Origin of the sequence: uncultured Brevundimonas sp. (assembly GCF_947305955.1) — a bacterium.
Taxonomy (GTDB): domain Bacteria; phylum Pseudomonadota; class Alphaproteobacteria; order Caulobacterales; family Caulobacteraceae; genus Brevundimonas.
On sequence record NZ_CAMZFB010000004.1, the window covers coordinates 1 to 57,151 of the forward strand.

51 protein-coding genes and 1 tRNA gene (1 of these 52 cut by a window edge) are annotated in these 57,151 nt (G+C 62.7%); 27 read left to right on the top strand and 25 right to left on the bottom strand.

From position 1 onward, the window contains the following. The 8 genes from Q0Y42_RS01850 to ssb all read left to right on the top strand — a co-directional run. Positions 1–797: flagellin (locus Q0Y42_RS01850; protein WP_297799534.1), on the top strand; the 797-nt coding region annotated here is incomplete at its 5' end. A gap of 442 nt (positions 798–1,239) precedes the next feature. After that, complete coding sequence (locus Q0Y42_RS01855; RefSeq protein ID WP_297799537.1) at positions 1,240–2,118, top strand: flagellin; 879 nt, start codon at positions 1,240–1,242, stop codon at positions 2,116–2,118. 82 nt (positions 2,119–2,200) lie between these two features. Beyond that, positions 2,201–2,479: a flagellar protein FlaG gene (locus tag Q0Y42_RS01860; protein ID WP_297799539.1), complete on the top strand. Its 279-nt coding sequence runs from the start codon at positions 2,201–2,203 to the stop codon at positions 2,477–2,479. A gap of 207 nt (positions 2,480–2,686) precedes the next feature. Next, positions 2,687–3,538: a flagellin gene (locus Q0Y42_RS01865; RefSeq protein ID WP_297799541.1), complete on the top strand. Its 852-nt coding sequence runs from the start codon at positions 2,687–2,689 to the stop codon at positions 3,536–3,538. Between the two features lie 150 nt (positions 3,539–3,688). Beyond that, on the top strand, positions 3,689–6,415 hold the full coding sequence (locus Q0Y42_RS01870) for a transcriptional regulator (protein ID WP_297799543.1): 2,727 nt from the start codon (positions 3,689–3,691) through the stop codon (positions 6,413–6,415). A 74-nt stretch (positions 6,416–6,489) separates the two neighbouring features. Continuing rightward, the gene (locus Q0Y42_RS01875; RefSeq protein WP_297799545.1) at positions 6,490–7,158 is read left to right on the top strand and encodes a hypothetical protein; all 669 of its coding nucleotides are present in this window, start codon (positions 6,490–6,492) and stop codon (positions 7,156–7,158) included. Then, positions 7,158–7,583 (top strand): hypothetical protein, encoded by a 426-nt coding sequence (locus tag Q0Y42_RS01880; protein WP_297799548.1) that lies wholly within the window; start codon positions 7,158–7,160, stop codon positions 7,581–7,583. Before Q0Y42_RS01875 ends, Q0Y42_RS01880 begins: the two co-directional genes overlap by 1 nt. A 96-nt stretch (positions 7,584–7,679) precedes the next feature. Next, positions 7,680–8,189 carry a single-stranded DNA-binding protein gene (gene ssb / locus Q0Y42_RS01885; protein WP_292051268.1) on the top strand — a complete coding sequence of 170 codons (510 nt, stop codon included), beginning with the start codon at positions 7,680–7,682 and terminating at the stop codon, positions 8,187–8,189. Positions 8,190–8,245: 56 nt separating this feature from the next. Here the strand turns inward: ssb and Q0Y42_RS01890 are convergent, their stop codons facing one another. After that, the gene (locus Q0Y42_RS01890) at positions 8,246–8,827 is read right to left on the bottom strand and encodes a nucleoside 2-deoxyribosyltransferase domain-containing protein (RefSeq protein ID WP_297799551.1); all 582 of its coding nucleotides are present in this window, start codon (positions 8,825–8,827) and stop codon (positions 8,246–8,248) included. 119 nt (positions 8,828–8,946) lie between these two features. Here Q0Y42_RS01890 and Q0Y42_RS01895 point away from each other — a divergent pair, with 119 nt between their 5' ends. Then, a complete protein-coding gene (locus Q0Y42_RS01895; RefSeq protein WP_297799553.1) occupies positions 8,947–9,834 on the top strand; it encodes an EamA family transporter in 888 nt (295 codons plus the stop codon). Between the two features lie 80 nt (positions 9,835–9,914). On the opposite strand, the gene Q0Y42_RS01900 is transcribed toward Q0Y42_RS01895, so the two are convergent. Next, on the bottom strand, positions 9,915–10,487 hold the full coding sequence (locus Q0Y42_RS01900) for a superoxide dismutase family protein (protein WP_297799555.1): 573 nt from the start codon (positions 10,485–10,487) through the stop codon (positions 9,915–9,917). Positions 10,488–10,610: 123 nt separating this feature from the next. Here Q0Y42_RS01900 and gyrA point away from each other — a divergent pair, with 123 nt between their 5' ends. The 5 genes from gyrA to Q0Y42_RS01925 all read left to right on the top strand — a co-directional run bounded on the left by gyrA (position 10,611) and on the right by Q0Y42_RS01925 (position 16,540). Then, the gene (gene gyrA, locus Q0Y42_RS01905) at positions 10,611–13,406 is read left to right on the top strand and encodes a DNA gyrase subunit A (RefSeq protein ID WP_297799557.1); all 2,796 of its coding nucleotides are present in this window, start codon (positions 10,611–10,613) and stop codon (positions 13,404–13,406) included. 7 nt (positions 13,407–13,413) lie between these two features. Further along, positions 13,414–14,217, top strand: coding sequence for an aminotransferase class IV (locus Q0Y42_RS01910; protein ID WP_297799559.1), 804 nt, complete (start codon positions 13,414–13,416; stop codon positions 14,215–14,217). Positions 14,218–14,322: 105 nt separating this feature from the next. Next, entirely contained in the window at positions 14,323–14,808 is a 486-nt protein-coding gene (gene coaD, locus Q0Y42_RS01915; RefSeq protein ID WP_297799561.1) for a pantetheine-phosphate adenylyltransferase, read from the top strand. Positions 14,809–14,821: 13 nt separating this feature from the next. Beyond that, complete coding sequence (locus tag Q0Y42_RS01920) at positions 14,822–15,667, top strand: peptidylprolyl isomerase (RefSeq protein WP_297799564.1); 846 nt, start codon at positions 14,822–14,824, stop codon at positions 15,665–15,667. Positions 15,668–15,697: 30 nt separating this feature from the next. Beyond that, positions 15,698–16,540 (top strand): peptidylprolyl isomerase, encoded by an 843-nt coding sequence (locus Q0Y42_RS01925; protein WP_297799565.1) that lies wholly within the window; start codon positions 15,698–15,700, stop codon positions 16,538–16,540. On the opposite strand, the gene Q0Y42_RS01930 is transcribed toward Q0Y42_RS01925, so the two are convergent. After that, complete coding sequence (locus tag Q0Y42_RS01930; RefSeq protein ID WP_297799568.1) at positions 16,537–17,655, bottom strand: Ppx/GppA phosphatase family protein; 1,119 nt, start codon at positions 17,653–17,655, stop codon at positions 16,537–16,539. The two genes, Q0Y42_RS01925 and Q0Y42_RS01930, sit on opposite strands and share 4 nt — an antisense overlap. A gap of 168 nt (positions 17,656–17,823) precedes the next feature. Between Q0Y42_RS01930 and hspQ the strand changes: the two genes are divergently transcribed. Continuing rightward, positions 17,824–18,156, top strand: a complete 333-nt coding sequence (gene hspQ, locus Q0Y42_RS01935; RefSeq protein WP_297799571.1) for a heat shock protein HspQ — start codon at positions 17,824–17,826, stop codon at positions 18,154–18,156. A gap of 3 nt (positions 18,157–18,159) precedes the next feature. On the opposite strand, the gene Q0Y42_RS01940 is transcribed toward hspQ, so the two are convergent. Both Q0Y42_RS01940 and Q0Y42_RS01945 read right to left on the bottom strand, forming a co-directional pair. Continuing rightward, positions 18,160–19,584 carry an alkaline phosphatase PhoX gene (locus Q0Y42_RS01940; RefSeq protein WP_297799573.1) on the bottom strand — a complete coding sequence of 475 codons (1,425 nt, stop codon included), beginning with the start codon at positions 19,582–19,584 and terminating at the stop codon, positions 18,160–18,162. A gap of 24 nt (positions 19,585–19,608) precedes the next feature. Next, complete coding sequence (locus tag Q0Y42_RS01945; protein ID WP_297799575.1) at positions 19,609–20,871, bottom strand: acyltransferase family protein; 1,263 nt, start codon at positions 20,869–20,871, stop codon at positions 19,609–19,611. 78 nt (positions 20,872–20,949) lie between these two features. On the opposite strand from Q0Y42_RS01945, the gene Q0Y42_RS01950 reads away from it, so the two are divergent. Further along, positions 20,950–21,771 (top strand): LytTR family DNA-binding domain-containing protein, encoded by an 822-nt coding sequence (locus Q0Y42_RS01950; protein ID WP_297799577.1) that lies wholly within the window; start codon positions 20,950–20,952, stop codon positions 21,769–21,771. Here the strand turns inward: Q0Y42_RS01950 and astB are convergent. The 4 genes from astB to Q0Y42_RS01970 are packed head-to-tail and all read right to left on the bottom strand — an operon-like array spanning position 21,768 to position 26,790. Beyond that, on the bottom strand, positions 21,768–23,102 hold the full coding sequence (gene astB / locus Q0Y42_RS01955) for an N-succinylarginine dihydrolase (protein ID WP_297799579.1): 1,335 nt from the start codon (positions 23,100–23,102) through the stop codon (positions 21,768–21,770). The genes Q0Y42_RS01950 and astB overlap by 4 nt on opposite strands. Then, positions 23,102–24,517, bottom strand: a complete 1,416-nt coding sequence (astD, locus tag Q0Y42_RS01960) for a succinylglutamate-semialdehyde dehydrogenase (protein WP_297799743.1) — start codon at positions 24,515–24,517, stop codon at positions 23,102–23,104. Before astD ends, astB begins: the two co-directional genes overlap by 1 nt. Positions 24,518–24,528: 11 nt before the next feature. After that, the gene (locus Q0Y42_RS01965; protein ID WP_297799582.1) at positions 24,529–25,536 is read right to left on the bottom strand and encodes an arginine N-succinyltransferase; all 1,008 of its coding nucleotides are present in this window, start codon (positions 25,534–25,536) and stop codon (positions 24,529–24,531) included. Between the two features lie 3 nt (positions 25,537–25,539). Then, a complete protein-coding gene (locus tag Q0Y42_RS01970; RefSeq protein ID WP_297799584.1) occupies positions 25,540–26,790 on the bottom strand; it encodes a hydrolase in 1,251 nt (416 codons plus the stop codon). 115 nt (positions 26,791–26,905) lie between these two features. Here Q0Y42_RS01970 and Q0Y42_RS01975 point away from each other — a divergent pair, with 115 nt between their 5' ends. The 3 genes from Q0Y42_RS01975 to Q0Y42_RS01985 are packed head-to-tail and all read left to right on the top strand — an operon-like array spanning position 26,906 to position 28,271. Further along, positions 26,906–27,340 (top strand): hypothetical protein, encoded by a 435-nt coding sequence (locus tag Q0Y42_RS01975; protein WP_297799586.1) that lies wholly within the window; start codon positions 26,906–26,908, stop codon positions 27,338–27,340. A gap of 53 nt (positions 27,341–27,393) precedes the next feature. After that, positions 27,394–27,933, top strand: coding sequence for a hypothetical protein (locus Q0Y42_RS01980; protein WP_297799588.1), 540 nt, complete (start codon positions 27,394–27,396; stop codon positions 27,931–27,933). Next, a complete protein-coding gene (locus Q0Y42_RS01985; protein ID WP_297799590.1) occupies positions 27,930–28,271 on the top strand; it encodes an arsenate reductase family protein in 342 nt (113 codons plus the stop codon). Before Q0Y42_RS01980 ends, Q0Y42_RS01985 begins: the two co-directional genes overlap by 4 nt. Positions 28,272–28,325: 54 nt before the next feature. Here Q0Y42_RS01985 and Q0Y42_RS01990 read toward each other — a convergent pair whose 3' ends face one another. The 3 genes from Q0Y42_RS01990 to Q0Y42_RS02000 all read right to left on the bottom strand — a co-directional run bounded on the left by Q0Y42_RS01990 (position 28,326) and on the right by Q0Y42_RS02000 (position 35,288). Next, a complete protein-coding gene (locus Q0Y42_RS01990; RefSeq protein ID WP_297799592.1) occupies positions 28,326–32,699 on the bottom strand; it encodes a translocation/assembly module TamB domain-containing protein in 4,374 nt (1,457 codons plus the stop codon). Then, positions 32,696–34,906, bottom strand: a complete 2,211-nt coding sequence (locus Q0Y42_RS01995) for a BamA/TamA family outer membrane protein (protein WP_297799593.1) — start codon at positions 34,904–34,906, stop codon at positions 32,696–32,698. Before Q0Y42_RS01995 ends, Q0Y42_RS01990 begins: the two co-directional genes overlap by 4 nt. Positions 34,907–35,015: 109 nt before the next feature. Next, entirely contained in the window at positions 35,016–35,288 is a 273-nt protein-coding gene (locus tag Q0Y42_RS02000) for a hypothetical protein (RefSeq protein ID WP_297799595.1), read from the bottom strand. A gap of 428 nt (positions 35,289–35,716) precedes the next feature. On the opposite strand from Q0Y42_RS02000, the gene Q0Y42_RS02005 reads away from it, so the two are divergent. After that, positions 35,717–35,793 (top strand) — tRNA-Lys (locus tag Q0Y42_RS02005). Between the two features lie 122 nt (positions 35,794–35,915). After that, a complete protein-coding gene (locus Q0Y42_RS02010) occupies positions 35,916–36,473 on the top strand; it encodes a hypothetical protein (protein ID WP_297799597.1) in 558 nt (185 codons plus the stop codon). 34 nt (positions 36,474–36,507) lie between these two features. Here the strand turns inward: Q0Y42_RS02010 and Q0Y42_RS02015 are convergent, their stop codons facing one another. The 7 genes from Q0Y42_RS02015 to Q0Y42_RS02045 all read right to left on the bottom strand — a co-directional run bounded on the left by Q0Y42_RS02015 (position 36,508) and on the right by Q0Y42_RS02045 (position 48,056). Continuing rightward, positions 36,508–38,322 (bottom strand): M14 family metallopeptidase, encoded by a 1,815-nt coding sequence (locus Q0Y42_RS02015; protein ID WP_297799599.1) that lies wholly within the window; start codon positions 38,320–38,322, stop codon positions 36,508–36,510. 116 nt (positions 38,323–38,438) lie between these two features. Next, a complete protein-coding gene (locus Q0Y42_RS02020) occupies positions 38,439–41,408 on the bottom strand; it encodes a TonB-dependent receptor (protein ID WP_297799601.1) in 2,970 nt (989 codons plus the stop codon). Between the two features lie 80 nt (positions 41,409–41,488). After that, the gene (locus Q0Y42_RS02025) at positions 41,489–43,621 is read right to left on the bottom strand and encodes a M28 family peptidase (protein WP_297799603.1); all 2,133 of its coding nucleotides are present in this window, start codon (positions 43,619–43,621) and stop codon (positions 41,489–41,491) included. A gap of 389 nt (positions 43,622–44,010) precedes the next feature. Then, positions 44,011–45,123, bottom strand: a complete 1,113-nt coding sequence (gene tgt / locus Q0Y42_RS02030; protein ID WP_297799605.1) for a tRNA guanosine(34) transglycosylase Tgt — start codon at positions 45,121–45,123, stop codon at positions 44,011–44,013. Positions 45,124–45,138: 15 nt separating this feature from the next. Then, positions 45,139–45,615: a hypothetical protein gene (locus Q0Y42_RS02035; protein ID WP_297799607.1), complete on the bottom strand. Its 477-nt coding sequence runs from the start codon at positions 45,613–45,615 to the stop codon at positions 45,139–45,141. Positions 45,616–45,665: 50 nt separating this feature from the next. Continuing rightward, entirely contained in the window at positions 45,666–46,754 is a 1,089-nt protein-coding gene (gene queA, locus Q0Y42_RS02040; RefSeq protein ID WP_297799609.1) for a tRNA preQ1(34) S-adenosylmethionine ribosyltransferase-isomerase QueA, read from the bottom strand. Positions 46,755–46,799: 45 nt separating this feature from the next. Continuing rightward, positions 46,800–48,056 carry a D-amino acid dehydrogenase gene (locus tag Q0Y42_RS02045; protein ID WP_297799611.1) on the bottom strand — a complete coding sequence of 419 codons (1,257 nt, stop codon included), beginning with the start codon at positions 48,054–48,056 and terminating at the stop codon, positions 46,800–46,802. A 144-nt stretch (positions 48,057–48,200) separates the two neighbouring features. Here Q0Y42_RS02045 and Q0Y42_RS02050 point away from each other — a divergent pair, with 144 nt between their 5' ends. The 3 genes from Q0Y42_RS02050 (at position 48,201) to Q0Y42_RS02060 (ending at position 51,012) form a co-directional block, all read left to right on the top strand. Then, positions 48,201–48,647 carry an Lrp/AsnC family transcriptional regulator gene (locus tag Q0Y42_RS02050; RefSeq protein ID WP_297799614.1) on the top strand — a complete coding sequence of 149 codons (447 nt, stop codon included), beginning with the start codon at positions 48,201–48,203 and terminating at the stop codon, positions 48,645–48,647. A 71-nt stretch (positions 48,648–48,718) separates the two neighbouring features. After that, entirely contained in the window at positions 48,719–50,389 is a 1,671-nt protein-coding gene (locus tag Q0Y42_RS02055) for a lysine--tRNA ligase (RefSeq protein ID WP_297799617.1), read from the top strand. A gap of 149 nt (positions 50,390–50,538) precedes the next feature. Beyond that, positions 50,539–51,012 (top strand): SH3 domain-containing protein, encoded by a 474-nt coding sequence (locus Q0Y42_RS02060; protein WP_297799619.1) that lies wholly within the window; start codon positions 50,539–50,541, stop codon positions 51,010–51,012. A gap of 55 nt (positions 51,013–51,067) precedes the next feature. On the opposite strand, the gene Q0Y42_RS02065 is transcribed toward Q0Y42_RS02060, so the two are convergent. The 6 genes from Q0Y42_RS02065 to Q0Y42_RS02090 all read right to left on the bottom strand — a co-directional run bounded on the left by Q0Y42_RS02065 (position 51,068) and on the right by Q0Y42_RS02090 (position 55,279). Further along, the gene (locus Q0Y42_RS02065) at positions 51,068–51,664 is read right to left on the bottom strand and encodes a helix-turn-helix transcriptional regulator (RefSeq protein ID WP_366107911.1); all 597 of its coding nucleotides are present in this window, start codon (positions 51,662–51,664) and stop codon (positions 51,068–51,070) included. A gap of 71 nt (positions 51,665–51,735) precedes the next feature. Further along, entirely contained in the window at positions 51,736–52,191 is a 456-nt protein-coding gene (locus tag Q0Y42_RS02070) for a hypothetical protein (RefSeq protein WP_297799626.1), read from the bottom strand. A 72-nt stretch (positions 52,192–52,263) separates the two neighbouring features. After that, complete coding sequence (locus tag Q0Y42_RS02075) at positions 52,264–52,614, bottom strand: hypothetical protein (RefSeq protein WP_297799630.1); 351 nt, start codon at positions 52,612–52,614, stop codon at positions 52,264–52,266. A 108-nt stretch (positions 52,615–52,722) separates the two neighbouring features. Beyond that, on the bottom strand, positions 52,723–53,127 hold the full coding sequence (locus Q0Y42_RS02080; protein WP_297799632.1) for a PaaI family thioesterase: 405 nt from the start codon (positions 53,125–53,127) through the stop codon (positions 52,723–52,725). A 1-nt stretch (position 53,128) separates the two neighbouring features. Beyond that, positions 53,129–53,590, bottom strand: a complete 462-nt coding sequence (locus tag Q0Y42_RS02085) for a PaaI family thioesterase (protein WP_297799634.1) — start codon at positions 53,588–53,590, stop codon at positions 53,129–53,131. A gap of 78 nt (positions 53,591–53,668) precedes the next feature. Continuing rightward, entirely contained in the window at positions 53,669–55,279 is a 1,611-nt protein-coding gene (locus Q0Y42_RS02090) for a response regulator (protein WP_297799637.1), read from the bottom strand. Between the two features lie 211 nt (positions 55,280–55,490). Between Q0Y42_RS02090 and queC the strand changes: the two genes are divergently transcribed. From queC to Q0Y42_RS02105, 3 genes are all read left to right on the top strand, one after another. Beyond that, a complete protein-coding gene (gene queC, locus Q0Y42_RS02095; protein ID WP_297799639.1) occupies positions 55,491–56,207 on the top strand; it encodes a 7-cyano-7-deazaguanine synthase QueC in 717 nt (238 codons plus the stop codon). After that, positions 56,207–56,842: a 7-carboxy-7-deazaguanine synthase gene (gene queE, locus Q0Y42_RS02100; RefSeq protein ID WP_297799641.1), complete on the top strand. Its 636-nt coding sequence runs from the start codon at positions 56,207–56,209 to the stop codon at positions 56,840–56,842. The genes queC and queE overlap by 1 nt, the downstream gene beginning before the upstream one ends. A gap of 94 nt (positions 56,843–56,936) precedes the next feature. Then, positions 56,937–57,151, top strand: partial view of a hypothetical protein gene (locus Q0Y42_RS02105; RefSeq protein ID WP_297799644.1) — the 5' portion only. 199 nt of this gene lie beyond the right edge of the window; the window shows 215 of its 414 coding nt (coding positions 1–215); its start codon is at positions 56,937–56,939; its stop codon lies off the right edge, out of view.

The following is a 57,151-nucleotide window of genomic DNA, read 5'->3' on the forward strand; positions in this document are numbered from 1 at the left end:
TGGAAACGACCCAGAACCGTGTGAACACCGGCATGAAGGTGTCGTCGGCCAAGGATAATGGCGCAATCTTCGCCATTGCTACCTCGCAGCGTGCCGAAATGGGCGCTCAAGATGCGGTCAAACAGTCGCTGCAACGCGGTCAGTCGATCGTGGATGTCGCGCTGGCGGCTGGCGAGACCGTCGTGGATGCCCTGACCGAGCTGAAAAGCCTGGCTGTGGCCATTCAGGATGCGACCGGCGAGACCAAAACCAAGTTGAACAATGACTTCACGGCCATCGTCAACGAGATCGACTCTGCGCTGAAAGGTGCCAGCTTCGACGGTGTCAACCTGTACGCTGGCAACAGCACAACCGTGATCAAGGTGACCACGAACACCAAGGGCGACTCCTTCACCCTGAAAGCTGCTGCTTCGGCGACCGCTTCGGGTGCCTATAAGGCAACCACGGGGGAGATCGTGGCTACGCAAGGGGCTGCCGGCGCTGTGCCTGCAACCGAACCTGCGTTCAACCTGGCCACCGAAGGCGATCGTACGGCGGCAAACGTTGACCGCGCGATCAGCAACTTCACCACCATCCTGGCCGACTTCGGCACCAAGTCGAAGTCGCTGGAACGCCAGCTGAGCTTTGTGGGCAAACTGCAAGACTCTCTGGAGACCGGTATCGGCAACCTCGTGGATGCCGATCTGGCCAAGGAAAGCGCTCGACTGACCGCTCTGCAGACCAAGCAACAGCTGGGTGTGCAGGCGCTGTCGATCGCCAACTCGTCCAGCAGCATGCTGCTGGGCCTGTTCCGCTAATCCGGTTGGGGGAGGGGCCTTTGCCGGTCTCTCCCTCCATCGGTCTGCAGCTTGGGAGTGCGGACGATGCTGTGGTTCAAAAGCAACGGCTTGATCAGTGAAAACTGATTTGAGTCAAAGTCTTTGGATCATTGGTCATTCAGCATTGGCAAGCTGCAAGACTCACTAGAGACACCGCAGCGTCACGATTGTCGTTGCGGGACTGGAGTAGGAAAGAACATCGCTTAACAGCCCTTCGATCCGAGCAGAAGCTTGGGCCGTATGGAGCTTTCCATCGTCAGTTCGCCGCCCCTAAAGGCGGTCAGTGTCGATAGTCTGGAGGTCCCGAAGGTGACGTCCGACGACGTCAGCAGCGGGGCTTGATCACCTCTCTGTATTGTAACAGCGCAAAATGCGCGCTCCGCCAAAATGGCGGAGAGTTGTAAAAGACAAGGAGGCCAGAATGGCCAACTCGATCAACACCAACCGTGGTGCACTCGTTGCACTGCAAACCCTGAACGCCACCAACAAGGCTCTGGAAACGACCCAGAACCGTGTGAACACCGGCATGAGCGTGTCGTCCGCCAAGGACAACGGCGCTATCTTCGCAATTGCGACTTCGCAACGTGCCGAAATGGGTGCTCAGGACGCCGTCAAACAGTCGCTGCAACGCGGCCAGTCGATCATCGACGTGGCTCTGGCAGCTGGCGAGACTGTCGTTGATGCCCTCACCGAAATGAAAGCTCTGGCCGTGTCCATCCAGGACGACGCCGGCAATGGTGCAGGTGACGGTTTCAGCGAGAACGGCAAGAAGCTGGTCGCCGACTTTGAAGCTCTGGTTAAAGAAGTGCACACGGCTCTGGCCGGTGCCAAGTTCGACGGTGTGAACCTGTTCGATGCTACCGCTGCTGGCGAGCCGGTTCAGGTTTCGACCAACACTTCGGGCGGCAAGTTCGTCCTGAAAGGTGGTGCAGATGCGACCACCGCATCGGCTGATGACCTGAAGTTCGAAGGCACCGTCACCGCTGGTGCATGGACCTCGTCGGACGACTACGACAAGCAAAAGGCCAACTACACGGCCGCCAAGGTCGAAGAAGCCCTCAACAAGTTCACGACGACCCTGGCTGACCTCGGCACCAAGTCGAAGTCGCTGGATCGTCAAGCCACCTTCGTCGGCAAGCTCCAGGATTCGCTGGAAGCTGGCGTGGGTAACCTGGTTGACGCTGACCTCGCCAAGGAAAGCGCTCGCCTGACGGCGCTGCAAACCAAGCAACAGCTGGGTGTGCAAGCTCTGTCGATCGCGAACTCGTCGAGCAGCATCATGCTCAGCCTGTTCCGCTAAACCTGATGAGGGCGGGCGGGAAGAATTTCCTGCCCGCTCTGATCTTTAACAATGGAAGGCCGCGCAAAACGCGTGAATTGACATGACAGACCAAATATCCGCCGTCGGCGGTGCCACGCCCATAGCCACCGACGCCGTCAAGCTGGACGAGCCGATCGCCGTCTCGGCGAAGACGTCTCCCGCTCAGGATCTGAGCCAGCAGCGTCTGGTGATCGAGCCGGTCAGCTCGCACCGCTACGTCTATAAGGTTCTGGATTCCCAGACCGGTGAAGTGATCCGACAGCTCCCGAACGAGCACGTCGAAAAAATGATTACCGATCCTGCCTATCAGCAGGGCGGACTAGTAAAGACCAGCGTCTGATTACCGGCGGAAGTTACCGCCTCCCAAAATCTATGAACCGCTTTGAATTCGTTCAAAGATCAGGTTCCGCGTCGCAAATGCGTACGCAACGCCCCCGGATAGCCAAAGCCGGGCGGCGCGTTTATGGTTTTTACGCTGTTAACCATACACTCACGACTCATGGTTAATACGGCTATCGGTACAGAAAGTCCGGGGGCGTCGAAAGCCATGACCACAAGCGTTCACACAAACAGTTCTGCGCTCGTTGCGCTGCAGAATCTGAACAATACAAATTCCAAGCTGTCTGCCACGCAGAACCGGATCAGCACCGGTCTGAAGGTGAACGGCGCTAAAGATAATGCAGCGACCTGGGCCATTGCCCAGAACCAGCGCGCCGATACCTCGGCTCTGGACTCCGTCAAATCCAGCCTCAACCGTGCGACGTCGATTTCCGACGTTTCGCTGGCTGCCGGTGCCGAGATTTCGGACATCATCGTCGAGTTGAAAGCCAAGGCTGTGGCCGCAGCCGACCCGTCGGCCTCGGCTGAATCGCGCAAGGCCTATGACGACGAGTTCCAGTCGCTGCTGAAGTCGCTGCAATCGTTCGCGGAAAACGCCACCTTTGATGGCGAGAACATCCTGAACGGTGCGGTCGCGACCAACCTCGAGTTTCTGGCCAGCGCCGACGCCCAGGAAAAGATCTCGCTGAACCGTCAGGACCTGACCCTCGCGGGGCTGGGGCTGGCAGCGGACGCTACTGCCACCCCGGCCGTTGCCGCGCCGAGCCTGCTGAACACCGCAGACGCCGAAGCCGCCCTGGCCCGCGTCGAGGCCGCTCTGGCGACCTCGAACTCGCGTCTGGCCGAACTGGGTGCCCAGGCCAAGCAGATCGAAAAGCACAACATCTTCGTCGGCAAGCTGATGGACTCGCTGGAAGTCGGCGTCGGCAACCTCGTTGATGCCGATCTGGCCAAGGAAAGCGCCCGACTGCAGGCTCTGCAAGTGCAGCAGCAACTGGGCGCGCAATCGCTGTCGATTGCCAACCAGTCGCCGCAAATCATCCTGTCCCTGTTCCAGTAAACAGACAGGCTGACGCTCCAAAACAAGCGCCGTCGTGAGGTTCTCACGGCGGCGTTTTTGTTTGGCGGGCAGGGGTAGCACACAAGCGCGGCAGTTAACGATTTGACGGCGCAAATCGGCTATAGTGCTGACGAGCAAGGAGCGCATGTATTGAAGGTCAGCAACAGCTACGTTCTGGGACTTTACGGGATCGATACGTCAGAACTGACGTCGTTCACGTCGGGAACCAGTGCGGCTGCGACCCGCTCCCAGCCGACCGCTCCGTGGAGTACCAGCAGCACCGTCAAACAACCGGCTCAATCCGAGCTGCTGCGTAAAGCCTTGTCAGGCGGGCGTTTTATCGATGAAAGCGCCAATAAACTCGATCTGCGTCCCAAGAACGCCGGCGAGTACAAGACGCTTTTTGCGTTGAATACCGGTCTGCAAATGCTGGAGGCACTTGCGGATCGGGCGATGAACAAGTCGGTCACAAAGACCGAAGCCGCCCAGCTTCAGAAGCGTTTTGAAGCCGGTCTGAAAGAGATTTCCAACTATCTCGCCACCGCTGGCGCAGACGTTAATACCGTCCGATTGGTAAACGGCGAGTCTGCCACGCGCACCCAATCCTCGCTGATGATCCCGCGTGACAACCACGTCTATAAGACGGGCGCGATCCACGAGGGTTCGCTGTCGGACGCGGTTGCCGCCTTCGAGGGCGACGTACAGTTCAACATCAACGTCCGCACGGCATCGGGCACCAAGCCCATTGCCGTCAATCTGGACGACATGGGTTCGACCCCGCGTACGCTGGATGCGGTGATCGGCCATATCAATTCCAAGCTGGAAGCCGAGGGCGTTCAGACGCGCTTTAGCCGTCAGGAAATCCCCGGCGAGGAAAAGACCCTCAAGGTCGGCGATCGCACCATCACCCTGCCGGGTACGGGCTCAAGCTGGGGCATGACCATCACGGCCAGTTCGGTGGAAACCGTGGGCTTTGAGGCCGTCAACACCTCAACCTCTGTCAGCGTCGTGCAGCAGGGCGGCAACGGCAAGTTCGAGGCGTTGAAGTTCGACCCGAACTCGACCGGCCAGATCGGGATCGGCGAGACCAATTTCGTCAACGGTCGCATCGACCAATCCCAGCTGCCCGATGGCATTTCCGCTGTCCGCGCTTCTGCGGCGGCTGCCGATGGCGGTATGTGGATTGTCGCCGACGTCATTGGCGGCAGCGGCGGCCAGACCGTGCGCGGCCAGTCCGATGTGGTCCTGATGAAGCTGGATTCCGCAGGGCAGGTGGTCATCAGTCGCGGTATTGGCGCGTCCATGAACGGCGCGGGTTATGCCATTTCCGTTTCCGACGATGGCCGCGTGGCCGTGGCGGGCTCGGTCACCGGTGGCTTGATCCCCGGACAGACAGTGGCCGATCGCAGCCTGTCGGACAGCTTCGTCACCGTGTTTGACGCCAATGGCAACGAGCAATGGACCCAGTCGCGCGGGGCGAGAGCCGCCGATGAGGCGACGGCGGTCAGCTTCGGTGCCGATGGCAAGATCTATGTCTCGGGACGCTCCCAATCGGCCATGCCGGGGGCTTCGGCCAATGGCGGCTGGGACAGCTATGTTCAGGTCTTTGGCGAGAACCAGTCCTATGCCACCGCGCCGATAACCGGTGTGGCGCTGGGCGCTGTTCAATTCGGTACCGTGGGCGACGACAACGTTCAGGCCATGACCATGGACGGCGACAACCTCTATACGGCAGGTATCGAGAACGGCAGCTTTGTCGTGCGCCAGTTCCGCGTGTCCGCCAACGGCGCGCCCGAGCTTTTGGCCACCCGCAATCTGGGCAGCGCCCAAGGCGGGGAGATTGCCGGTATTTCCGTTTCTGACGGTAAGCTGGTGGTGGCAGGCGCAACGGGCAATGTGGCGCTGGATGCAGGCACTGTGACCCGCGCCCATGCCGGCGGCAGCGATGTTTTCGTCGCCAGCCTGTCGACGGATCTTGCGGCCTCTGCAAGCGATCGACTGACCTATTACGGCACCGACGGCCACGACACGGCGGCGGACGTCAAGGTCGTGAACGGCGAGGTCTGGATGACGGGGGCGTGGAACTCGACCCGCGCGCCCGCCGACAAGGATCCGGTTAAAGCCTATCTGGCCAAGATCGACGCCACGACGGGCGAGGTGGGCTGGAACCAGACATGGACGGGCACCTCTGAACAAGCCAAGGCTGCGACCGTTACCGTTAATACCAACGGCAGCAGCGTTCTGGACCGACTGGGCCTGCCGTCCGGTGAACTGGTTCAGGATGTCTCGCAAAAGCTGGTCGAAACGACCGGCCTGCGTGCGGGCGACCGTTTCTACATCACCAACCCGAATACGGGCCGCAAGACGGCTGTCACCATCGACGCCAAGGATACGCTCCAGACGCTGGCCACCAAGATCGAGACGGCATCGGGCCGCAATCTGAAGGTCACCATCTCGACCGAGCGGGACGACAAGGGCACCGCCGAAGGTAACAGCCGCGTCTTGCAGGGCGGTGCGCAGTATCTTTCCATCACCAGCGCGGATGGCCGTCAGGGTGCCGTCCTATCGGCGGGCGAGAACGGGCGCGATGCCTTGGCCGGTCTGGGCCTGATGGAAGGCTTCGTTGGTAAGGGCACGGACAAGCGCAAGACCGTGGGTATCGAACTGCCCAGCAGCCTCAACCTGTTCAATCTCGATGCCGCGAGGACGGCCCGCGATACGATTCAGGCGGCTCTGCGTTCGGTCCGCGAGGCCTATCGCGCTATGAGCCCGTCCTCGCTGGCCAGCAATAGCGGCAAGACCACAGGCACGCCGTCGGCCTATATGCAGTCGCAAATCGCCAACTATCAGGCCGCCCTCGCAAGGCTCACGGGCTGACTTAACCGCACGCGGCTGTTGACGCGGCTGCGCTCGGCAGGGTTATTGAAGCCATTACTCGCGTAGAGGGCCGCATGGCTTTTCCTAATAATACCCGCACGATTGTTTTAGTGGGCGCTGGCGTAGCGGTGCTGGCCGGTGTCGGCGCGGCGATGTTCTTCGGAGCTGGAAAGCCGAACGACCCCAATGCCAAGCCGCCCGCCGCCGAAGGCGGGTTGAAGATCGATCTCGCCGAACAGCCGACCCTTGAGCCGACGCGCGAGCTTCGCTGCTATGTCGACGGCCAGTTCGTGGGCATGGCGACGCTGACCGACTGTGCCCGCCGTAACGGCGTGGCCACCAACACTCTGGACGTCGGACTGGATGCCACGGGCGCGCTGGCCGCGGCCCCGACTGCATCGTTTGCCCCGCCTCCGGTCGCGCCGGTCGAGGTCGAGGTGCCAAAGCCCGCCACGACCACGGCACCGCGACAGACGGTGGAAGCCCCGACGCCGGTATCGGGCCAATGCCTGCGTCACGTTGGTAACGAATGGCGTCAGGTCGGAACGGGCCTCAGCCAGGCCGACTGCGTGAAGGCGCTCTATTCGGGCACCTGCGTCCGCACTCCGGGTGAGGCCCAATACGGTCGCTGGAACGATGTGACCCTGCGCCTTGTGCCGCGGCGCGTCGAAGCGTCGTCCGACAATGCCAACTTCCGCACCTATGCCGAACAAAACCGTCAATGCCAGTTCCCGAGGCTTTAATGCGTAATGCGATCAAAATCGGCCTTGTGTCTGCTGCGGCCCTGACGGTGCTGTCGGCCTGTGCGGCGGCCAAGCCTGAAGCGCCGATGGACGAGGGTGTCTGCTATCACGTCGGTGAGGACGAAACGCAGGCGTTCGGCATCCGCTACAATGTGGTGGCCCGCGACCAGCCTCAGATCGAATTCTGTGCGGCGCGTCTGGAAGAGCTGCGCATCAAATTCCTGCGCATGGGCGGCTCGAACAACGATCTGATTGGTGCCTATCAGGGGCATTTCATCTTCATCGACCGTCAGGGCGTGAAGATGAGCAAGACCCTGGATGGCCCGCGTTTCTTCGCCTTGACGCGAACTGGTGATGGACGACTCGCCATCCCCGGTGCAATTCAGCGGGAAATCGACGGGCGACCGATCGCTATCGCTCCGTAAGGGGCAATATTTCCGGTTGCAGAGCCGGAACATAAATGGAACATTCCGGCGGGCTTTCGTGGCCCGCGGGGCTATAAGAACAAAAGGACATCGGTCATGGCGGGTAGCGTCAACAAGGTCATTCTGGTCGGCAATCTGGGCCGCGATCCGGAAATCCGCACCCTGAACTCGGGCGACCGCGTCGCCAACCTGCGCATCGCGACCTCGGAAACCTGGCGCGACAAGGCCACGGGCGAGCGCAAGGAAAAGACCGAATGGCACTCGGTTGTCATCTTCAACGAGAACATCGTCAAGGTGGCCGAGCAGTACCTCAAGAAGGGCTCGACCGTTTACGTCGAAGGCTCGCTGCAGACCCGCAAATACACCGACGCTCAAGGCATCGAGAAATACTCGACCGAAATCGTCCTGCAACGCTTCAACGGCACCCTGACCATGCTGGGCGGCCGTTCGGAAGGCGGCTCGGGCGGCGGCTATGGTGGCGGCCAAGGCGGCGGTTACGGCGGTGGCCGTGACGACAGCTATGACTCGGGCTTCTCCTCGGGCGGTGCCAACCGTCCGTCGGGTCCCAAGGAAAGCTACGACCTGAACGACGACATCCCGTTCTAAGTCGCATCGACAGATCAAAAGAAAAGGCCGCCGGATCGCTCCGGCGGCCTTTTTGTTTAGCGGACGAAGCGGGCCTTTGTTGCGGCCTCGGCCAAGGCCTCACGCACGGCGGCGGTGAGTTCTTCCATCGTCCGGACCTGACGCACGCCATAGGCCTCGGCGGTGATGTCCACATTGCCCTTGCGCCAGAAGCCGTCGGGGGCCAGCACGATAAGCTTTCCGCTGCGGGCGTGCAGGCCCATTTCCAGCAGGCTGATCGGGCTTTGGGTGCCGGGGGCGAAATACATGACGATGACGTCGCTGGCCTCCAGCGCGGCCAGTTCCCATTCCACCTGGCGGCGGAACTCCGGCTCCGAGGCTTCGGGCTTCCATGCAGGGTTCCAGTCGGGACGGCGCGGGTTCAGGATCACCACATCCATATCCGACAGGGCGCGGGTCATGGCGGCCTGCCAGTCCGGCGCGCCGCCCATGTCGATGCTGCCGCCCATAAAGACGCGCGGACGCTGGTTATCCAGCGGCAGAGGCGAGGGCGAGGTGACCAGAATAGGCTCGGCCAACGCGCTGGCCGCCCCGCCGAGGACAAGCGCCGCCCCGACAACCGAAGCGAGGGTGCGAAGGGTAGGGATGCGGCGAGCCATGGGAATCTCTCATAAGCGACTGGACGCCCGCCCTTAGACGCTTATCCATGTGAACGAAACACGCAGACAACTATCGTGAGGAGCCAAAGGCAGCGGCCTATGGCATGCGCTAACAGGCTATGATCGACCAAAAGCTCACCCCTCTGGAAATCGGTGCCATTTTGGCCATCGTCGTGATCTGGGGCGTCAACAACGCCGCAGCCAAGCTGGCGACCGAATACATGCCGCCGCTGATGGTGGCGGGGCTGCGCTTTGCCATTGCCGGTCTGTGCCTTGCGCCATTTGTGCGCCCGCCGTTTCCGAACTGGAAGGCGATGTTGTTGATCGCCTTCCTCGGCGGGGCGGTGCACTATGGTCTGATCTATTTCGCCTTTTCGCTGGCACAGGACGTCAGCCCTGTTTCGGTGGCGACCCAGACGTGGATCCCCTTTACCTCGCTGTTTGCCTTCCTGCTGTTGGGTGAGCGGCTGAAATGGCCGGCCATTGTCGGCATGCTCATCGCCTTTGTCGGCGTGGCGTGGATGACGGCTGACCCGCACGCGCTTCAGGATTGGGAGGCTATCGTCATCGGCACGCTGGCCGCTGCGGTGTGGGCCTTGGTCACGGTGATTGCGCGCCGCACGACGGCGGTACCGCCGCTGAAGATGCAGGGCATTCTGGCGCTGACGGCTATGCCGACCATGGCGCTGGGGTCGTACGTGTTCGAGAGCGGACAGGTGGAAGGGCTGAGGTCCGCCACCCCGCTGGTCTGGGCCTCCGTGGTCTGGGCGGGATTGTTCTCGTCCGTCATGGCCACCAGCCTGCTGTTCTGGCTGGTCCAGCGCCGCGAGGCAGGGCGGGTCACGCCCTATCTGTTGGGATCGACCGTTGTGTCGGTGCTGATGGGCTGGCTGTTCATGGGTGATATGCTGACGAGCCAGATCATTATCGGAGCCGCCCTGACCATGGTGGGCGTGGTGGTTGTTTCCATCGCCGAGCGCAATCTGCGGGCAGGGGCCGCGCGGTAAGCCGGATCACAGCCGGACAACAAAAAGGGCGGGGCACCGATGGTGCTCCGCCCCTTTCGTATTCTGGTGTCGGATCGGGCTTAGTGGGCCTTCACTATGCCACAGGCAACGCGGGCACCGGCACCGCCAATCGGCTGGCTGACATGGTCGTCGGCATTGGCGTGGATGACGATGGCCGAGCCGTCCGCGTCCAGCAGGTTCTGGCCCGCCGTGCCGTCCACCAGAGCGGCGCGGTCGGTAAACAGTTCGGCGCGGGCAACACCGCTGGCATCGGCATAGATGTTCGGCAGGTCGCCAAGGTCCGGCCCTTGCGGGTTCAGCAGGCCGTGCGGCGCGGCGGTGGCGTGGTTGATGTGCGAACCGGCGGAGGTGAAGTTGGCCTCGCATTGGCCCGTGGCATGCAGGTGGATGCCGTGCCAACCCGGCGTCAGGCCCTGTGCCTCGACGATCATCAGCAGGCCGGACGGGCCTTGTTTCAGCTGCACGCTGCCAGCGGGCTGGCCGTCGTTATTGATCAGGGCGACGTTGAGGGCCGGGCCGCCAGCCGACGCGGCCGGAGCCGCAGCGGCGGGCTGTTCCTGAGCGACAGCCGCGCAACCGATAGTCATGATCATCATGCCGCCGGCGGCGAGGGAGATGGCAGTTTTTTTCATTGTCATTTTCCTTTGGCTATCGGTGTTCCAACCCTTCGCAGATTTTGCCACAGCGGGTCTAGAGTGCTAGAACCGACCCTAGCGGATCACGTTCCGATTCCGGCCATTTAAAGCCTGATTTCATTGACCGACGACAGTTACCAAAACGGCGCTCCGGCGTCTTCCGGCGATATCGCGACCATCACCATCGAGAACGAGCTTAAACGTTCGTACCTCGACTATGCCATGAGCGTTATCGTCAGCCGCGCACTGCCTGATGCACGCGACGGCCTGAAGCCTGTTCACCGCCGCATCCTGTATTCGATGCACGACTTGAACATGTCGCCAGACCGCGCCTATTCGAAGTGCGCGCGTGTTGTCGGTGACGTGCTGGGTCGTTTCCACCCCCATGGTGACTCGTCGGTCTACATGGCGCTGGTGCGTATGGCGCAGGACTTCTCCATGGGCCTTACGCTCGTGGACGGTCAGGGCAATTTCGGCTCGGTCGACGGCGATATGCCGGCCTCGATGCGTTACACCGAGTGCCGCATGACCCACGCCGCCGTGGCGATGCTGACCGACATTGAAAAAGACACTGTCGATTTCCAGCCGAACTACGACGAAAAAGAACTCGAGCCGACCGTTCTTCCGGCGCGTATCCCGAACCTGCTGGTCAATGGCGCGGGCGGTATCGCCGTGGGTATGGCGACCAACATCCCGCCGCATAACCTTGGCGAAGTGATCGACGCTTCGGTCGCCCTGCTGGACGATCCGAACATCACCGACGATGCCCTGCTGGACATCGTGCCGGGTCCGGACTTCCCGACCGGCGGCGAGATCATGGGCCGCACCGCCCCGCGCAACGCCCTGCGTGACGGTCGTGGCTCGGTCGTGGTGCGCGGCAAGGCCTCGATCGAAGAGATCCGCAAGGACCGCGAAGCCATCGTCATCACCGAGCTGCCCTATCAGGTCAACAAACAGACCCTGATCGAGCGCATCGCCGAGATGGTGCGCGAAAAGCGCCTCGAAGGCATTGCCGACGTCCGCGACGAATCCGACCGTACCGGCATGCGTATGGTCATCGAGCTGAAGCGCGATGCCTCGGGCGATGTGATCCTGAACCAGCTCTATCGCTATACGGCGCTGCAGTCGTCGTTCGGCGTCAACATGCTGGCGCTGAACCATGGCCGTCCCGAGCAGATGGGCCTGCGCTCGCTGCTGGAAGCCTTCCTCGAGTTCCGCGAGGAAGTGATCGTCCGCCGCGTGAAGTTTGAACTGTCCAAGGCCCGCGACCGTGGTCACGTCTTGGTCGGTCTGGCCGTCGCCGTCGCCAACATCGACGAGGTGATCCACATCATCCGTTCGTCGGCAGACCCGACGGAAGCCCGCGAGCGGCTGCAAGCCAAGGCTTGGCCGGTGGGCGACATGATGGCTCTGGTCGAGCTGATTGCCGACCCGCGTACCGTTCTGGTCGAGGGTGGTCTGATCAAACTGACTGACGAACAGGCCAAGGCCATTCTGGCGCTGACCCTGTCGCGTCTGACGGGTCTGGGCCGAGACGACATCTTTGGCGAGGCCAACACCCTGGCTGGCACCATCGCGGGCCACCTGGAAATCCTGTCGGATCGCAAGCACGTTCTGGCCCTGATCCGTGACGACCTGCTGGCCGTTAAGGACCAGTTCGCCGTGCCGCGTCGCACCGTAATCGGTGAGGGCGACCACGAGATGGAAGACGAAGACCTGATCCCGCGTGAGGACATGGTCGTGACCGTCACCCATACCGGCTACGTCAAGCGCGTGGCCCTGAACGCCTATCGCACGCAGCATCGCGGCGGTAAGGGCCGTTCGGCCATGTCGATGAAGGACGAGGATGCCATCACCGGCGTCTTCTCGGCCTCGACCCACACGCCGGTCCTGTTCTTCGCCACCAACGGCAAGGCCTATAAGCTCAAGACGTGGCGCCTGCCGCTGGGCACGCCGCAGTCCAAGGGCAAGGCCTTCGTCAACCTGCTGCCGATCGAGCCGGGCGACAGCATCATGAACGTGCTGCCGCTGCCGGAGGATGAAGGCACTTGGGGCGATTACGACATCATGTTCGCCACCAAGTCGGGCGACGTGCGTCGTAACAAGCTCAGCGACTTCGCCACCGTGAACCGCGCGGGCAAGATCGCCATGAAGCTGGAAGACGGTGACCGCATGGTCGGCGTCGGCATCTGTACGGCGGAAGACGACATCCTGCTGACGACCGCTCTGGGCCGTGCCATCCGCTTCAAGGCCGACGACGTTCGCGTCTTCAAGGGCCGCGACTCCACGGGCGTTCGCGGTATCCGTCTGCAGGACGGCGACGAGGTGATCTCCATGGCCGTTCTGGGCCGTGTGGACGCCACGCCGGAAGAACGCGCCACCTATGTCAAACTGGCCAATGCCAAGCGCCGCGCGGCGCAGGGCGAGGGCGAAGAGGACAACACCCCGACCGAGGCCGAGGACGAAGCCGAAGGTTCGGTCGAACTGGACGCTGAGCGTTTCGCTGAGCTGGAAGCCGCCGAACAGTTCATCCTGACGGTTTCGGAAAACGGTCTGGGCAAGCGCTCCAGCGCCTATGAGTACCGTCGTACCGGACGTGGCGGTCAGGGTCTGACCGCGCACGGTCTGGGCGGTCGTGCGGGCAAGCGTCTGGCCGCAGCCTTCCCGGTGGATGCAGCGGATGACCTGCTGCTGGTCACCGACGGTGGCCAAATGATCCGTACCCCTGTCGAGCAGGTCCGCATCGTGGGCCGCGCCTCGCAGGGCGTGATGATCTTCCGCACGGGCAAGGACGAGCGTGTCGTCTCGGTCGAGCGTCTGCCGAACTCCGGCGAGGACGAAGCCGAAGGCATCGAAGGTGAAGTGATCGAGGGCGAAGCCACCGAAATCACCGCGCCGGAATCGAACGCGGAATAAGTCTGTCTTGGCCGTCGAACCGCAACTGTGGATCGACGGCCGTCCGGCCTCTGCCGACGACCTGCGCCAGATGGCCATGGTCAACTATGGGGCCGTGACGTCCTTCAACTACGCCGACGGCGGGGTGAGGGGACTGGATCTGCATATGGAAAGGCTCGCGGCCTCGGCACGCGAGCTTTTTCAATTGTCGCTCGATGAATCCAGTGTTCGCAATCAGTTACGCGCCGCACTTGATGCAGTGGATGCAGCGTGGGTGCGGGTGACACTGACGGCTCCAAGCATGTCCTTGCGGGCACCAGAGGCTGTCGAACGGCTGGCTGTCGGGATCTGGGTATCGCCGCCCGCCGCCCCTATGGCGGACGGACTGCGGGTCATGACCATGCGCCATCAGCGCGAACTGGCCCACCTCAAACATCTGGGCACGACGGGCGTCATACATGCCCGCCGCAAGGCCCGACTGGCCGGATATGACGATGCGCTCCTGACGGGCGAGGTGGGGCTGATCCTTGAGGGGACGCTGTGGAATATCGGCTTCCTTCAGGGCGACAGTATTGTCTGGCCCGAAGGGACCATGCTGGACGGTGTCACGCGCCGCCTGATCTCGCGCGGTCTGGAAAACTCAGGGGTGACGCAAGCCATTAGGCCCGTGTCGCTAGGGGATTTGGACCAGTTCGACGGTGCCTTTGCCTGTAATGCCGCCACGCCAGCGGCCTCGATCGCCTCGATCAATGATCACCTGTTCCCCGGCACCCCCGACGCCATGGCGCGTCTGCGTCAGGCGTGGGAAAGCCAGCCCGTTCAATCGATCTGACCTCTTGGTGATCGAGGGGCGGCGAAGTCCATTTCCGCTATTCGCGAGATTTTGCACCTGCTAAGACAGGCGCAACTTACCCTTGGGGAGGCTTAGAGGAAGCCTATGCGTATCGGACTTTATCCGGGCACTTTCGATCCGGTCACAAATGGCCACCTCGATATCATTGGCCGTGCGGTCAAGCTGGTAGACAAGCTGGTCATCGGCGTGGCCCAGAATGACGCCAAGGGGCCGCTGTTCACCACGCAGGAACGCGTCGAGATGCTCCAGCGCGAAGTCGCCCGTTTTGGCGATGCGGTGGAAGTGCGTCCGTTCAGCAGCCTGCTGATGCATTTTGCCGAAGAGCTGAATGCGAACTGCATCGTGCGCGGCCTGCGCGCTGTCGCCGACTTCGCGTACGAATTCCCGCTGACGGCGATGAACCAGCGCCTGAACAGCGAGATCGAAACGGTCTTTCTGATGGCCGATCCGCGCCATCAGGCGATCGCCTCGCGCCTCGTGAAGGAAATCGCCATGCTGAATGGCGACATCGAAAGCTTCGTCAGCCCGGCCATTGCTGCTGCTGTGCTCGACAAGGTTCGCAATCGCTGAAACACTGAGTGTCATGAAAAACCTGATGATTTCCGCAGCGGCTGCTGCTGTTCTGCTGGCCGGCACCGCCCACGCGCAATCCACGGCTGAATGGCGCGAAGTCGCCGCCGAAAATCTCTGGGTGATCGACACCACCAAGGGGCAGGTTCTGGTCGAGCTGGAGCCGCGTATTGCGCCGAACCACATCGAGCGCATTCGCACCCTGACGACGCAGGGCTTCTATGACGGCCACAAATTCCACCGCGTGATCCCGGGCTTCATGGCCCAAACGGGTGATCCGCGCGGCACGGGCGAGGGCGGCAGCGAGCTGCCCGATCTGGCCGCCGAATTCAGCTTCCGTCGTGGCCGAGATGCCGGTTTCGCGGCGATTCCGACCAATGCCCCGATGCAGATGGGCTTCATCGGCTCGAACGTCGTGGTGACCCAGCCGGACGCCCAGATGATGATCAATGCCGATATGAAGGTTCAGGCCACCGGCCTGTTCTGCGCCGGTACGGCAGGTATGGCACGTTCGGGTCTGCCCAACAGCGCCAACAGCCAGTTCTTCCTCACCACAGCCAACGCCGACAACCTGAACGGGGCCTACACGGTCTTTGGTCGCGTGCTGTCGGGTCTGGACGTTCTCAAGGCGCTGAAGCCCGGTGCCGAGGCCAATGATGGTGCGGTAGGCGAGGGTGCTGATGTTATGACGCGCGTGCGTCTGGCCTCGCAAATTCCGGCCAATGAACGCCCGACCGTGCGTGTGGCTGTGCCGGGTGGCGCACCCTTTACCGCGGCTGTGGATGCGGCCCGTAATCGCATCGGCAATGCCTTTACGGCCTGTGACGTCACCGTGCCGGTAGAGGTCATCAACCCCTAATCAAGCAACGGCGGGGAGGCCGGACGCAGGATGAAAAAGCAAATCGCTCTGGCCCTGGCCGGACTTTTCCTCTCAAGCGCTCCGGCCATTGCCGCAGATGAGTTTCAGGCCATTGCCCCTGAAAACCTGCTGGTTATCGAAACCACCAAGGGCGACATCTATGTCGAGATGACGCCCGATGTCGCGCCCCTGCATGTCGAACGCATCAGGGCGCTGGCGTCGGCGGGCTTTTATGACGGTGTGGTCTGGCACCGTGTTATCGACGGCTTCATGGCCCAGACCGGTGATCCCACAGGGACGGGCGAGGGCGGCAGCGCGCTGGGCAACGTCAAGGCCGAGCTGACTTTCCGCCGTTCTGCAGAGACGCCCTTTGTGCCGGTGGCCGCGCCGTCCGGCTTCCCTCTGGGCTTCCACCACAGCCTTCCTGTCATGAGCCAGCCTGACCGCTTCTTCCAGCGTTCGGGTGATGGCAAGGCGACCGGCTGGGGCGTCTATTGCCCCGGAGTGGCGGGCATGGCCCGCGACGAGGCCGAAGACAGCGCTGACAGCCAGTTCTTCCTGATGCGGGCCTATTATCCAACGCTGGAGCGCCGCTACTCGATCTGGGGGCGTGTCGTCGTCGGGCAGGACGTGGTGGACAGCTTGAACGCGGGCGATCTGCCCAGTGGCATGGTGGAAAGTCCTGACCGAATGACGCGGGTGCGGATCGCTGCCGACATTCCGGTTCGCGAACGGCCTGTCGTGCGCCGGATTGATCCGGCCAGCGCGCGCTTTGCGGCCCACGTCGCCGACGTGCGGGCCGCCAAGGGGGCTGATTTTTCGGTGTGTGACATCACCATCGAGGCCCAGCTCCTCGATCCGATGGCGCGCTAGGTCGCGGGCGTCGGCTTTGCGCCGTGACGCGAGCGTTTGCGGCGACGACGGCGTTTCTTCTTTGGCGCGCTGGGCGAGTTCATCATCGTCAGCAACAGGCCCTCGCGCAGGCCACGGTCGGCGACGCGCACCCGCTCGCACGGCCATGCACGCTGGACGGCTTCAAGGATCGCCGCACCTGCCAGCACCAGATCGGCGCGGTCTGGGCCAATACAGCTTTCCGCCGCACGGCCTTCCGGCCCCAGATTGATAAGGCGCTGGGCGGCGGCCTCGCAGTCGGCGCGGGTCATCCATAGCCCGTCCACCAGATCGCGCTGATAGCGGCGCAGGCCCAGATGGATACCCGCCAGACTGGTGATCGCGCCCGAGGTCCCGACCATGTGGGCGCGACCTTGGGTGTAGAGCTGATGATATTCTGGATCTTGGGGGGCACCCTTGGCGATGGCCTCGGTCACATCGGCGACCATGGCCTCGTACCATTCGGTCGGCGATCCAGGGGGCTCGGGGTGGCGCTCGGCCAAGGTCACCACGCCCAGCGGTGCGGATGTCCACGCAACAGTGTCCAGGCCCTGTTCGGTGCGCCGCATCCACGACAGTTCGGTTGAGCCACCGCCCACGTCGATGACCAGAACGGCCTCGGCGTCCTGTTCGATCAGGTTCATGCAGCCCGCGACCGACAGTCGGGCTTCCTCGATCGGGTCGATGATCCGAAGTTTCAGGCCGGTGCCCTTTCGGACCCGCTCGACAAACTCAGCGCCGTTTTCGGCGGCGCGGCAGGCTTGGGTGGCGACGGCGGAGAGGTGGTCAACCTTCAAACCGCGACGGGCGATACGCTCGGCGCACTGGGCGAGGGCGTCATAGGCGCGATCCATCGCCTTTTCATCGAGGCGTCCCGTGCGTGACAGGCCCTCGCCAAGGCGGACGATGCGGCTGAAGGAATCGACCACGCGGAAGCCGTCGCGCGCAGGACGCGCGATGAGCAGGCGACAGTTATTGGTCCCCAAATCCAAAGCGCCGTAGAGAGGCGCGTCTCGATTTGTATCGCTCTGCCGACGGGGGCGAGCGGGCTGGGACCGAGAGTCGCGCCGCTTGGGCGCGCCAGAGGTCTCCGGCATTGGGCCGACTATGGTTGTGGGCGGTCCGAAGCGGCGCCCGTCCCCGTAAACCTAGCCCGCTATGCGATACGAAGCCACCCCCATATCGTGCCGGTATGATTAATGAAACGTGGATATTTATGTTACAAATAGTCACTTATGATGACAGGATTTTCGGCAACCTTAGGCATGACCGAGCGTATTCTGGTCATGACATACGCTCGCACAGCAAAATTCGGTTTGGGTCAGAAAGTCCGCCACGTTCATGATGCCTTCTTCGGCTTGGTCGTGGATGTGGATGCGAGCTACTATGGCCCAATCGAGGATATCGACGGCGTTGATCCGTCACAGCCTTTTTACTCGATCATGATCGAGCAAGGCGGGCGCACGGCCATTGCCTATACGGCTGAAGAAGCCCTGATCGGTGAAAGCGGCGACCATCTCAGCCGTCAGGAACAACTGCGTCTGTTCAATGTGGATGCGGACGGCCACCACGCGCCGCGCGTCCACGCCCTGCAATAGGGCCTAGACCCTGAAACTGTCCCACGGGCCGGTGATCGCCAGTGTGGTGCCCGGTGCGTACAGGTTCACGAACATGGTCTGGCCGTCCGGCGAGAAGCAGACGCCTGCCAGTTCGTTGTTCGCCTCGTCGTCATCGTGCGGCTGGGGATTGCGGGCGAGGGTATAGATGCGCCCGTTCGGCATGATGCCACGGATGTGGTTGGTGCCCTTGGCGCGATCCTCGCAGCCGATGACGTGACCGTTGGGGGCGATGGTGATGTTGTCGACATACTCCATCACGGCCTGATCGGTCGTTTCGACAAACAGTTCCAGACGGGCAGGCGACGACGCTTCCTCCGCGCGTCCCTCGAACGGCGAGGGGACGTAGCGCATCACCTGACCCATGCGGCCCACACCGCCCGAAGTACAGGCGAAATAGAGATGGTCCTCGGCCCAGTGGATGCCTTCGCCGCGTGCGAACAGAGCCGCGCCCTTGGCATGGCCGCGTTTGTTCAGGTCACCGTTGGGGCTTTCGACCTCGTCCAGATCGACCCATTCGACCTCGAGCGTCTGGCCCTTCTGCCACAGCACGCTGTCCCAGTTGCGGGTGTCGGCGGATGGCTGGCCCTTGATGGCCAGCGCCTGGAGACGACCGCCCTTGTGCAGGTCCTGCTTTTCATTCGGCAAGAAGCGGTAGAAAAGGCCGTCGGCCACGTCCTCGGTCATATAGACGGCCCCCGAGCTGGGATCGACGCAGGCGGCTTCGTGTTTGAAACGCCCCATGGCCTTGATGGGCTTGGGCTCAACCATGCCGGTCGCGTTGGCGGGGACCTCAAACACCCAACCGTGTTCCTGCGGGATGCCGTCCTTGGGGCCTGCGATGCTCTCCTCGCACGTCAGCCACGAGCCCCACGGGGTCTTGCCCCCCGCACAGTTAACCGCCGTGCCGCCGAGCGACAGGTGGGTGCGCTCGGTCTTTCCGGTCTTGAGGTTATAGACGATGGTGGTCGTGCCCCCGCCGATGGCGCGGACGCGGTCGCCGCCGTCCTCGGTGTAGACGCCGTAGACCTGCTCGCGCTTCAGGCCCTCGGCCAGACGGTGGTTGGCCCCCCATGCGCTGGCGTTCGGCTGGTGCAGTTTGGTTTCGTGGTTGCGGACCAGGATGACCCGATCCTCGTCCAGCGGGAAACAGGCCATGCCGTCGAAATTGTTCGGCGTCAGCAGGCCGTCGCTCATGGTCTCGCCCACCTGAGACACCACGCGATAGGAAAAGCCTTCGGGCAGGTCCATCAGCCCATAGGGATCTTTGACCAAGGGACCGTAGCCAAAGACCTCGCTGCGGCTGATGCCGTCAACGAAGCCGTTTTCGACGGCTTGGGCACGCTGGGCGTAACCTGCAAGGGCGATGGCAGTGGCGGAGGCCATAAAGGCGCGGCGGGACTGGATCATGGTTTCGTTCTTGCAGGTCAATGACTACGCGTTAGCGGCGGCGGTTTGACGGCGTTGCGACGTCGCCCGTTTGGATGGCGATACGCCCAGCAAGATGCCGAACACACCGATCCTCTTGGCAATCTCGTACGCCACCACACACCCCGCAACCGTCAGGCCCAGTACAATGCCCATTTCGGCGAACAGCGGAAGTTTCAATTTCTCAACATTAGCAGCGACCACGACCGTCACGGTCTGGTGGACGATGTAGAAGCTGAAGATACCGCCCCCCAGATATTTCATCAGGGGCGAGGTGCCGTGGACGTGTTTGGCGGCATAGCCGAGCACGGCGGCGATAAAGGCCCACTGATCGATCGCATAGACCACACGCAGGACGTTCCGCAGGCCAAGCGTCGGTGCCGCGCCATCCGGATAGATCACGAGATAGCCGATGTAGGCGGCATAACTGCCTAGAGCGAGCGCCAGCGACAGGTGGCGGTATTTCACAAACTGCGCGGTCAGTTTCGGTGCCGCGACCATCAGGAAACCGAAGGCAAAGGCCGGCAGGCTGAGGGCGTGGGTATAGAGGTCCGTGATGACGTCATGCGTGACGGGAAAGCGCGGATAAAGCCCGATGCGGATCGCGACCAGATAGGCGACGGGCAACAGGAACAGCCACGGGCCTTTCAGCACGGCTCCCAGCTTGGCGGCCCAACCGCCGAACCTGCGCTCGGCAACGCCCGCCACCATCGCGGCCAGCAGGCCATAGAGCAGGACGTAGGCCAGAAACCACAGGTGGTTCCACGTGGGCGTGATGATGCAGCCGTCGGCATTGCACCACTGTCCGCTGGCGGTGACATAGCGGGTCCAGAAGCCCGATACCGCAGCTTCCGGCGACAGGCCCGACAGCAGGGTTCCGTTACGCGCCATTTCCAGCACTTGGTAATAGGTCTGGGGCGGCACGATCACCAGCATGCCGAACAGCAGCGGCAGGCCCAGACGCGACAGACGCGCCCCGCCCAGCCGCTCGGCCGCACCCGCGCCCTGACGCTTATAGGCTTCGTACAGCAGGCGCGTGGCCGAACCCGAAACGAGGAACAGAAGCGTCATCCGCCACGGATTGGTGAAGCGCATGACAGGCTCCAGCCATTCCTGCGGGCGGGCGCTGTTCACGTGCCAGTCCCACGGCACATAGAACATGCCGACGTGATAGAGGATGAGCAGGGCAAAAGCCCCGATGCGGATGGCATCCAGATCGTGCCGACGCCCGATCATTGTGCCTTGCGGTTGCGAGAGTGCTTGGGTCATGGCCGCTATTCGGCGTAACATTGCGTGCTGGAACAAGGTCGAGGGGGCCGGTGTGGCCAGCGGTGGGACGAAACGCGAATGGCTGTGACGAGTGGCACCTCGGGCGGGACGAACGGGGCCAACAGGGATGACCTGCTAAAAGGCGGAGGGCTGATCATCATCGGTGCGGCGCTGGTCTGCGCCATCAATGTCGTGACGACCCTGATGGACACACCCGACGCGGCCCGGTGGGAGCCGCTGCTCTGGGAGGTGTCGAGCCTTATCGGATTGGCCGCTGCGATCTGGATCCCCTGGCTGGCCGCCGCCAAGGCCCATCCCGATGAGTTATTGGCCGCCAGTTGGGCCACGCGTATGCATTTCGTGGCGGTGCATGTCGTCGGCCTCGTGGCCTATAGCGTGGTGCACGTTGGCGTATTCGTTGCCCTACGCGAGGCGACCTATGCGGCCATGGGCGCGGACTATGATTTCAGCGGCTTTTTGTCGGAGTTCCGCAAGGACCTGCTGTCCTATTTGCTGCACCTGTCGGTGTTCTGGACGGTCACCATGGTTCGCCAGAACCGCAAGGAAGAGGTGCGGCCCGTCAGTTTCGATATCCGCGATGGGGCGCGGATCATCCGTGTGCCACTGGCCGACATTCTGGCCGTGACGGCGGCGGGGAACTATGTCGAGTTCCTGCTGGCAGACGGGCGCAGGCCCCTGATGCGGGCGACCATGGCGGCGGTCGAGGCGCGGCTGGCGCCGGTCGGGTTCGTACGCAGCCACCGCTCGTGGCTGGTCAATCCCGATCATATGACGGGGCTGGAGCCTGCCGGATCGGGCGACTGGACCGTATCGCTGGGCGCGGTTGAGGCACCCGTGTCGCGTCGCTATCCGCAGGCGTTGGAGCGGCTGCGGGCTTAACGCTGGAATGGATAGAAGTCGTTGCCGAGGTGCAGGATGGACGTCAGTTCGTCCAGCGCGGCCAGGCTTTCCTCCAGCAGCGCCGGATCGGCCAGATCGGCAGGGCGCAACTCCTCGCGGTACCAGCGCAGCGCCCACATGGTCAGGCGGGCGTGCAGCTCATCCGTCATCCGCATGGCGGGGTTGGTGGCGGCCAGCTCTTCATCCGTCAGCACGACACGCAGGCGCAGGCAGGCGGGGCCGCCGCCGTTGGCCATGGACTGGCGCACATCCACATATTCCACGCGGCCGATCGGCCCGTTTGACGTGGCGATACGCTCTGCCACCGCATGGCTGCGCGGGTTATCGCGCGTCTCGGTGGGGCAGATCAGGGTCAGGCGGTCCTCGCCCGGTATCTGGATCAGCATGGAGTTGAACAGATAGCTGCTGATCGCATCGGCCAGCGGCAGGTCAGCGGCGGAAACCTCGACGAACTTCGGCTCGAACCCCTTGGCGGCGGCGCGGATGGCGGCCTTGGTGGCGTTTGTGTCCTCAAACGCCAGTTCGTGGAAGAAGAGGGTATCCAGCGCGCCCACGCACACCACGTCATTGTGGAAGGTGCCGCCCGCAATCGCTGCGCGCCCCTGACGGGCTAGTACGACGCCCGAGGCTCCGTGGCGGCGCATGATGGCCTCGCACGCCTCGCGGGTCTGGCGGGCGGGAAAGGGACCGTTCCACGCCTCGAACGCATCGCGGCCCCAGACGAAAAGGTTCACGCCCTCGCTGCCGTGGTCGGCGCACAGGCGGACATGGTTGGCCGCGCCCTCGTCGGCCAGATGGCTGACGGGCGACAGGGCCGGATGGAGGGCGAAATGGCCCTCGTCGGGGAAGAGTGCGTTCAGCGATCTCTGCGTCTGCTCGTGCTCCAGGCTGCGGTGCAGGTTGGTGACCAGATTGGCGGGCGTGAAATGCACGCGGCCATCTAGGCTGTCGGCACTGGGGGTCACGGTCGCGGCATTGGCCGCCCACATGGGCGAGGCCGAACAGGCGGCGGCGGCAAAGCTCGGCGCGTCCTTCCATGCCCGCTCCAGCACCTGCGCGTCTGTGCCCGCAAAGCCCAGAGAGCGCAGGAAGGGGATGTTCGGGCGTTCATGCGGGGGCAGCACAAACTGAGGCAGGCCGAGGTCGGCCAGCTTCTTCATCTTGTCCAACCCCTGCAGGACAGCAGCACGCGGAGACGAAGCCTTGGCCTTGTTCAGGCTGGACGCCAGATTGCCCGGCGACAGACCTGCGTAGGAGTGCGTCGGCCCGATCAGGCCATCGGCATTGGCTTCGACCGCGTGTGAACCCATTACATCAAGCCCTTGATTTCACCGGTGATGTTCTTGACGCCGTCGGCTTCGAAACTGGCGACAGGATAGGCGCAGTAGTCGGCGGCGTAATAGGCGCTGGGGCGGTGGTTGCCGCTGGCGCCGAGGCCGCCGAAGGGCATGTCGCCCGCCGCGCCGGTGGTCGGGCGGTTGAAGTTCACGACGCCCGCGCGGATGGTGGTGATGAAGCGGTCCCACAACTTGGCATCGTCACTGATCAGGCCCGCCGACAGGCCGTAGCGGGTGGCGTTGGCGGCCTCGAGGGCGGCATCAAAGCTGTCCACGCGGATGACCGACAGGAAGGGCGCGAAGATTTCCTCGTCCGGCACGTCAACGCCCGTCACATCGATGATGGCGGGTTTGACGAAGGCGTCAGACAGGCCCTCGATCGGGCCGGAGGCGCGGATGACCTTGGCTCCCAGATCGATCCGCTCCTGAAGATCGGACAGTGCCTTTTTCGCGGCGCGGGCGGAGATCAGCGGGCCGCCGTAAACCTCTTCATTGCCGTTCCATGCGCCATAACGCAGACGGTCCGACAGCGTGGCGACCGCCTCGACCACGGCATCGCCCTGCGGGCCGTTAGGCACGATCAGGCGGCGCGCGCACGAGCAGCGCTGGCCCGAGGTGATGAAGGCCGACTGAACCACATGAGTGGCCGCAGCCTCGGCATCGGCCACGTCCCAGACGACCAGCGGATTATTGCCGCCGAGTTCCAGCGCGAGGATCACGTGCGGATCATCGGCGAACTTCTTGCGGAAATGCGCGCCCGCTGCGCCCGAGCCGGTGAACATCAGGGCGTCGATCTTCTGGTCAAGCAGGGCCGCGCCGACGTCCTTGCCGCCTTGGACAATGTTGATCACGCCATCCGGTACGCCCGCGTCCAGCAGGCATTGCACCATCAGCTCGCCCGTCTTGGGGGCTTCTTCGGAGGGTTTGAACACGACGGTATCGCCCGCCAGCAGGGCCGGAACGATGTGACCGTTCGGCAGGTGGCCGGGGAAGTTGAACGGGCCAAGCACAGCCGCCACGCCATGCGGGCGGTGACGCAAGGTTGCGCGGCCAAAGGCGGTGTCGTTTGAACGCTCGCCCGTGCGCTCGTCATAGGCGCGTATGGAGATGTCCACCTTGCCCTGCATGGAGCCGACCTCGCCCTGCGTCTCCCACAGGGCCTTTCCGGTTTCGCGGCTGATGGTCTCGGCGATCTCGACGGCGCGTTCCTTCAGCTTGGCCTGATAGGCCTTGAGGATGGCGACGCGGTCCGTACGCGGGCGCAGCGCCCAGTCGGCCATGGCGGTCCGTGCCTTGGCGACGGCGGCGGCCACCTGTTCGGGCGTGCTTTCCGCGCCTTCCCAGACGACTTCGCCGGTGGTGGGATCGATGGACTGGAAGGTGGTCATATCGGGCAAACTCAGACTTTGACGCGGACGGTGTCGCCAGCCTTGACCTTGAGGGCGGTGGCTGCATCTGCGGTGATGGTGACGGTTTCGGGATGCAGGTCGGCCTTGACGCGCACGGCGCGGAACTTGGCCAGACTGTCGGTGGAAATCAGAGCGGGCAGGTCGGCCTGAATATCCTGGCCGATCTGGACCTTCAGCGGGCGGGCATCGCGCACGGTACGGATGTTGTCGCGGCCGCAAGCGACGGTGGGACCGGCATCGAAAATATCGACGAGGCCGTTGGGGCGGAAACCTTCGGACTCCAGCAGGGCCATGGCGGGCACGCCTTGGGGGTGGACCTTGCCGATCACCGCACGGGCGGGTTCCGGCAGCAGCTCGACATAGATGGGGTGGCGGGGGGCCAGATCGAGGATGAACTGTTTGTCGGTCGATCCGGTCATGCGGTCGGCGTCGTCAAAGTCCATCGGGAAGAATTTGTGCGCCACATGGTCCCAGAACGGACAGGCACCGTCGGGCGTGAACACGCCGCGCAGCTCGGCCAGAACGTTTTCGGCGAACATCTCGGGCTGGGTGCCGATCAGCATATAGCGCGACTGGGCCAGCAAGCGCCCTGCGCCCCCGCGACGGCGGTCGGCCTTGAGGAACAGCGAGCCGACCTCTGACCAGCCCGCGCATTCATTCACCAGCACCAGCGTCTGGTGGTTCATCTTCACGCCCAGCGACGGTGACTGGGTAATGTTGTTGACCAGACGGAAGGAGAAGAACGGGCGCTTCAGGCCCACGGTCGCTTTCACACCGCCGATGCCGTCCACATCGCCCGTGTCGCCGTCTTCCAGCATCAGGGTGTACCACGCGTCTTCCCACGGCAGTTCGCCGTTGAACGACTTCTTGCTGGTCTCAAGACGCTCGGCCAGAACGTCGGCGTCCTCGGGCAGGCTGGTGAAGCCCGGCCCCGAGAGGATGGCCAGTTCCATCAGGTCGTCGAGGTCCGTCGGCATGGCGGGGCGAACGATAAGCATGGCTTACAAGGTCTCCAGACGAAGCTGTTTCAGCCGTTTCGCGTCGATATCCCCCGACGCGATCTTGCTGAAGATGAGGGCGGACAGGCGGGCACGCTCAAGGAAGCTGTCGGGCCAGGCGTATTCCAGATCCGAATGGATATCGCCGCCGATCACGCCCAGCGTGTCGATGTTGGGCAGGCCCGCGGCGTGAAGGTTGTTGCCTTCGCAGACACCGCCCGAGGGCTGCCAGCGGATGGACTGGCCCAGCAGCTCGCCCGCCGACTTCACTGCATTGAACAGGGCGGTCTGGCTGGCATCCATAGGCTTGGGCGCGCGGGTCATGCCGCCGTGAAGATGAAGCGAAATGCCCTCAAAGGGCGGCTCGGTCGTGATTTCACCGATGGCATCAACCACCCACGACGCCGACTGGGCATCGGGCACCCGCACGTTGAACCGCACCACGGCGTTGTCGGCTACGACGTTGAGCGGCGAGCCGCCGTCGATCTTGGAGACATTGACGGTGACGCCCTCGCGCTGGCCGTTCAGGGCGTGCAGGCGGGTGGTGATGATGGCGGCGGCGGCGATGGCGTTCGCCCCCTCGTGGAAGGCGCGGCCCGCATGGGCGGCCTTGCCCCGTACGATCAGGTGATAGTTGCCGCTGCCCTTTCGCTCGCCCGCCAGCGTCCCGTCGGGCAGGGAGGGTTCATAGGTCAGGCCGATATGCCCCTTGGCCCCCAGTTCGGCCAGCAGGGGAGCGGATCCGGGCGATCCGATCTCCTCATCCGGCGACAACAGGGCCGTCCAGCCCACATTGTCTTTGAGCGGATGGGCCTCGAACGCTTCGAGTGCGCCCAGCATCACGCTGATCCCACCCTTCATATCGGCGATGCCCGGACCGTTCAGCGCCCCGTCATCGCGGACGGTAACGTGCTGGAACGGGCTGGCGCTATCGAACACCGTATCATAGTGGCCGGTGGTGACGATCTGGATCGGGGCGTCGGGGCGGCAGGTGATCCGCAGGGCGGGCGCATAGTGGACGGTCTCGACCGTACCATCGGCGCCGACTGAGGAAGATGTCGCCGTCGCAACGCGCTCGATGGAGACGGGCAGGGGCGCGAATGCGGCTTCCAGCGCATCCAGAACCTTGAACAGCCCCTCGGTATTGCGACTGCCGGAGTTAATATTACTCCATGCGACGGCCCGATCGACCAACTCCCTTGCGCGTGGGCTCAAGGTTGCGAGGACGAGTTCGTCGTTATGATCGAGCTGCATCAGGCTAGCCTAGCCTGTTGGATAACAAAGGTGAAGGAGTGACGATTTATGGCGCATGGCGTCGCAATCATTGCTATCGGACGCCTGATTTTTTCAGAACTGGCCAGAGTTACGCATGAACCGTCGATTTTATGCCCCGTTCGCCCGCATCGATTCGTCCGAGCAGGCCCAAACCATGCGTGGCTATGCGGTGTGGGCCTTCATTTTGTGGTCAGGCGTCTCGGCCCTGAACGCTGTGGCGATCAGCAGCGGTGCCGTTGCGGGGGCGGACAGCGAGGTGGCCATGCTGAAGATGGTGCAGGCCATGTTTGCGCTGGGCATGGCGGCGCTGTGCCGGTTCAAACCCAATCCGGTTTGGTGCGGTATCGGCGTGGCGTGGATGTGTTTCGAACTGTCGTCCGCGCTGGTCGATCTGCTCGTTGGTGCTTCCGCACAGCGGACGGCCTATGGGACGGTTAGTGCGATTGTAATCCCGATCGTGCTACTTATGTGCGGTATCGCGCATGCGGGGGCATTGCGCGCGGCGAACTGGCTGATCCGCAAGGGCTGAGCCACAGCCGGATTTTTCATTGCCGAGACTGTCGGCAATGCGGGGGCAGGTGGGTGGACGATCAAATCAAGACAGGGCTGCGCCGCCTTCTGGCACCGCCACAATCCCTGCGCGACGCCGTCAGGATGGCGCGACTGGCCAGCTGGGTCGCGATCGTACGCGCGGGCTATGGCGCAGCGGCGTTTGCGATTTGGCGTCCGACCCAGGATGAAATCGTCGAACAGTTGAAAAACGTCCGTGGCCCCGTGACAGGCGGCGAGGCCGAGATCGACACCGTCATGTTCGAGAAGATCGCCAGCGTGTTCCATTGGATCAGCGGCTCGATCACCGCCATGGTCATCATCGTCTGCCTCGGCGCGGCCTATTGGCAGTGGCGGCGTCCCGGCCACCTGATCCCTGCCATCGGGCTGGGGCTGTCGGCGATGGCTGTGCTGCTGTCGATTGTGGTGCTGATGGATGGCGGGATGCGGGTGGCCTATGTCCAGCCGCAGAACATGATCATGTTGGCGCTTATGCCGGTGCTTGCAGTGATGCTGTTCGCAGCCTATCGCGGAGGCAAATATTGCTACGATCACAGGACACAACAGCCGTGACTGTCACCATCTATCACAACCCGAAATGCTCGACGTCCCGCAAGGCCGTGGAACTGCTTCAGGAAAAGGGCATCTCTGCGCAAGTCGTCGAATATCTGAAGGCCGGTTGGGACGCCCAGACGCTGGACCGTCTGGCAGCATCGACGGGCAAGGGTTACGCCGGAATGCTGCGTATGCGCGAGGACGAGGCCAAGGCACTGGTGGAGCGCGGCGCATCGGATGCGGAAATCCGTGACGCCATGATCGCCAATCCGGTGCTGGTCGAGCGCCCGATCGTCGAAAGCTCCAAGGGCGCGCGGATCGGCCGCCCGCTTGAGACGGTTCTGGAAATCCTCTGAACACTGCGCTGAAATAGAAAAAGAAAAGGCCGGACATTGCGTCCGGCCTTTTTGCTATCGGCTGGTCTTTCGCCAGCGGACGGAGATGATGGCATTGCCATCGCCCGTGACGCGAGAGCTGACGGCCACATTGCGGCGGACCTGCCATTCCACATTCACCGCCGGACCGTCTTCGCCGCCGCTGAGGACTTCGAGGAAGACGTTCTCGCTGATGCGGCGACCGCCCGAGACCATCAGGTTCGCCCCGTCGCCGCTGAACGACAGGCTGTCGAGGCCGGCCAGTTCACGCAGCTGGCCAAGGACGTCAAAGCCGCCGCCGCCCGCCAGAGAGGCCACGCTGGACGCCAGCTGAGCGGCTTCCAGAGCCGACAGCTGGGTGACAGAGCGACCGAACAGGACGCGGGCGAGGATTTCATCCTGCGGCAGTTCAGGCTCGGAGCTGAGCGCGATGCGCGGGCTGGCTGCCGTGCCCGTGACATTGATGATGGCCGTGATGTCCGCATCCTCACGCGTGGCGCGCAGGTTCAGACGGATACGGCTGGGATCGGTGTCCAGGGTGACGCGGCCAGCGGGATCGAAGACAAAGCGTTTGCCGCCGAACTCGTACGTGCCGCGGATCACCTCGGCCTGACCGGTCAGGGTGGGGTTGGTCAGGCGACCTGTGACCTTGGCATTGGTTTCCAGTTGCAGGTCTAGACCACGGCCCTTCACGCGAATGTCTTCGGTGCTCAGCGTCACATCCAGCAGGATCGGCACATCGGCTGGGTTACGACCACGACGCGGCGTATTTGCCTCGGCTGCAGGACGCGGCGCGGTGGCAGCGGACGCATTGCGCGGCGGACCCAAGCGGGCAGGGCGGTTGTACTCGGTCACGTTCATGCGCGTGATGCCAGTGCTGGCCGGGAAGTTCGGCTCGAGAACCGCTTCATCGATGTTCAGCGTACCGACCAATCGGGCTGCACGGCCATCATGGGTCGCGTTCAGTTGCCCGGAGGCGACGATGTTCACTTCCCTTGTCTTCACGACACGGAAATTGTCGATCTTGAGCGCCAGATTACCCGTTGAACCCGATCCCGTGCGCAGTTCGCGGATACAGGCAGGAGCGGGGGTTGAGCCTGACGGTTGCATGGCGATAAAGTCGGCATTGAACCGTACGTAGCCAGCAGCACAAACCGTACCGCTACCGCTGTCGTTAGCGGTAAGCCAGTGAACAGCCACTCCATCCTGAGAGACGTAGGATTCAAGCTGGATGTTGCGAAGTTCGGAGCCAGTGCCCTTGTCCAGGAAGGTACCGTCGGTCAGCGTGATGGGGCCGCCGATCGTCGGTTTGGCGGGCGTCCCACCGAGAGCGAGCTCGGCGTCGACCCGACCCGTCACGATACGGTCGATACCGTCGTAAACGTTCCAGAGCGGCGCGATATTGCCATTGAGTTTGACTTTACCACCAAGCTGGCCCGCCTGATTGACGCCCAGTTTGAATGGGGACGCCTGATTGATCACGGGCACAGACACATTGGCTTCCAGCGGGACGTCGTTGCCGACCTTGCCGACCACAGCAAGGGTAAGGGTGTCAGCCACCAGCGTCGGCCTGATGGAACCGGAGATGGCTGCATCGTTGCCGCCACGCTGCCTGACGTCGGCGACGTCGAGGCTGTTCTCGCCAACGGTCGCGAAATTGCGGCCGTTGAGGTCTGCGAAGCCCAGTTTGCCCGACATAGTCCCCAGAAGATCGGGGTTGAGGACGGCCATCGGCACGTTGTTCAGGTCGAGGCGAAGGTTGTGGTTACGTCCGCCCAGCGCGGCTTCCTCAGTGTTCAGCTCGATCGCTGCCGTACCGGATGCCGAACGCCCGCGTGACAAAGTCAGCAGGGAGCTGGCGGCCAGCTTGCCGTTCGTTAGCTGCAACCAGTCTTTCGCGCCGAAGGCGGCGGTTATGCCGCGCGTGGTGACGCTGCCCACAGGGGCGAGGCGGTGGGTATCGCCGTCTCGGCTGTATCGGGTGCCGTTGCCTGCCACCGCAATGGGGGATGCCCCGCCGGTGCGTAGCGACAGGGTGTCGAAGGTGAGGGCATTCAGGCTGCCATTGGCCTTGATGTCGACCCGCTCGATCGGCATGTCCACGCCGACCAGCCGCAGATTGGCACCCTGAATATTGATATTGCCCGTGCCGCCCGCGGCGGAATCCGTCAGCTTGATCGTGCCGTTGGCCCAGCCACTGCGGACAAAGGCACCCGGCCGGACGGTAAAGCCCAGATCTGCGGTCGAGGGGACAAGGTTGGACAGGGCCACATTACCCGCAACGCGAATGCCACCGGCGTTCACGCTGACGTTGGTCAGGTTGATGCCCTTGCCCGCAAAGGCGAAATGGCTGCGGGCATAGGCGGCTTGGTTGCCAAGGTTGCCGCGCAGATTGACCATACCGTCCGCGCCATTATCCAGCTTGGCGAAGCGCAGGCCGAGCGTGGCATTGTTGACGGCGACCTCGCCCAGTTTGATCTGGCGGAACTGGGCGGTCAGGTCTGCGATGGGGTGGTTCAGGCTGCCGGTAATGGCGCCGGTGCCGTCCATGTTTTCCGGAATCTCGATGGGACCGATGCCGAACGGGCCGTTGGCCTTCCAGTCGAGATTTAGAGCAAGGTTTCCGCCCTTGATCTGGCCCTTGGCCGAGACGTCGGCCTGATCGCCCTTAAGGCGACCCTCGGTGATGGAGATCACGCCTTGGTTCAGCAGACCCACGAGCTTCAGCGACGGGCGCTGTCCCAACAGGCGGTCCACTTCGGCCTGTCCTGTCCGCAATCCTGCGCCGCGACCGTCCAGTGAAAGCGCCCACGGGGCACGGGCACGGTCAGAGCGGGCAGAGATACGGCCGCTGAAACGGCCCGAAGCACCGGCGTGCAGCTTGGAAATATCCTTGAGGTCGATATCGCCCGCAAAGCTCATACCGCCCAACAGGTTACGGCTGCCGGAGCCCTTGAGGCGCGCCGCCTGACCCTGCAGATCGACATTGCGCAGCAGGATGGCCCCATCCTTCAAACGCGAAATGGTGGCTTCGAGAACGGGGGAAGCTCCCAGCAACCCGCCCAGCATGCCGTCGTGGGACGCGCCCTGCGCTTGCAAGCGACCGCTTAGGGTATAGTCGCCCTTCTTGCCTTCAAGATTCAGCGGACCGGAGAGGCGGGCCATGCGGTATTCGGCCAGTTCGGCATTGTTCAGGGCAATATTGCCCTTGAGGTCGAAGTCGGTCGCCGTACCGTTGAACACACCCTCGTAGCTGGCCGCATCGGCCACGCGTGTGCCCGCAAGGCGTGACACTGACTGGGTGTGCACTTCCAGTTTCAGGTTCTCAGCAGAGAACCCGTCCTTGGTGGTGACGATACCATCGGCGCTGGACTGGACATTGTCTGACAGCAGACGCCAGCCGATGTGCTGGACGCCCTCGCGGGCCTTGTCGGGAACGGCGGCAAAGCCGACACGCGCGGTGCGGCCTACGCGATCGACGAACGGCGCCAACAGGTCGGAGCCGGAGAAGTCCATATAGCCGGACAGCCGCGATCCCGCGTCCGAGAACCGACCACGCACGTACAGGGGCGTAAACTCGCCGGTACGCATGGTGACATTGGCCTGACGTCCATCGACAATAGCCACAGCCGAGAACGGCTTGTCCGGCGAATAACCCAGCGCACCGGCCAGCGGGCCGCCCTGCGCCTCATTGGCTTGCAGGTTCAGGCGCAGGTCTTCGGGTTTGTCGCCGATGCTGGCGGCCAGCTTCAGGAAGTCGCCGGGGCGGTTCAGGCTCTGCGCGTCGACATTGACCTTCTTGGCCCCATTACGCGGGATGTTGGCATCACCGCTCAGCCGCCAGCGACCATACTCCTTGGAGAAATCCTCCATGAGTTCGATATCGGTGGCGAATTTATCGATCTCGACGCTGATCGGCATCGGGCCGCCCGGTTCGGTCGGCGGCTCGACGACAGGGCGGCGGATGACGCGGATGTTCTTGGCGGAAATCTCGTCCGCGTGGAATTTGCGGAACAGCAGCGGCCAATAGGACCAGTCGACGCGAACATCATTGGCCTCCAGCCAGACGCCGTCGATATCGGTCACCGTTACCTTGGAAATGGTGAAATCGTCGAATAGGTCGCCCTTGACCCCCTCGACATTGATCGCCCCGTAGCGCCCGATCTTCTTGCCCGCGATGAAGCTGGTCACCAGCGCGCGGCCGGAATCGGACAGGAGGTAGTAACGCCCCCCGACCAGAGCCACCACGCCCAGACCGATGATCGACCCGATGCCGATGCCGGCCACCATGGCGGTGGTGCGCAGCAGGGATCGCTTGCGGCGCGCCTTTTTCTTGCGTTCCGCAGGCGTGGTTTCGACGGCGTCGTCGTTGTGGGTTTCAGGCTCGGGCGGTGTAGGGGTCTCGGTCAAAACGACTGGCCGATGCTGATGTAGAGTTGGAAGTCGCCGTCACCTTCGCGCTTATTCAGCGGGAAGGCCACATCGGCGCGGATCGGGCCGAACGGCAGCTTGTATCGAACGCCCACGCCCGCGCCGTAACGCATGTTGCTGAGGTTCGGGGTTTCCTGAAAGCCGACAGCGCCGGCGTCGATAAAGCCCACCGCCTGCCAGTTGCGGCCAACATCGCGGCGCACCTCCAGAGAGGTTTCAAACAGGCTCATACCGCCGCGGGGGGTATTGTCGGGCAGGCGCGGGTTGATGCTCTGGAAGGAGTAGCCGCGCACCGAGCCGCCGCCGCCGGAATACATCAGGCGGGCCGATGGAATGATCAGCTCGTCACCACCGATGATGGAGCCGATCTTGACGCGGCCAGCCAGCACGGTCTGGTCATTCTCGCCAAAGCCGACATAGGCGCTGCCGTCTGCGACGCCGCGCAGGAAGAAGACGGTGTCCTCACCCGTCACCGCGGTGGGCTGCAGCGAAAGGCTGGCTCGCCAACCTTCCGTGGGATCGAGAGGATTGTTCGAGCGGTCGATACGGGCACTGGCGCGCAGGGTGGCGATCACCAGATCACGGTCGAAGTCGATGGCTTGTTGGGTAATCGGGTCATAGCGGACCTCGATATAGCGGCCCGCATCCAGACCCGCCCCGACCGAGAACCACATGTCCTTGCCACGACGCTGCGACACGTCGGCGTCAAAGCTAAGGGCCTGACGTTCATAGGCATCGGTGATCTCGTTGATGGCATAGCCGCTGAAGGAAATGGTGCGACCGCGCTTGCGGAAATGCGGGCGCGTCCATTCACCGCCGATGCGGCTGTCGATATCGGCAAGGCGCAGGCCGTAGCGCAGGGTATCGGCGCGACCAAAGCGGTTGAAGTGGGTGCGGAAGATATCCAGACCGATGCCGTCAGTGGTGGCATAGGACGCACCGGCTTCCAGCAGCTTGTGGTCGCGGTCCACCAGCGTCACCACGACATTGCGCAGGCCGGTCGGGTCTTCCTCGCGGGCGGTGCGGCGGTCCTGCAGGGTGACGGTCGCGGTATTGTAGACGCCCGTGTCCGTCAGGTCCTTTTCCAGCTCGGCCAGCAGGGCGGGATCATAGATTTCACCCTCATCCCACGTCACCAGTCGCTGGACCCACCACTGGTGGGTGCGGGTGGCCTCGCGTGGGCGAACCTCGGCGTCGTCGGTCGATGCTGCGGCAACGGTGGTCAGGTGCGGGTTTAACAGAATCCGCTCGTGCATACGCACCAACTGGCCCGGCACGATACGCAGTGTAGGGATCACCACATTGCCGGGGTGGTTGGCGTATTTCTGCGAAGGGTCGGGCAGGGCGGCTGTGACCTGTCCGGCGGCATCTACTTCGATCGGCGCGGTCGGGGCGATGTCGCTGACAAAGCCGTCGCGGATTTCCTGCTCAATCTGCTCCCTGATCTGTTCCGGCAGTTCGTCGGCGAGGGGGGCGTCATCGTCGCTGATGGTATCGACGTCCGATTCCGAAGCGGGGTGCACCACGTCGACTTGCCGATCCAGCGCACGAGCGTCGGCAAAGCCGTCATTACGCAGCGACGTCACCACGCGGCTCTCGGCGGCAATGATGTCAGCGGCCCGTCCGGGGGCCCCATCGGGCAGGTTCATGGCCTTGAAGGCGTTGTCCACAACGTCGCGATCCTCGCGGACAGGAACCGGCGATGCCTCGGATTCTTCGACCGGAGCGGTGCGCACGAGACCGTCTTCGGTCGCGGGCTCTTCAACGGCGACAGGGCGGAAACCGCGCGTGGCCCGCCACTCGATCGTCGGGTTTTCAATCGTGAAACGGGTGCCGGGCGTGATCACCAGATTGCGGTTGATCTGGACGGAGTCCTCGTCAGCAGCGTCTGCTGAGGAATCGACCTCGACCCAGCCGCCGTAATAGCCTTCGGACCGCAGCAGGTCCTCGGCCAGTTCAATCGCGCGCTCTACGCTGGCCCGCTGGCGCGAGGTGGTCGCCAGTTCACGCTCGGACGCTTCGCCAATGGCTTGGCGCAGGCGCGATTCCAGATCGTCCAGATCCTGACCGGGCGCAGCGCGAAGGGTGAAGGTCGCACGGGGAGTGGCCGCGAAGGACGGGGCAGCCATCGCGATGAGGGCGCAGGCAGCCACGCCAGAAAGAAAAATGCCCGAACGACCAGTCATTGCGACCTTTCGCACTAAAGCCTGCGATATCCGCATCGGGCGGCTGTCGCAGGTCATTCAACTCGATAACGAAACAGCGGCCGCCTCAACGGCGGCCGCGTTATTTCTATTAATAGAAGAGGGTCTCGCTCTCCGGCTGGACCGATTCTTCGGAAGTCTTTTCCGACGGCGGCAGGGCCTCGGTGGTCGGGGCGGGCTCGGCGGCCTTCTCTTCGACCTCGGCTACGACCGGAGCGGCCTGTTCGGTCGCATCAACAGCTTCGGCGTCCTCGACGGATTCGACGACCATGGCCTCGTCAGGCTCCTGCTGCGGGGCCTCGCAGCCAGAGACGGCCAAGGCAGCAACCATGGCCAATGCGAGCGTAGCAGGGAGATGGGACATGCGATTTTTCATGGGTTTAACTCTAGTGAACTTCCAACGCGGCGCGTGAACAGGGGGTTCCAATGCTAAGTGAGGCTCACGGCATGAATAGGCCATGAACCACTTGCCAATAGCCATTTCTCCCAAATGGTGCGGGAGTAAAGTCTGCTGATCGAAAGACTGAAATCCATATCATTGATTGACCGCAATCTATTGGAAATGCGGAGTATAACTGCGGTTTGTAAATCGTTGTATTGTGGCAATTACAGGCGTGAACATAGCCTTACCCACAGCCGGAACGCGGATTTTGCGGATTTCGCCAAAATTTTCGATGCCGCCTTCAACTTGGGCTTGACCTCAGTGAAGGAATCCAACAGAAACCGCCCTCACACAAACCGATCTACAAACCGCTCGCGGAGTTGATCGTTAAGTGTTAGAAATCGCAGTGTGCGCCCCTAGCTCAGTTGGTTAGAGCATCTGACTTTTAATCAGAGGGTCCTCGGTTCGAGCCCGAGGGGGCGTACCACTGTGGTTCACTTTCCCAGAAAATATGGTTTGCGTTGCCCCTCGGCTGATCACGAGCGGGTGTTTTTGCGTGTCTGAACCGAATGCTATGGAACGGCTCCGGTTGGAGGCGGTTAGAGTGGCATGAAAATCCAAACTCTCGTTCTCTCGATCGCTGCCAGTGCCTCGCTGGGGGCGTGCGCAACCTTTTCGCCGGATATGACTGCCGAAACGGCGTCAAAGGGGGCCGAACAGGTCTCGACCGGCCTGCCGTCGGCGCTCCAAGCCCCGTTGGAAGACCTGAACATTGTGCGTCAGGAAATCCCTGCGGTTCTGAATGAAGCGGTCGCTGCGCCCTATAGCGTGGCGGGCATGGGGCGCTGTGCCAGCATCGCCGCCGAGATCGCCCGTCTGGACGAGGCGCTGGGGCCGGATCTGGATGCGGGACAGGGCGAGGAATCGACCAGCGATCAGGTGGCAGGTGTGGCCGCCGATGCCACGCTGGATGCCGTGCGCGACACGGTGACGGACTTCATTCCGGCCCGCTCATGGGTCCGCCGCCTGACCGGCGCGCACCAGCACAGTCAGGCCGTGCAGGCTGCCGTTCGCGCAGGCCTGCAACGCCGGTCGTTCCTGAAGGGTATCGGCCAGCAAAAGAATTGCGCCCCGCCTGCCGCGCCCGCAGGCTTACGCCGCCGCTAAGAAAAACGGGGAGCCGATTGGCTCCCCGTTCTGGTTATTGAGGTGCGGTATCGACCCGCAGGACCGGATACAAACGAGTATCCGGATTGTAGAACGAGTGGTTGCGGATGAAATAGTCGATGCGCGCACGCGGATCGCGGGCGAACTCCGGTTCCCGCGCCAGCTTCAGGGCAAAGGCTTCGGCCACTGCCGGATCGCGCAGTTGCTCCAGAGCGATGTCCTCGGCCACATAGGCTTCCATATAGTTGCCGTTCTGGAAGGCGAGGTTGAACTCGCCCCATTGCAGCAGGGAATCCGGTGCGGTTGGCTCGAACAAGGCCCCGACCAGACGCGCACCCGGCTGTCCTGCGGGGACATAGAGCGATCCGGCAGGCAGATCGCGGGTTTCCGGCTTCCACGATCCGGTGGTCCGCAGGCGCTGACGGCCTTCACCCGGCACGGGCGCGTAGTTCAGCGTCTCCGCACGATAGGCCTCGGTGGCAAAGCCGGTACGCGGGGCTTGCAGGCGGGTGTAGCTGATGGCGTGCAGGTCCAGCAGGGCTGCGACCTGATCGGCAAAGGCCGGTGCGACTACATAACCGCCTTGGGGCAGGGTAGCGGTCAGATCGGGGACCATCTTTTCGCGCAGCGGCACGCGCCAGATCTGCGGCGTGTTCTCGTCATAGCGGATCAGCAGATTGCCCGTCACCGCCGAGGGCGTGCGGGTATAGGCATAGCCGCGGAAATCGATCATCCGCGCCTCTTCGGTCGCCTTCCAGCTCAGCACGACCTCGTCACCGGCCATGCGGCTGGCGCGCTGGTCGGCGGCCTTGGCTTCGCGCAGCCAGTTCTGGCCGTGCTGCGCCGTTTCTTCGACCAGATCGACGATGAAGTTGCGCGTGATGTTCACGCGGACCGGATAGGTCTTCCACGAATGGGTTTCGAGCAGGATGGTGAAGCGGTTGCGCAGCACCGAATAGCCGGTCGAATAGCGCGGCTCGTACACATTATAGACGAAGCCCGAGGTCGGGTCGTCGCGGCGGGCCAGCGTCGGATAGAAGGGCAGGGGCAGCGAGCCCTGTGCCGACAGACGGTCGATCAGCGCGGTCTGCAGACGGCGGCCTTGGGCGGCGAGAGCCGGGTCGCCGGCAACCAGCGGTTCCAGCTGCACCGAGACGTCATGCTCGAACTGCGCGCCGTTGGTGACGTGCAGGTCGGTATAGACGATCGGGTCCCATTCATTGATCAGGCGCAACATGGCGCGGGTTTCGGGCGCGTCGGCCTTCACATAGTCGCGGTTCAGATTGTAGTTCTGGCCGGTGGCGCGAACGCCCATTTCGACGGGGCCGCGCTGGTTCGGGCGGTTCCACGCGCCAAACCGCTCGTGGCCGTCGACGTTGTAGATCGGCACAAAGACAACGACCTGTTTTTCCAGAGCGCCCGTGGCGGCCTCACCGTCCAGCATCTGGCGCAGGGCCAGATAGCCAGCGTCCTTGCCGTCGATCTCGCCCGCGTGGATGCCGCCCTGAACCAGAATGACCGGAATGTTGCGGGCCTTGGCTTCCTCAGCCGTCAGAACACCCGTGCGGGAAACGACCAGAGCCTGCATGGCGCGGCCCTCGGCACTGGTGCCAAAGGTGATGGCGCGCACCGCATCGGGATAGGCCTGCTCGAACGCCGCGTTCAGGCGGGCGATCTCCTCATAGCGGCCGGTACGCTCAAAGCCCGACTGTTCGGACACGGTGACCAGCGCCGGGTTAACGGCCTGTGCCGACGCGTGCGACAGCGACGGTATGATGGTGAGCGCAATCGCCAGCGCGCTGCCGGTGGCAAGCCAACGCTTGGCGGCATGGTTTTTAATGGATTTCATCCCGGTCATCCCTCGGGCCGAACTGGCCGACCCCTCCAAAATTACAAAAAATCGCCCATCCCTTACCTATAGCGGGGCTATGGCAGGGATGGGCGACTTCTATCGTTCAGCCGTTCTTAGAAGGTGGCCTTGATGCCAACCTTGAAGTAGCGGCCGATGACGCCCGATTGGGCCCAGGCGGTCTGGTACTGGTAACCGCCATAGGTTGCCGTATCGAGCGGCGCATCATTCCCGAACAGGTTCATGATGGTGCCATAGATCTGATAGGTATCGTTGATCTGATACTTGGCGTTCAGGTCCATCTTCACGAAGGCGTCGGTCTTGCAGAGGATCGGCGTGACACCGTCGGCATAGGTACCGTTGACCGAAGCGACGCTGCGACCGTTTTCATCGACGCACTTGCCGATGGTGTCGCCATAGTCTTCAGCCTGCAGGTTATAGCCGGCGGTGTAGTAGATGGTGCCGGTCAGAGCCAGCTTGCCGTACTCGATCGAGTTCTGCCAGTTGCCGCGCCACGACGGGGTGCCGAGGCAGCCGCCGACGTTACACGGACCGACCGAGTCCGCGTAGCTTTGCACCAGAACCGTGCCGTCCGGTTGCGGGAAGGTCTGGTCGAAGCGGTCGATGTAGGTGGCCGACAGGTTGCTGGTCCAGCGGATGCCGTTGGCGAAATCGAAGCGGATGTTCGCAGCGAAGTCGAACCCTTCGGTCTCCAGACGGTTCAGGTTCTGGTACGGCGACAGGATGAAGCCCGGCAGCGGCAGCAGGTCAGGCTTGTTCGGGTTCGGTGTGCCCGGAATGACCGTATAGCCTTGCGGGATCGGCTGGCCCGAGAAGTAGGCTTCCAGAGCCGGAACCGAGTCACCGCCGGCAATCACGTCGTTCTTGTTGATGCGGAAGTGGTCGACGCTCAGCGTCAGCCAGTGGGTCGGGGTGAACACGACGCCAAGGTTGATGCTGTCCGAGGTTTCCGGCTTCAGGTCCGGATTACCCACGGTGGTCAGGCCCAGCGAGTAGTTCTGGCCATAGCCGTCATAGCCGTGCAGGGCGAGGAAGCTGGCCGGAGCCGAGCGACCTGCGTAGCCGGTCACCTGCGAGTTGCCTTCTGCGATACTCGGAATGCGGAAGCCTTCGGAGTAGGTGGCACGGAAGGCAATGGCTTCGTGCGGCTGATAGCGGACGCCGACCTTGGGCGAGAAGGCGCTTTGGCCGGTCGAATAGCTGTCGTAACGGCCCGAGATGTTCAGCTCGACGTGCTTGTGAACCGGAGCATCGATTTCGAAATAGCCGGCGGTGACGCTGCGATCACCCTTCGAGTAGAAGGAGTTGATGCCCAGCCAGCCTTCGGTCGGGCCGTCGGTGAAGGGGTTGGCCGACGGGTTGTCGATGCTCTCCCAACGCCACGACACGCCAGCACCGATAGCCAGAGGACCGCCCGGCAGTTCCCACAGGGCGCGCGAGACGCTGGCTTCAGCCTGAACGATTTCCGAGACCGAGGTCTGGACGTTGTCCGGCGACAGGTAGTTGCGGACTTCCTGCGAGTTCTGCGTCTGGTCGATGAAGTTGTACGAACCGTCCGCAATCACATCCAGCAGGTGCTGGATATAGATCGAGCCACGACGGGTGTAGTCGAGGGTCGAGCGCCCGGCCGTGAAGTTGAGGTTGTAGTCCCAGGTGTCGTTGATCGAACCGGTCAGACCTGCGGCGAAACGGATGTTCTCGTTCAGCAGGGTGCTGGTGTTCGGGATGTCATAGGTCGACGCAAGGATGCGGGCGACCTGACCTTGGGCCGCAAACGGGTTTTGCGGGTTCAGGCTGCCGTCCTTCAGATAGACCGGCAGGGTCAGGGCGGTACCGATATAGCGTTCCACGCCAACGGCCGGCGGGGCGCTCAGAGCGATCTGGTTCGGGTTGCCAACGCGGTTGGTTTCGTTGCGGTAGTAGTTCGCCGCGATATAGCCTTCTGCGCCGCTCTGGAACGACTTGGTCAGGCGGCCCGAGAAGCTCAGACGCTCGTTTTCCGGCTGGATGGTGCGGTAGTGTTTGACCAGGTCGACCTGACACAGGGTGGTGCCCGGAGCGACGTTGGTGATGCCACCCTTGGCCAGTTCTTCAGCCGAATAGGTATAGGGCGTTGACGGTGACGGGCAGCTCGAAGCCAGAAGCTGCCACGGGCCTTGAGCCGTGGTGTTGGTCTCGTCATACGGGCGGACGATGGCACCGATCTGGGTCGCGGTGGAAACGCCGCGGAAGGCACCGTTGGCCTGAACGCCGTTGATGATGCTGTTCGTGCGATAGACGATATTGCCGTTGGCATCATAGCCGAAGGTACGGCTCAGATCGGCGGTGTTGTAGGGGTAACCGCGGTCGCGGTTCCAGATCATATCGTCCTTTTCGTACTCGGCACTGGCGTAGAAGTTCCAGCCGTCCTTGTGCAGGTCGCCGGTACCCCACAGCAGCGAGACGCTGGGCGAGTTGCCGTCACCGTATTCCGAGATGCCGTACTCGGCCTTGGCGGTGAAGCCTTGGTAGTTCTTGCGGGTGATGATGTTGATCACGCCGGCGATAGCGTCGGCACCGTAGGTCGACGATGCGCCGTCCTGCAGAACTTCCATGCGCTCGATGGTCGAGCTGGGGATGGAGTTCAGGTCAACGAAGTTACGCTGGCCATCGTCAGCCAGAGGATAGAACGGACCACGCAGGCCGTCGATCAGAACCAGCGTCGAGTTCACCAGAAGGCCACGCAGCGAGGCACCCGATGCACCGGCAGCGAATGCGCCGCTGAAGGTGTCGGGCAGGGCGCCCGCGTTGTTACCGGCGAGGGTTTGCAGCGCCTCGGACACGGTGGTGACGCCGCGGCGCTCCAGATCCTCTGCGGCCAGAACGGTCAGCGGCGAGGTGGAGTTGGCGTTGCTGCGACGGATGATCGAGCCGGTAACGACGATTTCGTCGACGGTGGTCGCTTCTTCAGGCGATGCGTCTTGCGCCATGGCAGGAGCGCCGGACAGCAGCAGGGTGCCGCCGATGATCGTGCCCAGCATCAGCCGCGCGCGCCCGCGCGGCAACACATTGGATAAAGCCTTCATGAGTGAACTTTCTTGGAACGGAGAGGAACGCTCTGAAACGGGCCGCCGCCGGTGGAACCAGCGACGGCCCGCACAGTCACTTATCGGCGCGGGGTCAGCTTAACCCCGCCGATCTTTTCGGCTGCCTTCAGGTAATCCAGCAGGTCCTGGGTCGGCAGCGGATCGAACTGGCCAGCCAGGAAGTCCCGGATCTCGAGCACCGTCTTGCCTTGCGACAGGAGGGTGGTCAGCTCGGCGGCCATATGCTGCGGCAGCTTCTCATAGCCGGCGATGACTGCGGCGCGGTCAGCTTCCGGAATGCTGGCGAACAGGACGTCATTGCGGCCACGGCGACCGAACATCTGGCCACCCGGAACGCGCGAGGCGACCAGATTTGCGGCTTCGCGGTCTGCTGCCGTCGGGGTGTAGGCCACGGCGCGGACGCCAAGCTGGCTGGCACGCAGACGATAGAAGGCCGTGACCTCGTCCTGCAGGACCTTGGCGCGCTGGTCGATCAGATTGGTGAACTCGCGCAGGCGCGGTGCGGCGGCAGTCGGATTGTTGAACAGGACGTTCGTCGAGGTGATGACGGCCTTTTCGATAGCCTGCTGGTGCGTGACCGCATTGGCGGCCTCACGGTAGGCTTCCAGCAGCTCGGCACCCGTCTTGGCGTCGGCCAGATAGCCGAGGCCCTTGCGCTGGTTGAAGCCCAGACGCTCTACACCGCGAGCCAGCGATTCCGCCATGACGCGGGCGGCACCTTCATCGTCTGCCGAGGCGAGAACGCTCATGGCGCTGACGCCCGCGACGACGGCGCGACGCATCATGGTCGGGTCCAGCTTGTCGGGCGTGTCTGCCGACGAGTGGTACCAGGGGTCAGGCCAGGTCGCGAAGATGAGCGCCGGAATGCCGCGGTTCAGGTAGATGGAGTGGTCGCTCGACCCATAGTGTTTCGAGGTCGCGAAATAGAAGGGATCGCGGCTGCCGTTATGCGACAGAACCGGCAGGGTGAACTGATAGCCGTTGTCGCGGAAACGGACGCGCTCGGTGTTCACGGCAGCCAGCCACTCGCCGACGCTCTGGCCGACGTCGTTCAGATAGGTCGGGAAGGTGTCCGGCGTGCGGTACAGCACCCACTGGGCACCGCCAGCGGTCAGGCCGATGCCTTCCATGTCGAAGTTCATATCGGCGATGACCTTGCCCTCGATCTCGGGGTGGGCATCCAGCCAGGCCATGGTGCCGCTGATTTCCGGCACCCACAGGAAGTGCACGTCGCGACGCGGACGCGGCAGCTTGCCTTGCTCGATCAGGGCCGCATAGGTGCGCGCCATCTCGAGGATGGTGGCGCTGCCCGACGAGTTATCGTTGGCACCCTGTTTGATGTAGCCCTCGTGCAGGTGGGCCGAATAGATGATGGCTTGATCGGTGCTGCCGTCGCCACGGATCACGGCGTGGACGGTCTCGATTTCGCCCGGCAGATCCTCGGCTTCAATGACGGAGCGGATGGTGACCGTCTCGCCACGGCCGATCTTGGTGCTGAGCTCGCGCCCGACGGTGGCGGAGACTACCCAGGCGAAGCCGGCGGACTGGCCTGCCGGCGGCTTGGCAATGCTGGACTCCATGATGAAGTCCGGATTTTCGATACGCAGCACATTGGCGCTGATCACGCCCAGCGCGCCACGTTCAAGCACGGCCAGACGCTGGAGGGTGCTGGGGTTTGCCGTACCCAGAACGACCTTGCCGCGCAGGTCCAGACCTTCGTAGTCTTCGGGTCTGCCGCCGACGCCGACGTCGATCACTTCTGCGACGACCTCGCCGGACTCGCTGTTGGGCGCGACCGAGATGATGACGTCGTTGATGTCATAGAGCTTGCGCGGGCGGTCGCCCTGCAGCCACAGCTCGCCCTTGATCGGACGCCACGATCCGCGCGGGGTGGGGAAGGATTCGATGGTGACGTCCGACAGGCCGTATTCGCGAGCAAGGCGCGCGACCGTCAGGTTTTCACGGAAGTTGGACTCATACTCCTCACGCGGGCGCATGCGGGGGAAGGGGGCACCCTCAAGGACGGTGTGCAGGGCGCGGTCGCCCGAGGCTTCGTTGATGATGGCGTGCAGCTCATCCCACGACAGAAGCGTGCGATCTTCGCGCTCTTGGGCCTGCAATGAAACTGCTGTGGATGCCGATAAGGCTACGGCAATGGCCAAGGCCGAAACGGCCTTTCCGAACTTACTCATCAGACACTGTGTCCTGCGTGTTAGGCCGTGAGAACGGCACCCCCAAAATGCGTGCGTAATGTTACGCGCCGCAATTCAGCCTAACTTCGGTCACAAAAGGTCGTCTATTTAGAATAACTAAATAAAAAACAACTATTTCTATAGCAATGTTATTTATGTGCAGTGCAGCAATTTGGTAAACTTGGCCGCATTGCAGATGGCGGATGGAATATATATCCCATAGTGCGCGTAAAATATCCGGCTAATGGATATATACATCCTGAGCGTGTGCTTCGTAAGCCGGAATAACGGTGATTCGTTGCGGCTCTTGATGGCACTTTTGCTAAAAATTCAGGCTCAGGTTTCGGGCAGCAAAAAGGGGAGGATTGCGCTCCCCTTGGCTATGCCTATCAGGCCTTCAGATGTCGGGCCCGGAAGTCCCTGCGGAACTGTTCGAACTCGCCCTTTTCGATGGCGTCGCGCATGGCGGCGGTCAGGGCCTGGAAGAAGGCGATGTTGTGCCAGCTCAGCAGGATCTTGCCGAGGATTTCGTCGGCGCGGATCAGGTGGTGCAGATAGGCACGGCTATAGTCCTGTGAGGCGGGGCAGGGGACCATCGGGTCCAGCGAGCTTTCATCCTCGGCGAACTTGGCGTTCTTGATGTTGATCGGGCCGTCCCACGTCCATGCCTGACCATGACGGCCAGCGCGGGTCGGCAGCACGCAGTCAAACATATCGACGCCGCGATAGACGGCCTCGACCAGATCGATCGGCTTGCCCACGCCCATCAGATAGCGGGGGCGGTCTTTCGGCAGGAATTCCGGCGCGTAGTCGAGGACTTCGCACATGGCCTCGTGGCCTTCACCGACGGCGAGGCCGCCGATGGCATAGCCGTCAAAGCCGATTTCCTGCAGGCGCTCGGAGCTTTCCTTGCGCAGGTTCTCATAGGTCGAGCCCTGCTGGATGCCGAACAGGGCTTGGGTGTCGCGCGTACCGAATGCGTTCTTGGAACGCACAGCCCAGCGGGCCGACAATTCCATACCCTTGCGGGCGCGCTTTTCATCGGCGGGATAGGCGACGCATTCGTCCAGCTGCATGACGATGTCGGAGCCGAGGCGGTCAGCCTGAATCTGGATCGAGCGTTCCGGCGTCAGAACGTGCTTGGAGCCGTCGATATGGCTGGAAAAGGTCACAGCCTCTTCGGTCAGCTTGGAAATGCCCGACAGGGACATGACTTGAAAGCCGCCCGAGTCCGTCAGGATCGGCTTATCCCAGCGCATGAATTTATGCAGCCCGCCCAGACGCTCCATACGCTCCGGTCCCGGGCGCAGCATCAGGTGATAGGTGTTGCCCAGCAGGATATCGGCACCCGTCTGTTTCACCTGATCGACCGTCAGCGCCTTCACCGTGGCTGCGGTGCCGACGGGCATGAAGGCGGGCGTGCGGATATCACCGCGTGCGGTTTTCAGGACGCCGGTACGGGCGCGGCCATCGGTGGCCTTGATATCAAACGGAAAAGGCAAAGTGTTCTTACGCGGTTAGAGCAGGCGCTGAAGCTGTTCGGCGCGTTGCAGGTCCTTGGGGCGGCCAAACAGTTTGCAGGTCTCAATCTGCTCGGCGACGGAGGGGATATAGATGCGTCCGCCGTCAACCGCCACAGGGATACGACTATTGAAGGTCAACATGATCCAATCGCCACCGTTGCGGACCTCCATCTCGGCCATGACCTCGACCGGAACCGGCGTGGTCAGGATTTGACCGAACACACGCGAACGGAACATGCCTTCACCGGGGTCGGGGCTGACTTCGCCATACAGGCTCTCGATCAGGGTCTTGGCATCGCGCGGGCTGCACAACACGTCCACATCCGGCACATGCCATTCCGTCAGGCCGCTCAGCGCCATCGCAGCACCGCCGAACACCCACCACGGATCGCGCAGTTCACTGGCCGCCGAGGCCAGAATGTCGAGCGCGGCAGAGAGGTCTTCGGGCAGGTCATCGTAGTGCGTAGGCATAGCCTTCCTATAAGCTGCTCCGGCCCCGGAAGAAAACGCTGTAATCGAAACTATTCAGCCCTGAACAGCAGGCTGCCGTCACCATAGGAATAAAAGCGGTACTCGTTCTCGATGGCGTGCTTATAGGCCGCGTGCATCGTCTCGAACCCTGCGAAGGCGCTGACCAGCATGAACAGGGTCGATTTCGGCAGGTGGAAATTGGTCATCAGCACATCGACGGCGCGGAACTTATAGCCCGGCGTGATGAAGATGGCGGTGTCGTCGTGGAACGGGCGGATGACGCCGTCCTCACCCGTTGCGCTTTCCAGCAGTCGTAGAGACGTGGTGCCGACGCAGACGATGCGGCCACCCTTGGCATGGACTTCGTTCAAGGCGTTGGCGGTTTCCTCGGACACTGTGCCCCATTCGGAGTGCATCTTGTGGTCCTTGGTGTCGTCGGCCTTCACGGGCAGGAAGGTGCCCGCGCCGACGTGCAGCGTCACGGCGTGGGTGGAGACACCACGCGCCTTGAGAGCGGCCAGTAGTTCGGGCGTGAAATGCAGGCCCGCCGTCGGGGCTGCGACCGAGCCGTCATGCTGGGCATAGACGGTCTGATAGTCCTTTTGGTCCTGATCGTCCTCGGGGCGCTTGGCCGCGATATAGGGCGGCAGGGGCATGACGCCGACATTGCGGATGGCGTCGTCCAGAGCCGGTCCGGCCAGATCGAACTTCAGGGTCACAAGGCCATCGTCGCCCTTGGCCTCGATGGTGGCGTCGACGCTTCCCATCTCGCAGGCGCGGTCGGTGTCCGTGCCGAAACGTACGCGGTCGCCGACCTTCAGCCGCTTGCCCGGCTTCATGAAGGCGGACCAGACGTCGGGGGCATCGCGGTGGTGCAGGGTGGCCTCGACCTCGACCTTCAGGATTTCGCCTTCGGGACCGACGCGCTCGCGGACGCCGCTCATGCGGGCAGGGATGACGCGGGTGTCGTTGAACACCAGAGCGTCGCCCGGCTGCAGCAGGTCCGGCAGGTCGCGGACGATGCGGTCCTCCAGCGTGCCGTCCTTGACGACGAGGAAGCGCGCGCTGTCACGCGGGGATACGGGCCGCAGGGCAATGCGGTCCTCGGGCAGGTCGAAATCGAAGTCGGAAGTTTTCACAGGGCGGGGTGAACACCTGACCGCGCGGGCGGTCAAGTGCTGCCTTTATCGACCGTAGCGCGACAGGCCCAGATCGTGGGTGTCGATGGCGGGGGCCTTGCCCGAAATCATGTCGGCAATCACTGCGGCCGAACCGCACGACATGGTCCAGCCCAGGGTGCCGTGGCCGGTGTTCAACCAGAGATTGCTGTACTTGGTCGGGCCGACAATCGGCGTGCCGTCGGGCGTGTTGGGGCGCAGGCCACACCAGAACTCTGCCGTTTCCAGATCGCCTGCCCCGGGGAAGAGGCTGCCGACCGAATAGTTCAGCGTGGCGCGGCGCTTGGGCGACAGGTCTTTGTTGAAGCCGTTCAACTCGGCCATGCCGCCCACGCGGATACGGGTGCCCAGACGGGTGATGGCGACCTTGTAGCTTTCGTCCATCACGGTCGAGACGGGGGCGCGGGTCTCATCGACGATGTTGGCGGTGATGGAATAGCCCTTCACCGGATAGACCGGCAGTTTCAGGTCCAGCGCCCTGACCATCGGTGGCGACCACGAGCCGAGCGCCAGCACATAGGCATCGGCTTCCAGCGCATCCTTGTCCGTCAGGACGGTGGCGATCCGGTCGCCTTCATGGTGGATGGCCTTGATGGTCTCGTTCCAGCGGAAGGTGACGCCCGCCGCCTCGGCCATTTTAGCAAGGGTCTGGGTGAACATGCGGCAATCGCCCGTCTCGTCCCCCGGCAGGCGCAATGCACCGACATAGGGCACGTCCGAGAAGGCCAGACCCGGCTCTGCACGGCGGCAGCCCTCGGGGTCCAGCAGTTCATACGGCACGCCCTCGGATTGCAGGACCGAGACGTCTTTGTGCGCGTCCTTCAACTGTTTTTCGGTGCGGAACAGTTGCAGCGTGCCTTGCTGGCGGCCGTCGTACTGGATGCCTGTTTTCTGGCGCAGTTGGTCCAGCTCGTCGCGGGCGTATTCAGCCAGACGCACCATCCGGCCCTTGTTCACCGCATAGCGGGCAGGGGTGCAGTTACGCAGCATCTGCAGCGTCCAGCGGATCATGGCCGGATCAAAACGGGTGTGCAGGATCAAGGGCGCATGGCGCATCAACAGCCATTTCACCGCCTTGGTCGGGATGTTCGGCGCGGCCCACGGTGCGGAATAGCCCGGCGAAATCTGGCCCGCATTGGCATAGCTGGTTTCCAGCGCAGGGCCGGACAGGCGATCCACGACCGTCACCTCGTGTCCGGCCTGATTGAGGTACCACGCCGTCGTGGTGCCAATGACGCCTGCCCCTAGAACCAGAACACGCATGGTATCGCTCGCGCTGTACGGCCAAGTCGGCCTGACGCAGGGAAAGCTACGCGCAGATAAGTGACGTTTCCTGCCTTATTGCGCAATGTTCAGTGAATATGAGATGCTCAACGCAATAATCTTCAAACTTGACGGTTGATAATTGTGCTGGCTCTGGACGAAGTTGACCGCCGTATAATCCAAAAGCTGCGTGTCGATGGCCGTATCAGCAATGCCGATCTTGCTGATTCTGTTGGGCTTTCCGCCTCGGCCTGCCTGCGTCGTGTGCGCCAGTTGGAGCAGCGCGGTGTCATCCGTGGCTATACCGCTCTGCTGGGTGCGGACGAGGAGGAGGGACTTGTAGCCTTTGTCCAGATTTCGCTGGAAAAACAGACGGATGAATATATGCGCCGCTTCGAGGAGGCGGTGCGCCACTATCCTGAAATCCGCGACTGTTACCTGATGGCGGGAGCGTCCGACTATGTGGTGCGGGCGGTGGCACCGACGATGGCGGCCTATGAGGTGCTGCACAAGGATGTGCTGTCGCGCCTGCCCGGCGTGTCGCGCATCCACTCCAGTCTGGCCATCCGCAATGTGCTCAAAGCGCGATAGACCTGCAAAAACCGCCGCTATGGCGATAAGTCGTCGTTGACCCCGCGCGTGCGAGGCGGCAAACCCGCCCGATGCTACAGAACCTTGAAACCCTGTCCCGTGAGGCCCGTTCGTGGCCGTTTGAGCAAGCCCGCAACCTGTTGGCGCACGTGCTCAAAAAACGGCTGTCGGATGCCGACCGTGCTGTCGCGCAGTCCCTGATCGATGCTGGCAAGGCGGACGAGGCTCTGAAACAGTTCGAGGGTCTGGCCCGTCCGGTCATCCTCGAGACCGGATATGGCCCGTCGGGCTTGCCGCACATGGGCACCTTCGGCGAAGTCGCCCGCACCACCATGGTCCGCAACGCCTTCCGCGCCCTGACCGGAGATCACTGGGAAACCAAGCTGATCGCCTTCTCGGATGACATGGACGGCCTGCGCAAGGTGCCGGAAGGCATCCCGAATCCGGAAATGCTGCGCGAAGACCTGCACAAGCCGCTGACGGCGGTGCGTGACCCGTTCGGCACCCACGACAGCTTTGCCGCGCATAACAACGCCCGTCTGCGCGCCTTCCTCGACAGCTTCGGCTTCGATTACGAGTTCATGTCCTCGACCGCGACCTACAAGTCGGGTCGTTTCGACGAAACCCTGCTGCTGATGCTCGAGCGTTTCGATGCGGTGATGAACATCATCCTGCCGACGCTGGGCGAAGAGCGCCGCGCGACCTATTCGCCGTTCCTGCCGGTCAGCCCGATCACCGGCCACGTGCTGCAAGTCCCGACCCTCGAGCGCAACCTCGAGAAGGGCACCATCGTGTTCGACGACCCCGCGGGCCGTCGCACCGAGGTTCCGGTCACTGGTGGCCACGTCAAGCTGCAGTGGAAGCCGGACTGGGCCATGCGCTGGACCGCGCTGGACGTGGACTATGAGATGGCCGGCAAGGACCTGATCGAGTCCGTGCGTGAAAGCTCCAAGATCTGCCGCGTTCTGGATGGCGCGCCGCCGGTCGGCTTCAACTACGAACTGTTCCTCGATATCGAGGGCAAGAAGATTTCCAAGTCGAAGGGCAATGGCCTGACGATGGAAGAGTGGCTGCGTTACGGCCCGCCGGAATCGCTGAGCTGGTACATGTTCCAGTCGCCCAAGTCGGCCAAGAGCCTGCACTTCGGCGTGATCCCGCGCGCGACCGACGACTGGATGTCCTTCGTCGAGCAGTACAAGACGCAGGAGCCGAAGAAGCAGATCGACAATGCGGTCTGGTCGATCCACGGCGGCAACCCGCCGGAGACGACCTCGCCGGTCAGCTTCTCGCTGATGATGAACCTTGTCGCGGTGGCCAATGCCTCGAGCAAGGCGCAGCTGTGGGCCTATTTTGCCAAATACTTGCCGGATGCCACGCCGGAAAACGAGCCGCTGCTCGACCGTCTGATGGACTATGCGCTGAACTACTATGAGGACTTCGTGAAGCCCACGAAGGTCTATCGCGCACCGACCGAGATGGAGCAGAAGGCGCTTCTGGACCTCGCAGGTCGTCTGAAGGCCCTGCCGCAGGACACCACGGATGGCGAAGTCATCCAGAACGAAGTCTATGCCGTCGGCAAGGAACACGGCTTTGACCCGCTGCGCGCGTGGTTCGCCGCCCTCTACGAAGTGCTGCTGGGTGCATCGCAAGGCCCGCGCTTTGGTTCGTTTGCGGCCATTTATGGCCTGCCGCAAACCATCGAACTGATCGAAAAGGGTGCCAAGGGCGAACTGGCTGCCTGATTAACAACCCATTGAAATAAAAGGGCCGCTTCCAGCCGGAGGCGGCCTTTTTTGTAAGATGAACGTAAAATGACCGCTCCTGTCGGGGAGCCTTCAGGCGCGATGGCGCATTATTCCTGTCTCGACCAACTCGAACACAGGAGAGAGCCATGTCGAAGATTTTTAAGGCCGGACTGGCCACCGCTTCGCTGATCGCCGCGCTCGGTACGGTTTCGCTGCCGATGACCGCCAATGCACAGGCCAATGGCATCACCAACTGTGACGCGCCGGGTGGCCGCCAGCAGGCGGGTGCCGCAATCGGTGCCGTACTGGGTGGTCTGGCCGGCAGTCAGGTATCGCGTAATGAACGGGCACTGGGTGCCGTGATCGGCGCAGGTGCCGGTGCCGCCGCGGGTTCTTACATCGGTTGTAACCAGCAGCGCGCCCGTGCGGGCCAGCAGGCTGGTGGCGATATGTATCGCTCGACGTCGAACCTGCGCATCCGCTCGGGTCCGGGTACGGGCTATAGCCAGGTCGGCAGCCTGTCGGCGGGTCAGCCCTTCACTGCGGTGGCGTCTGAAGGCGAGTGGATCCAGATCGCTGGCGGGGGCTGGGTGAATGCCCGCTATGTCAGCAACTACTGATAACAGCCGCTAGGTTGAGTGAAGCGGGCCGTCCTGAAAGGGGGCGGCCCGTTTTCTATTGGCTGACCCAGACGATACGGGCCATCCATTGAATATCCGCGCGTGCGATCACACGGGGCGGATAGGCCGGATTGACGGACACAAGCTCAACCGACGCCGATGTCACGCGGCCCAAGCCTTTGGCGAGGGTTTCGCCCTGAACGGTGCGAAGCGCGACGCGGTCACCCACGCGCACGCGGGTGTCGGTCAGATCGACAATGACCTTGTCGCCCGCACGATACAGCGGCTCCATGGAATCCCCGTCGATCTCCAGCGCGATCAGGCCGTCGCCCCCCATGGGCAGGCTGATACGGTCCCAGCCCTCGGCGACAGGAAGCCCGCTGTCGTCGAAGAAGCCTTCCTTGCCCGCCTTCGCCAGTCCCAGAAGGGGCAGGGTGGTTTCGGCCGTGTCATCGGCCAGAATGGCGAATTCGCCCAGAGTGACGTGGGAGCTTTCCAGAACGCGCATGACGCTTTCGGTCGAGGGCCAGCGCGGGCGCGGCGGCGTTCCCGGTCCATAGCGTTTGGAGGGGTTGAAACTGGTCGGGTCCAATCCCGCCCGTCGTGCCAAGCCCGATGGCGAGAGGCCTTCGCGTTTGGCGAGGGCGTCCAAACCTCTCCATATCTTGGCGTGGGTTAGCGGCATGTGAGCTTCCTGGGGGAAGCTCAGGCTAGGTTAATGCGTTAGGAATATCTACCTAGATCATCGCGCGCCGAGGCGAATACCGACCGTTCCTGCCAGGCCGCGACCGTTCCCACACACATGGATACGATGATGCCGAGGGAAGAGACGTTCACTATGGTGAAATAAGCCGAGATCGGCGGCGCGAACTCGATGAGGTAAAGAAACTGGAGCGTTGCAACCAATAGCTGAAAGGCGGTTGCCCAAACGAGCCAGTTGTGTGGGGCTTTCCAGACCAGCGCTGCAAAAATCGTCAGAAGGGTGACATCGAGCGCCAGAACCAATCCTGACTCGAGCACGGTACCAGCCAGCGTAAATCGGACGAACGTCGAGAAAAGCCACGCGAGCAAATAGGCGGTGGCTGCGACCCGTTCCTGTCGTCCGCCTAAGGTTAGGGCGAGCGTACAACCAAGTAGCATGGATACGGCACCGATCCAGCCAATCACAGTGTTGAACAAAACTAACCCCCATCGAGCAAGTCGATGGGGGTAGATAGAACGCAATTACCTAACAAACGGTGCCTTACCGCATTAGACGGCGCGGAGCATCGCTTCCTTGCGCGGGCGCATCGGGGTGTCGTCCCATTCCAGCGGCTTGTCAGCCGGACCGGCGGCGTAGACGCCCCAGCCCATACGGCGGTGGTCGCGCTGCATTTCAGCGTGGCATTCCACGATGGCTTCGCGGGCGGCCGAGAGAGCGGCGAGGGTGGCGAGGGCCTTGGTCTGCGAGGCCGAGCCTGCAACCGGCGAGATTCCCAGGTTCGAACGGCCGGCGATCATCGCCTGAACCATCGATGCAGCGTGGGCGATAGCGGCATCAACCGATTGTTCCGTGGCGTACAGCTCGGACGAGATGCTGGTGACGACTTCGGTGCGGTCCATAATGAGTTCCCCATAAAACGCCGGTTTGGCGAATTATGTTTAACTACGGTTAAGCTTATTCGTAAAGGGTTTGTTAATAGTTTATTAACCTATTTTTAAATCCAAGCCTTAATCCCCTGTAGAATCATCAAGTTGGAAATGGGCGGTCAGGGTTGCGATCGGCTTGTCCAGGCTTTCCTGCCACGCCTCGGCGGTCACATAGGCCACCTTCTTGCCGGCTTTTCGGATGTGGGCGCGGGCATAGACATCGGCCGCCTTGCCGACCCGCAGATAGGCCACGGACACATTGATCGGGCGCGGAAGTCGCAAGCGTGGAAAGGCGTGCGATACCTTTGCCACTGCCGTCAGCTCCAACAGAGCCGCTGTCGAGCCACCGTGCAGGGCAGGGATCAGCGGGTTGCCGATCAGATGGTCCGAGAACGGCATCACAACGGTGACCTCGTCACCGTACACCTCGGTGCGAAGGTTCAGGAAGCGGGCGTAGGGCAGGTGGTCTAGCAGGGGTGCGGTCATCTTAGCGGCCTCCTGCCGACGGATCGGCATCGCGCAGGGCGGGCTTGTGAATGATATAGGCCGCTTGGGACGCCGCGACGGGATTGTCCGGCGTTTCCTCGAACGCCCACGCCCGCACGAAGGCCATGGTTCGGTTCAGGCGATAGCATTCCGCCTCGGCCAACAGGTCTTTGCCGGGGGCGGCAGCGCGCATGTAGTCCACGCGCATGTCCAAGGTCGCAATCGACTGGAATTGATTGAGCGCCAGCCATACGGACATACCGCCCACATGATCCAACAGGGTCGAAACCAATCCACCGGAAAGGACGCCTGAATCCGGATCACCGATGAACTCGCTGCGATAGGGAACGCGCATGCGGATGCGCGGCGCGTCCACGCTTTCCAGCTTGAAGCCTAGCGAGTGGGTGTGGGCTGAACCGGACGCCAACTGGGGCAGTATGGCGAGGAGTTCCGGATTGGGCATGACAAGACCTTGTGTGCCAATATGTCTGAGGCACAACAGTGGTCACCCTTGGGGGTGATGTCCAGTAGAAACAGCCGTTTAGCTGTGGGTGCCGTCCAGCCTGTGATCTTCGGCCTGCACCGTTTCCTCGCGGCTCGAAAGAGCGCGCAGGATGGCCATGCGCAAGCGTTCGGGCTTGATCGGCTTTTCGACCACGCAGACCATGCCGGCATCCAGATAGCCCGCCACATCGTCCGGATCGGCATTGGCCGTCAGGGCGATGATCGGCGTAGTGGAACGGTCGTCGGGCAGGGCGCGGATGGCGCGCGTTGCCTGAACGCCGTCCAGACGCGGCATCTTGATGTCCATCAGGATCAGGTCGAAATTCCCGCCACGGACGGTGTCTACGGCTTCCTGACCGTCCTCGACGGTCTCAGAAGTGCAGCCGAACATTTCGCACAGGGCGCGCGCGACAACGCGGTTGGTCGCATTGTCGTCGGCGATCAGGACGTGCGGACGGCTGGACAGTTCCAGCCCTTCCAGACGGGCGACGGTCGTCTCTTCGGCCACCGGAGCGACAGTCCGCTCGACGCGCGTATCGAAGCCGTAGGTCGTGCCGCGACCATGGTTGCGCTCGGCAAAGATACGGCCGCCCATGCTGGTGACCAGATGCCACGACATGGAGGTGCCGATGTCGCCGGTTTGCCAGAAGGGACCAAAGCAGTTGGCCAGTTGGTCGTCATCTAGCGAAGCACCATCATCGCGGACGCGCACTTCCAGATCGACATCCTGATCGACGATCTTGGCCTTCAGGCTGAACTCGACCATGCCGTCGCGCGACCATTTGAGCGCATTGCCCAGAAGGGTGCCACAGGTGGTGAGGAAGCGGGCCTCGTCGATCTCGACGGTCAGCTCGGTGTCGCCCTCATAGCCGACCACCAACGAGACACCGGCGCTCTCGGCGCGGTCTTTCCATTCGGCGGCAAGCCGTTCGGTGATGCTGCGCAGCACCGTGGGCTGGCGGTTCAGCGAAAACTCGCCCGCTTCGGCATTGGCGAGGTCGCGCGCCATGCCCAGCAAGTTCTGACCTTCACGCGACGCCTGTTGGATGGCTTCGACGTGATCGTGATGTTCGGGGGCCAGATGCTGGCGTTCCAGCAGATTGGCAAAGGCATCGACCGTTTCGAGCGGCTGGCGCAGGGTCGTGACCAGCGTGTCGACAAAGCGTGTCTGGGCCTTGGCGACGGCCTTTTCATCGACGTGGCGGGCCTTCAGCTCGTCAATCTCGGCCTGCTGCTCGGCGATGCGCTCGGCCTGCTGGTTGTTGACGAAATGGAACAGGCGGATCGCGGTGCCGAGCCCCAGATATTGGCCGTTGTCGGTGACGATGAAGCTGCGCATCAGGGTGGATGCGCTGGATTTCAGGATCAGGTCGGAAAAGGCGGAGATACGGGTGTTGGCTTCAACCACGGGCGGATCACTGTCCATGATCCACGAAACAGGGCGGTTCGCGTAACGGCTGTTTCCGAGTGGTGATGCAAGTTTTAGGAGAAAGTCTTGGCGGTCGATAAGGCCGACAGGGCGTCCGTCGTGAACAACAGGCAGGGCCTGTATATCCGGGTGGGCCTGAAACCAATTGAACACATCCGGCACCGAGGCCGTCGAGCTAATTGGAGGCACACGTTCTGTGAGCGTCTCTACCGTCGGCATTTGGCCGCACTCCACCAATGGAAACCCAACATCACCCGCAATTCTTTGCGGAACGGTTAAGCTGGATTCTGTGCCTCATTAGCACTGTTCGCGTTTTTGAAAATCCGGCTCTTTTGCAGCTGCGGGGCAATAGGGGTATAAGCGCCAATCTTCGCTTCAACCCCAGTGACTTTTCGGATGCGCGCGGCCCTTGGCCGACCGCAGGTTTTTCATGAACGCTTCTCAACCGTCTAAGTTCCAATCCGCCCTTGTTCTGTTTTCCGGTGGGCAGGACAGCGCCACATGCCTCGCTTGGGCACTGGCCCGATATCAGCGCGTTGAGACGATTGGCTTTGATTACGGTCAAAGACATGTGGTTGAAATGCAAGCGCGTTTGGCTGTCCGCGAGGATATGAAGCGCGTTCTGCCTCAGTTCGCGGACCGACTGGGCGACGATCATGTCGTTGACCTAACGGGGTATGGCAAGATCGCCGAAAGTAGCCTGACCAGCGAAAAAGCCATCGAAATGGACGCGCGCGGCCTGCCGACCACCTTTGTGCCGGGGCGCAACCTGATCTTCCTGACGGCGGCGGCCGCCCTGTCGGACCGTCGCGGTCTGGAGGTGCTGGTGACGGGCGTGTGCGAGACGGATTATTCGGGCTATCCCGACTGCCGTCAGGCCACCATCGACGCCATGTCACAGGCCCTGACGCTGGGTCTGGACCGTCCTGTGCCGATTGAAACCCCGCTGATGTACCTGACCAAGGCCCAGACGTGGGAGCTGGCCAACGGCATCGGCGGCCAGCCGTTGGTGGATTCCATCATCGAGACTTCGCACACCTGCTATGCGGGCGACCGCGAGCATCGCCATGAATGGGGATATGGCTGCGGCACCTGCGCCGCGTGCGAACTGCGCGAGGCGGGTTACCGCCAGTGGAAGGAAGGTTGATGACCTATTCGGTCAAGGAGACCTTCCTGACGGTGCAGGGCGAGGCGGGGCAGGCGGGACGCGTCTCGGTATTTCTGCGCTTTGCGGGCTGCAACCTGTGGAGCGGGCTGGAGCGGGACCGCGAGGGCGCCGTCTGCACCTTCTGCGACACCGATTTCGTCGGCACCAACGGCGACGGCGGCGGCAAGTTCAAGACTGCCGAAATGCTGGCCGACCATGTGAACAGCTTCTGGACGGGCCGCGAGGGCGATCCCAAACTGGTCGTCTGCACGGGCGGCGAGCCTCTGCTGCAACTGGATACGCCGCTGATCGACGCCCTGCATGCGCGCGGTTTCGAGATCGCCATCGAGAGCAATGGCACCCTCAAAGCCCCCGAAGGCATCGACTGGATCTGCATCAGCCCCAAGGCCGATGCCGAAGTCGTCCAGACCTCGGGGCAGGAGCTGAAACTGGTCTATCCGCAGGAAAAGGCCATGCCCGAGCGTTTCGAGCACATGGATTTCGAGCGTTTCTGGCTGCAACCGATGGACGGTCCTGACCAAGCCGCTAACACCCAGGCGGCCATGGAATACTGCCTGAAACACCCGCAATGGCGGCTTGGCATCCAGACGCACAAATACATCGGCGTCCGCTAAGGCGGATATTTTTTAGCGCCGCTGCATCCAACAGCACCCACGGTGACGACTAACGGATAGAACAACGTTATCGTCGCCACCGGAGGGCGCTGTCATGAACTTTCTCTATCTTGCGATGCTGATCCCGATCTTCGGGATTTTCTTTGCCGCCTTTACCTCGTTCCTGAAGTATCGCCAGCATCGCGCCATGCTGGATGTGCTCAAGGTCTACGCCGAAAAAGGTGAGGCTCCGCCGCCGGAAGTGCTGGCGGCTCTGACCAAGACCTATTCGCTGGCGGAAGCCGGTGTCACGGCCCCCAATCCCCTGCC

What these genes read in the sequence shown, in the direction of transcription:
- Q0Y42_RS01855 (WP_297799537.1), top strand. Translation starts at nt 1,240, where the DNA reads ATGGCCAACTCGATCAACACCAACCGTGGTGCACTCGTTGCACTGCAA.
- Q0Y42_RS01860 (WP_297799539.1), top strand. Translation starts at nt 2,201, where the DNA reads ATGACAGACCAAATATCCGCCGTCGGCGGTGCCACGCCCATAGCCACC.
- Q0Y42_RS01865 (WP_297799541.1), top strand. Translation starts at nt 2,687, where the DNA reads ATGACCACAAGCGTTCACACAAACAGTTCTGCGCTCGTTGCGCTGCAG.
- Q0Y42_RS01875 (WP_297799545.1), top strand. Translation starts at nt 6,490, where the DNA reads ATGGCTTTTCCTAATAATACCCGCACGATTGTTTTAGTGGGCGCTGGC.
- Q0Y42_RS01880 (WP_297799548.1), top strand. Translation starts at nt 7,158, where the DNA reads ATGCGTAATGCGATCAAAATCGGCCTTGTGTCTGCTGCGGCCCTGACG.
- ssb (WP_292051268.1), top strand. Translation starts at nt 7,680, where the DNA reads ATGGCGGGTAGCGTCAACAAGGTCATTCTGGTCGGCAATCTGGGCCGC.
- Q0Y42_RS01890 (WP_297799551.1), bottom strand. Translation starts at nt 8,827, where the DNA reads ATGGCTCGCCGCATCCCTACCCTTCGCACCCTCGCTTCGGTTGTCGGG.
- Q0Y42_RS01895 (WP_297799553.1), top strand. Translation starts at nt 8,947, where the DNA reads ATGATCGACCAAAAGCTCACCCCTCTGGAAATCGGTGCCATTTTGGCC.
- Q0Y42_RS01900 (WP_297799555.1), bottom strand. Translation starts at nt 10,487, where the DNA reads ATGAAAAAAACTGCCATCTCCCTCGCCGCCGGCGGCATGATGATCATG.
- coaD (WP_297799561.1), top strand. Translation starts at nt 14,323, where the DNA reads ATGCGTATCGGACTTTATCCGGGCACTTTCGATCCGGTCACAAATGGC.
- Q0Y42_RS01920 (WP_297799564.1), top strand. Translation starts at nt 14,822, where the DNA reads ATGAAAAACCTGATGATTTCCGCAGCGGCTGCTGCTGTTCTGCTGGCC.
- Q0Y42_RS01925 (WP_297799565.1), top strand. Translation starts at nt 15,698, where the DNA reads ATGAAAAAGCAAATCGCTCTGGCCCTGGCCGGACTTTTCCTCTCAAGC.
- Q0Y42_RS01930 (WP_297799568.1), bottom strand. Translation starts at nt 17,655, where the DNA reads ATGCCGGAGACCTCTGGCGCGCCCAAGCGGCGCGACTCTCGGTCCCAG.
- hspQ (WP_297799571.1), top strand. Translation starts at nt 17,824, where the DNA reads ATGACCGAGCGTATTCTGGTCATGACATACGCTCGCACAGCAAAATTC.
- Q0Y42_RS01940 (WP_297799573.1), bottom strand. Translation starts at nt 19,584, where the DNA reads ATGATCCAGTCCCGCCGCGCCTTTATGGCCTCCGCCACTGCCATCGCC.
- Q0Y42_RS01945 (WP_297799575.1), bottom strand. Translation starts at nt 20,871, where the DNA reads ATGACCCAAGCACTCTCGCAACCGCAAGGCACAATGATCGGGCGTCGG.
- Q0Y42_RS01950 (WP_297799577.1), top strand. Translation starts at nt 20,950, where the DNA reads ATGGCTGTGACGAGTGGCACCTCGGGCGGGACGAACGGGGCCAACAGG.
- astB (WP_297799579.1), bottom strand. Translation starts at nt 23,102, where the DNA reads ATGGGTTCACACGCGGTCGAAGCCAATGCCGATGGCCTGATCGGGCCG.
- astD (WP_297799743.1), bottom strand. Translation starts at nt 24,517, where the DNA reads ATGACCACCTTCCAGTCCATCGATCCCACCACCGGCGAAGTCGTCTGG.
- Q0Y42_RS01965 (WP_297799582.1), bottom strand. Translation starts at nt 25,536, where the DNA reads ATGCTTATCGTTCGCCCCGCCATGCCGACGGACCTCGACGACCTGATG.
- Q0Y42_RS01970 (WP_297799584.1), bottom strand. Translation starts at nt 26,790, where the DNA reads ATGCAGCTCGATCATAACGACGAACTCGTCCTCGCAACCTTGAGCCCA.
- Q0Y42_RS01975 (WP_297799586.1), top strand. Translation starts at nt 26,906, where the DNA reads ATGAACCGTCGATTTTATGCCCCGTTCGCCCGCATCGATTCGTCCGAG.
- Q0Y42_RS01995 (WP_297799593.1), bottom strand. Translation starts at nt 34,906, where the DNA reads ATGACTGGTCGTTCGGGCATTTTTCTTTCTGGCGTGGCTGCCTGCGCC.
- Q0Y42_RS02000 (WP_297799595.1), bottom strand. Translation starts at nt 35,288, where the DNA reads ATGTCCCATCTCCCTGCTACGCTCGCATTGGCCATGGTTGCTGCCTTG.
- Q0Y42_RS02010 (WP_297799597.1), top strand. Translation starts at nt 35,916, where the DNA reads ATGAAAATCCAAACTCTCGTTCTCTCGATCGCTGCCAGTGCCTCGCTG.
- Q0Y42_RS02015 (WP_297799599.1), bottom strand. Translation starts at nt 38,322, where the DNA reads ATGAAATCCATTAAAAACCATGCCGCCAAGCGTTGGCTTGCCACCGGC.
- Q0Y42_RS02020 (WP_297799601.1), bottom strand. Translation starts at nt 41,408, where the DNA reads ATGAAGGCTTTATCCAATGTGTTGCCGCGCGGGCGCGCGCGGCTGATG.
- Q0Y42_RS02025 (WP_297799603.1), bottom strand. Translation starts at nt 43,621, where the DNA reads ATGAGTAAGTTCGGAAAGGCCGTTTCGGCCTTGGCCATTGCCGTAGCC.
- Q0Y42_RS02035 (WP_297799607.1), bottom strand. Translation starts at nt 45,615, where the DNA reads ATGCCTACGCACTACGATGACCTGCCCGAAGACCTCTCTGCCGCGCTC.
- Q0Y42_RS02045 (WP_297799611.1), bottom strand. Translation starts at nt 48,056, where the DNA reads ATGCGTGTTCTGGTTCTAGGGGCAGGCGTCATTGGCACCACGACGGCG.
- Q0Y42_RS02055 (WP_297799617.1), top strand. Translation starts at nt 48,719, where the DNA reads ATGCTACAGAACCTTGAAACCCTGTCCCGTGAGGCCCGTTCGTGGCCG.
- Q0Y42_RS02060 (WP_297799619.1), top strand. Translation starts at nt 50,539, where the DNA reads ATGTCGAAGATTTTTAAGGCCGGACTGGCCACCGCTTCGCTGATCGCC.
- Q0Y42_RS02075 (WP_297799630.1), bottom strand. Translation starts at nt 52,614, where the DNA reads ATGGACCGCACCGAAGTCGTCACCAGCATCTCGTCCGAGCTGTACGCC.
- Q0Y42_RS02080 (WP_297799632.1), bottom strand. Translation starts at nt 53,127, where the DNA reads ATGACCGCACCCCTGCTAGACCACCTGCCCTACGCCCGCTTCCTGAAC.
- Q0Y42_RS02085 (WP_297799634.1), bottom strand. Translation starts at nt 53,590, where the DNA reads ATGCCCAATCCGGAACTCCTCGCCATACTGCCCCAGTTGGCGTCCGGT.
- Q0Y42_RS02090 (WP_297799637.1), bottom strand. Translation starts at nt 55,279, where the DNA reads ATGCCGACGGTAGAGACGCTCACAGAACGTGTGCCTCCAATTAGCTCG.
- queC (WP_297799639.1), top strand. Translation starts at nt 55,491, where the DNA reads ATGAACGCTTCTCAACCGTCTAAGTTCCAATCCGCCCTTGTTCTGTTT.
- queE (WP_297799641.1), top strand. Translation starts at nt 56,207, where the DNA reads ATGACCTATTCGGTCAAGGAGACCTTCCTGACGGTGCAGGGCGAGGCG.